Here is a 55950-nt window from a genome sequence, read left to right on the forward strand (position 1 = left end):
CTCGGCGGCGCGCTGGCGCAATACCCGGTCGGCTGGCTCGCCGACCGGTTCGACCGTCGCTGGGTGCTGATCTGGATGTCGCTTGCCGCGGTGATCAGCTGCGCGTCGACCGCACTGCTGACCGGGCTGTCGACCACCGGCATCATGCTCAATGCCGGATTCTTCGGGCTGACGACCTTCCCGATCTATTCCATCGCCGCCGCCCACGCCCACGACTTCGCCGACAGCCACGAGCGGGTCGAACTCTCGGCCGCGCTGATGTTCTGGTTCGCGGTCGGCGCCATCGCCGCGCCGCTGCTGGCCTCGCGCCTGATGGACGCCTACGGCCCGTCCGCGCTGTTCGTGATGATCGCCGTGGGCCACCTCATCCTGGTGATCTTCGGCCTCACCCGGATGCGTGTCCGCGCCGCGCCCGCGCGACGCACCCCATATGTCTGGGCGCCCCGGACCTCCTTTGTTGTCGGTCGCCTGTTCGGCAAATCCCGCGACCGCAGCGAGCGCTAGCACTCCTGCCCGCGATGGTCTAAACGGGGCGCGCAAGGCAAGGAAAACACGACCATGGCACGCCACCTTATCACCTCGGCCATTCCCTACATCAACGGCATCAAGCACCTCGGCAACCTTGTCGGTTCGCAGCTGCCGGCCGATCTCTTTGCCCGCTACCAGCGCGCCCGCGGCCACGAGGTCCTGTTCCTCTGCGCCACCGACGAACACGGCACCCCGGCTGAACTCGCCGCCGCCAAGGCGGGCCAGGATGTGGCCGACTATTGCGCCGAAATGCACCTGGTGCAGGCCCAGATCGCCGAGGGTTTCCGCCTCTCCTTCGACCATTTCGGCCGCTCGTCCAGCCCACAGAACCACAAGCTGACCCAGCATTTCGCCGCCAAACTCGACGAGGCCGGCCTGATCGGCGAGGTGGTCGAGAAACAGATGTATTCGCCGACCGACGGTCGTTTCCTGCCCGACCGCTATATCGAGGGCACCTGCCCCAATTGCGGTTACGACTCGGCCCGTGGCGATCAATGCGACAACTGCACCAAGCAGCTCGACCCGGTCGACCTGATCAACCCGCATTCCACCGTCTCCGGTGCCACCGACCTCGAACTGCGCGAGACCAAGCATCTTTACCTGCTGCAATCCAAGATGAAGGACCAATTGGAAGAGTGGATCGACACCCGTGAAGGCTGGCCGGTTCTGACCACCTCGATTGCCAAGAAATGGCTCAATGACGGCGACGGGCTGCAGGACCGCGGCATCACCCGTGACCTCGACTGGGGCATCCCCGTCAAGCGCGGCGACCAGGACTGGCCCGGCATGGAAGGCAAGGTCTTCTATGTCTGGTTCGACGCCCCGATCGAGTACATCGCCTGCGCGATGGAATGGGTCGACGCGAACAAGGGCGACAACTGGGAACGCTGGTGGCGCACCGACAAGGGCGCCGACGACGTGACCTACACCCAGTTCATGGGCAAGGACAACGTGCCCTTCCACACGCTTTCCTTCCCCGCCACCATCCTCGGCTCGGGAGAGCCGTGGAAGCTGGTCGACTACATCAAGAGCTTCAACTACCTCAACTACGATGGCGGCCAGTTCTCGACCTCGCGCGGCCGCGGCGTCTTCATGGATCAAGCCTTGGAGATCCTGCCCGCCGACTATTGGCGCTGGTGGCTCCTGTCCCACGTCCCCGAGACCTCGGATTCCGAGTTCACCTGGGAAAGCTTCCAGACCGGCGTCAACAAAGACCTCGCCGACGTGCTTGGCAATTTCGTCTCGCGCGTCACCAAGTTCTGCCGCTCGAAATTCGGCGAAGAGGTCCCCGCGGGCGGCGCCCATGGCGACCGCGAACAGGCCCTGACCGACGAGCTCACCACCCGCATCCGCAGCTACGAGGCCAACATGGAGGCGATGGAAGTGCGCAAATCGGCCCACGAGCTGCGCGCCATCTGGTCCGCCGGCAACGAATACCTGCAGGACGCCGCCCCCTGGGCCACCTTCAAGGAGGACCCGGACCAGGCCGCCGCCCAGATCCGGCTGGCGTTGAACCTCATCCGCCTCTACGCGGTGCTGTCGGCCCCGTTCGTCCCCGACACCGCGGCGACGCTTTTCTCGGCGATGAACACGCTCGACACCGCTTGGCCGGATGACGTGCCCACCGCCCTGAACGCCCTGCCCGCCGGCCACGCCTTCTCGGTGCCGGACAATCTTTTCGCCAAAATCACCGACGAGCAGCGCGAAGACTGGCAGACCCGCTTCGCCGGCACCCGCGATTGAGCCGACGGCGGGCGCCGTCCGTCGTGTGTGTCGCTGATGGTGTTCGCGCCGCCTCCGGCGTTGCCCGGGGATTGGCGGCGGCCTCCGCCGATCTCAGCCCCGCAGGGTGGGTTTTCAACCCACTACCGGACTGACCCGTCCAACCACCAAACGCTCTGTTAACCCCGCCCCTTGCCAAATCCTTGTGCCACCGCGCGCCAGACGGGGTGCCAGCCAGCGTGCCAGCCAGGCTGCCATACGGACGATTTGCGCCGTACGTTGGCATTAACCATCACCGACCTTGACCGGGCGCGGAACATTATTTAACATGTTAACTTGAACGGGGAGAATCGTGGCCATGCCGCATTTCAGCATCGAATACTCGGCGAATCTCGAAGAGATGCTGGATATGGCCGCACTTTGTGATCACATCCGCCGTGCCGCCATCGACACCGGTGTCTTTCCCATGCCCGGTATCCGCGTCCGCGCCTTCAAGGCGGATCATGTCTCCGTCGCCGATGGCGATCCCAAACACGCTTTCCTCGATCTTTCAATCCGCCTGCGTGGCGGGCGTCCAACCGAGGCGAAAACCCGCGCCACCCGGGAAATTTTCGAAGCATTGCAATCCTTTATGGCCCCCGCCCTTGCCAAGCACTCGATCGCGCTCTCGGTCGAAATGCGCGATATAGATCCCGAACTCAGCCCAAAGACGGGCACCATCCGCGACCATCTGAAAGAGACCTGACATGTCCGATCTCGACGCAAACATCGCCAAGGCCGAAGCCTATCTCGCCCGGTACAAAGACACCGGCGTGCTCAATCGCATCGCTGGCGAAGACCGCCCCGCCGCCAGCGGCCAGACCTTCGACAACGCCTCACCGGTGGACGAAGTGTTCCTCTGCAAGGTTGCGCAATCCGGCCCGGAAGACATCGACGCGGCGGCCCGCGCCGCTCACGCTGCCTTCCCCGAATGGCGCGACATGACCGGGGTCAACCGCAAGAAAATCCTGCATAAAATCGCCGATGCCATCGAAGCCCGCGCCGAGGAAATCGCCTTTGCCGAATGCCTCGACACCGGCCAGGCGCTGCGCTTCATGCAAAAGGCCGCCCTGCGCGGCGCCGAAAATTTCCGCTTCTTCGCCGACCGCGCCCCATCCGCCCGCGACGGCCAGACGCTGCCTTCGCCCACGCTGATGAACATCACCACCCGCGTGCCGATCGGACCGGTCGGTGTGATCACACCCTGGAACACGCCCTTCATGCTCAGCACATGGAAGATCGCCCCGGCGCTGGCTGCCGGCTGCACCGTGGTCCACAAACCGGCCGAATTCTCGCCGATAACCGCCCGTATTCTCTGCGAAATCGCCGAAGAGGCTGGGTTGCCTCCGGGGGCGTGGAATCTGGTCAACGGCTTCGGTGAAGACGCCGGCCGCGCGCTGACCGAACATCCGATGATCAAGGCCATCGCCTTTGTTGGCGAGAGCAAAACCGGCTCGATGATCATGAAACAGGGCGCCGATACCCTCAAACGCGTGCACTTCGAACTGGGCGGTAAGAATCCGGTCATTGTTTTCGACGATGCTGACCTCGACCGCGCCCTCGATGCCGCGATCTTCATGATTTATTCGCTCAACGGTGAGCGTTGCACATCGTCGTCCCGCCTGCTCTTGCAGTCAAACATCGCGGATGACTTCATCGAAAAACTCACCGCGCGGGTCAATAACATCCGCGTCGGCCATCCGCTCGACCCTGAAACCGAAATTGGCCCGCTGATTCACAAGACCCATTACGACAAGGTGACCAGTTATTTCGAGATCGCGAAACTGGACGGCGCCACCATCGCCTGCGGTGGTGAACGCGTTGGCGAAAAAGGCTTTTTCGTCCGCCCCACCCTGTTCACCGGCGCCTCGCAGCAAATGCGTATCGCCACAGAGGAAATCTTTGGTCCCGTCCTCACCGCACTAACTTTCGACACAGAAGAGGAAGCGCTCGAAATTGCTAATGCCGTCGAATACGGCCTGACCGGGTATGTCTGGACCAACGACCTGACCCGCGCTTTGCGCTTCACCGACAAGCTGGAAGCGGGCATGATCTGGGTGAACTCAGAAAACGTCCGCCACCTGCCGACCCCGTTCGGCGGCGTCAAAGCCAGCGGCATCGGCCGCGACGGCGGCGACTGGTCGTTCGAATTCTACATGGAGCAGAAACACATCGGCCTGGCCCTGGGCCAGCACAAGATCCCGCAACTGGGATTGTGAAACCAATCGGGAGGAACCCATGGGAGAGATTGTTCTCGCCGCCAAGATGACCCACGTACCCACCATGCTGATGTCCGAGCAGGAAGGCCCGATCAAGGGCAAACGCCAACCCGCGATCGACGGGCATGCAGAAATTGCTCGCCGTGCCAAGGCGTTAGGGGCCGACACGGTGGTGATCTGCGACACCCATTGGGTGGTGAATGCGGGCTTTCACATCAATGCCAACAGCCGGTTCGAAGGGCTGTTCACCTCGAACGAGTTCCCTCAATTCATCCAGGATCTGCCCTATACCTATACCGGCAATCCCGCCCTCGGCGACGCCATCGCCAAGGCGGCCACCGACAGGGGCGTCCACACGCTCAGCCATCACCTCGACAGTCTCGAGCTGGAATACGGCACGCTGGTGCCGATGCGTTTCATGAGCCGCGAACACGAGATGAAGGTGGTTTCCGTCGCCGCCTGGTGCACGGTGCACGATCACGCCGAAAGCCGCGTCGTGGGCGAGGCGATCCGCGCCGCGGTCGAGGCGTCCGACAACAAGGTTCTGCTGGTCGCCAGCGGCAGTCTTTCCCACAAGATCTGGCCCAACAAGGACTATGCCGCCAACAACGGCACCTTCACCATCTCGAGCGAATTCAACCGCCAGGTCGACCTGCACGTGCTCGACATGTGGAAGCGCGGCGATCACGCTATCTTTCTGAAAATGCTGGGGGAATACGCGCAGTTCTGCTGCGGCGAAGGCTCGATGCACGACACCGCCATGCTCTACGGCGCGCTCGGCTGGGACGCCTATGACCAGCCCTGCGAGGTGGTGACCGAGTATTTCCCGTCCTCCGGCACCGGCCAGACCAACGTGATCTTCCCCGTGTAGGGTGGGCCTTCACCCCACCTTTCCCCGTCAACGGAGCCGCCAATGCCGATCCCCGCCCCCAACCTGTATCCGGAATTCAACATCGTCCGCCTCTCCCACGTCGAGCTGGTGGTGACCGACCTCGCCAAATCCCGCGCCTTCTATGTCGACACGCTGGGCCTTCAGGTCACGGATGAGGACAGCGAGAGCATCTACCTCCGTGCGATGGAGGAAAGGGGGCACCATTGCCTCGTCCTGCGCCAAGGGTCAGAGCCCTGCGCCCGCGAACTGGGTTTCAAACTCTTCGATGAGGAAAGTATTGAAAAGGCAGAACATTTCTTCAAGGCTAAGGGGCTGCCCGTTGAGTGGGTCGACCGCCCCTACCAATCGCGCACCTTCCGCACCCGCGACCCGCACGGCATCCCGCTGGAATTCTACGTGAAAATGGATCGACTGCCTCCGATCCACCAGCAGTACGCGCTTTACAAGGGCGTCAAACCGCTGCGGATCGACCATTTCAACGTGTTTTCTCCCAATGTCGACGAAAGCGTGGCCTTCTACAACCAGCTCGGCTTCCGCGTCACCGAATATACCGAGGATGAGGCCTCGGGCCGGCTCTGGGCGGCCTGGACCCACCGCAAGGGCGGCGTGCATGACATCGCGTTTACCAACGGCGCCGGCCCGCGGTTGCACCACACCGCCTTCTGGGTACCGACGCCGCTCAACATCATCGACCTGCTCGATCTGATGAGCACCACCGGCTGGGTCTCGAATATCGAGCGCGGCCCGGGCCGCCACGGCATCTCAAACGCCTTCTTCCTCTATATCCGCGACCCCGACGGCCATAGGATCGAGATCTACTGCTCCGACTACCAGACCGTCGATCCCGACCTTGAACCGATCAAGTGGGACCTGAAAGATCCCCAGCGCCAGACCCTCTGGGGTGCGCCGGCACCGCGCTCGTGGTTCGAGGAAGGCAGCCTGTTCGAGGGGCAGAAGCCGGTGAAGGCTCAACTTGATGCCCAGCCGATCATCGCGCCGTGAGCCGTCGGATTTCGAGTATTTTCAGCAAGATGAAGCAGGGACCGTTATGAGATACGCCACCGTCACCGCCGAGGGAGAGCAGCTTTGGGGCATTCTGCGCGACGATGGTTTCGTCGCCCTGTCGCCCGACTACCCGGCGTGGAAAACGCTCAGGAACGTGATCGAGGCCGGCGCGTTGAAAGAGATCGCCCAGGCCGCGCAGGGCCGTGCGATCACCCAGGCGCCGGACTCCTTCTCGTTCGATATCCCCGTCCCCGATCCGGGCAAGATCATCTGCGTCGGGGTCAACTTCCCCGACCGCAACGCCGAGTACAAGGACGGGCAGGACGCCCCGCCCAACCCGTCGCTGTTCATCCGCTTCCCGCAAAGCTTTGTCGGCCATGGCCAGCCGCTGATCCGCCCGCCGGAAACCCCGCAGCTGGACTATGAAGGAGAGATCGCTATCGTCATCGGCAAAGGCGGCCGCCGGATCCCGCAGGCCGCGGCCTACGACCACATCGCCGCCCTGACGCTGTGCAACGAAGGCACTTTGCGCGACTGGGTGCGGCACGCCAAGTTCAACGTCACCCAAGGCAAGAACTGGGACCGCTCCGGCGCCATGGGCCCCGGACTCGTGCCGTTCACCCATCCCGCCCAGCTCGACGATGTGCGCCTCACCACCCATGTCAATGGCGAGCTTCGGCAGGACGATCGCACCTCGCGCATGATCTTCCCGATCCGGCGGCAGATCGAATACATCTCGACCTTCACCACGCTGGTGCCCGGCGACATCATCGTCACCGGCACCCCCACCGGCGCCGGCGCGCGGTTCGACCCGCCGCGTTTCCTCAAACCCGGCGACCAGATCCGCGTCAGGGCCGACGGCATTGGCGAGCTAATGAACACCGTGAAGGATGAAGCATGACGCCCGAAGAGATCGCCGCCGCCGCTGAAAACCTCTATGAGGCCGAACAAACCGGCCAGCAGACCGGCCTCATTTCCGTCGCCCACCCGCAGGTCACGATGGAGGATGCCTATGCCATCCAATCCGCCCTGATCGACCGCAAGCTGGCCGCAGGCCGTACCGTGATCGGCTGGAAGATCGGCCTCACCTCGCGCGCCATGCAGCAGGCCCTGAACATCGACATCCCCGACAGCGGTGTGCTGTTCGACGACATGATGTTCGAAAACGGCGCCACCATTCCTGCCGGTCGCTTCATCCAGCCGCGGATCGAGGCTGAAATCGCCTTCGTCATGAAGGCTCCGCTGAAAGGCAAGGTTGCCCGCGAGGACGTGCTCAAGGCCACCGACTTCGTCGCCCCCGCCATCGAGATTCTCGACACAAGGATCAAGCGCATCTGCCCGTTGACCGGCCAGCCACGCCGCATCTTCGACACCATCGCCGACAACGCCGCCAATGCCGGCATCATCCTTGGCGACGGCAAATTCGACCCCGTCAGCGACAACCTCCGCTGGACCGGCGCCATCGTCTCGGCCAACGGGACAGTCGAGGAGACTGGCCTCGGTGCGGGCGTGCTCAACGACCCCGTCACCGGTATCGTCTGGCTGGCGGAGCGAATGGACCAGTACGGCGCCGCCATCGAACCCGGCCAGGTCATCCTGTCCGGCTCGTTCATCCGCCCGCTCGAATGCCCGCCTGGAACGGAGATCGATGCCGATTTCGGCCCCTGGGGTCACGTCACCTGCCGGTTCGGCTGATCCTGATCCAGCCCTTCATCTTGCTTTACAAATTCCTGGTGGTGTGGGGGCAGCGCCCCCACGCAAGGCAACGACAACGGCCGGAGATCCGGTTCAGTTGACGCCGATCCCGTTGGCCCGCTGCAACTCGCGCACGTAAGCCGCGATCGCCAACGCATCCGCCTGAGTCAGGCCCTCGACCGGGGGCATGTCGCCAAACGGCCAGTGATGCGCCCTCACCCCGTTCCGCACGGCCAGCACGAAGGCGAAGTCGGCATGGTGCGACGGCTCGTAGATCCGATGCACCAGCGGTGGCGCGGCGCCCTTCCTCCCGGCAGCATGCTCGCCGTGGCAGTCCTGGCATTTCGCCTCGAAGGCCCGCTTGCCCATCGTCGCCCGCTCGCTCAGCGCCGCCGGCAGTCTCGGCGTCACGATCGGCTCTCCGTCTGCGACGCCGGCCATGGCCGTACTGGTCATCGCCTTGGACAGCCCCCGCGCCGCCCCCATGTGGTGGCTACCCTCGATGTCCATGTGGCCCGGCCGTATAAGCCAGGTCAAGACGACCAGCGCCAGAACAGCCACCAGCAGAACGGCAATCCATTTCGCCACGCAGAACCCTCCTTTGATCGGAACGTTTGTGCGTCCCTCCCACGCGGGAAGGTCAAGTCACGGTCTAGTCAGACGGTTCAGCCGCGGATGATCTTGGCAAAGGGCTCGAACATCGCCTCGTTGGCGCAGACGACCTCACCATCCCCAAGGATGTCGCCCTCGCGGTTCAGCGGCTCGATCAGCCCCCCCGCCTCCTGAACGATCACGACCCCCGCCGCCAGATCCCAGGGGTTGAGCCGCCGCTCCCAGAACCCGTCATACCGCCCCGCGGCCACGTAGGCCAGGTCCAGCGCCGCCGACCCCCAGCGCCGCACCCCGGCGCAGGTCGGCAGCAGCCGGCCCAGGTCCTTCAGTGTCTCGGGCAGGTCGGCCCGGCCACCGAACGGCAGGCCGGTGGCGAATATGCATTCGATCATCCGCCGGCGGCCGGACACCCGCAGGCGGTTCGAATCGTTCAGCCACGCGCCCTCGCCCTTTTCAGCATAAAACATCTCGTCCTTGGCCGGATCATAGATCACGCCGGCGACGACCTTACCCTTGTGCTCCAGCGCAATCGAAACGGCCCAGTGCGGCAGGCCATGCAGGAAATTGGTGGTGCCGTCGAGCGGATCGACGATCCAGCGCCGGGTCGGATCCTCGCCGTCTTCGCCGCCACCTTCCTCGCCCAGCCAGCCATAGGTGGGGCGCGCGCCGCGCAGCTCGTCCTTTAGGATTTCCTCGGCCCTGAGATCGGCTTTCGAGACAAAATCGCCGGCGCCCTTCATGCTGACCTGCAGGTTCTCGACCTCGCGGAAATCCTTGACCAGGGAGCGCCCTGCCTTGCGCGCGGCTTTCATCATGATATTGAGATTTGCACTGCCCTGCATCGCCGCGGCTCCTTCATGTCAGGCCGCGCGTATAGCCGGAAGCACCGCCCTTGCCAAGACACCCGGGATATCAGGGGGTCGAACGCAAGAAGGCCTGCCTCGAGTCCAACGCAGATATTCAATCCTGCACGCAACCCAGAGCATTTCTGCCACTGAAAGAATGCAATGCTCCCGTCGATGATGACCACAGGCCTCAGAAAATGAAAATGTTGGCGTCGAGATCGGTGACGTTGACGTTCGGGAGCGTGATCGTGGCCAAGACACCTCGAACATCAACCACTTCCCGTGCGTGTGGCTCGATAGCCGCTCCAAGCCCAGAACTGCCCCGGCGCATGGGAACAAGACGACGCCCTGAAAAACGCCGCAATCGCGACCCCGAAACCAAGAAAAAGTGTTATCGTTTTGTTGACCTGATCACCTAGCGAAATGGAAAGAACAGCTCGTGTCCGTCTTCAACAAGAACAAACCGTATTCCCGAACCGTAGCGGCAGTAAGCGCAGGCTTTTTCATGGCGTTTGCATCCACCGCAAAGACACAAGACGTGCTGCATGACGGCAATGTCGAAATTACCGGAAATCTTGCTGTGAGTGGCGAAACCATTCTCATCGACAAGATTTGCATGGGATCGGGCTGTTTGGCACCGGAAACCTACCCACCGACGACCGCCCTGCGCCTGAAATCCACCAACAGCTACGTCGAATTCGTAGATATATCCGAAGCCGGTTTTCCATCCACCGACTGGACGATACTGGTCAATGACAGCGATCCGATAACGTCTGGCGGGGTAAGCCGATTCTCGATCAAGGACGATGACGCCGGGACTGTCCCGTTCACGATTCAGGGTGGTGCACCGGAGAACACGCTTTGGATCGACGATGATGGTGAAATTGGCATCGGAACCATGCTGCCCGCGGCCAAACTTCATATCTCTGATCCGTTCCTTCCGGCGATCCGCCTCGAAGCTTCAAGTTTCAACGATACCTGGGAGATCGAAAATTTTGGCGCGACACTCGGATTTCTTGATGTCACCAACGGCTTGCGACCCTTTCGCGTCTATCCCGGCGCGGGCAACAACATTCTGGTGATTTCCAATGGCGGCAATGGCCCCGGCGTCGTTGGGGTCGGCACGGCAGAACCGCAGGGATGGCTCACCGTCGAAAGCGGCAACGTGACCACCGGCCTGCTTGTCCAGAAGGGCAGTTACGGCAGTGTCGCTGGGCAGGCCTTCACCCATATCCGCACCGACCAGGGCACAGCGCAGCTAATGGTTGAGGAAACCAGTGCCTCGACCTCACCGCGCACGCTGGTAAACCTGCAAAACAATGGTCGCCCGGAGATTGTCATGGGCAATAGCTCCACCGGAGGCGAATGGAGCTTCGGTGCCGGCACCAACTTCATCCTGAAACAAGGCGCGGTAGGCACGGCCTCGTCGGCCAAGACCAAGCTGTTTGAAATACAACCCACGGGTAATGCCGTGCTCGCCGGCAGTCTCACTACCGGCGGGACCACCTGCGGTGGTGGTTGTGATAGGGTCTTCACGGATCAGGTCATAATCGCGGCCGAGGACTACGCCGCGCTGATGTGGGATCAGGGCCATCTGCCCCATGTCGGCCCTACCCTCGAGAACGCGCCACTCAACGTCAGCGAGAAACTGGGGGGCATGCTGAATGCGTTGGAACACGCGCATGTCTTCATCGATCGGCAAGGGAACAAGATCGAGGCCCAGCAGAAACAAATCACTGCGCTGGAAACTCAACTTTCACGTCTGGCGACCGAGATTGCCGAGTTGAAAAAGAGCCAGCGGAGATAGGAGGCAACCGCCAACCAGGAAATTTGGCGCAAGACACCGGTTTTCGGGTCGCTTGCCGGATACTCAAATCGCGAAGTCCAAAAACTGAAATACTGCATTAAAGGTGGTCAAGGTCCCTCTCTGCGGACATCACTCCCGCTGCAAACGCACCGGAATCTCCCGCCCCAGTTTCAGGAAATGCGACATGTAGGGCTTGTCCGCGTCCTCGTCGCGGATCGCCGCGAAAAGCCTCTTGGTCAGCCCCTTTTCGGTGATTGGCCGGGTGACGTAGTCCGAGGAATACTTCACCTCGCGCACCACCCAGTCGGGCAGCACCGCGACACCGCGCCCAGAGGCCACCAGCATCAGGATCACCGCTGTCAACTCCACCTGCCGCACGGCCCGCGGCTCAACCTTGGCTGGGGTCAGCAGCTCGGAAAACACGTCCAGCCGTCCGCGCTCGACCGGGTAGGTGATCAGCGTTTCACCGCGAAAATCCACCGCATCGACAAATTCTTTCTGCGCCAGCGGATGCGAGGACGCGGCCACGAAAACTGGCTCATAGTCGAACAGCGGCTTGAACGACACCCCCGGCAAATCCTCGGGGTCCGAGGAAATCACCACGTCCACATCCTCGCGCCCCAGTGCGGGCAGAGCGTCGAAGGCAAGCCCCGGACGGATATCGACATCGACGTCGCCCCAGGTCTTGCGGAACTGTTCCAGCACCGGGAACAACCATTCGAAACAGGCGTGGCATTCGATGGCGATATGCAGCCGCCCGGCCGACCCCTCGCGCACCCCCTCGAACTCGGCCTCCAGCGCTTCGATCTCGGGCAGCACCTTCTCGGCCGTCCTGAGCAGCCGCTGCCCGGCCGCGCTCAGGCGCAACGGCTTCGACCGCCGCACGAAAAGCTCGACCCCGGCCTGGTCCTCGATCCCTTTGATCTGGTGGCTGAGCGCCGATTGCGTGATGTTCAATTGATCGGCCGCCCGCGCCAGCCCCCCGGCCTGGTGGATCGCCCGGATCGTACGCAGATGACGGAATTCGATATGCATCGGCGGTTCCCTCTTGAACGCCCCTCATGTTGAGGATGAGATTTATGAGTTTGATTCATGAATGACAAGCGGGCAAAACAACCTCAACCCGCAAAGGATGAAAACCGCCATGACGCCGAAAATTTCACTCGAATTCTTCCCGCCGCAGAACCTCGAAGGGTCTTTCCGGCTATGGGACACGATCCACGCGCTGGCGCCGCTGACGCCCCGCTTCGTTTCGGTCACGTATGGCGCCGGCGGCACGACCCGCGACCTGACCCGCGATGCGGTGCGCACGATCAACAAGGCGACCGGCCTCAATACCGCCGCGCACCTGACCTGCGTCGATGCCACCCGCGAAGAAACTCTGGCGATCGCCGAGGACTACGCCGCCGCCGGCATCACCGAAATCGTCGCCCTTCGCGGTGACCCGCCGAAAGGCTCGGGCACGTTCGAGCCGCATCCCAACGGCTTTTCCAATTCGGTCGAGCTGATCGAAGCGCTCAGCGCCGCCGGCAAGTTTACCCTGCGCGTCGGCGCCTATCCGGATATCCACCCCGAGGCCCGCAATGCCGGGGCCGATATCGACTGGCTCAAGGCCAAGCTTGACGCCGGCGCGTCCGAGGCCATCACCCAGTTCTTCTTCGAGGCCGAAACCTTCCTGCGCTTCCGCGACGACTGCGCCAAGGCCGGCATCGACAAGCCGATCATCCCTGGCATCCTGCCGATCGAGAACTGGAAGGGCGCGCGAAATTTTGCCTTCCGTTGCGGCGCCAGCATCCCGGCTTGGCTCGACGACGCTTTCACCACCGCAGCACGCGACGACCGCGAAGACCTGCTCGCCACCGCGCTCTGCACCGAGCTCTGCTCGGACCTGATCGACGAAGGCGTCGATGCGTTGCATTTCTATACCCTGAACCGCCCCGAACTCACCCGCGACGTCTGCCACGCACTTGGCGTCACCCCCCGGGTCGAACTTCAGAACGTCGCGTAACGCGTCCGGCCCCTGTCTGGACGGCATTCCAGTGCGGCCCTAGCATTCTCCCCGAAGAGGGGAGAAGCGCTTTGTCCGATCCGAGAAAATATGCTGAAAGCCTGGAAGATCTCGCCACGCTCGACGACATCCTGTCGATGTCCGGGCTCGAGTTCATGACCGCGATCAAGGAAGGCCGTCTCCCCGGGCCGCCGATCGGCAAGACGATGGGATTCTGGCCCACGCTGGTCGAGGACGGCAAGGTCATCTTTACCGGAACACCCAGCTTTGATGTGATGAACCCAATCGGGACGGTGCATGGCGGCTGGTACGGCACCGTGCTCGACAGCTGCATGGCCTGCGCCATTCAGACCAAAGTACCCAAGGGATCGACCTACACCACGCTCGAATACAAAGTGAACATCATTCGTCCGATCCCGATCGGCACGCGGGTCGAGGCCATCGGCACCGTTCATCATGCCGGCCGCTCGACCGGGATCGCCGATGGCGAGATTCGCGGCGCCGAAGATGGCAAGCTCTACGCCACCGGCTCGACCACCTGCATCATCATGAAAATGGCCTGACGGGCACAACACCCGTCAGGCTCGCCACGTCGATCGAAAACGGGTTACTTTACCTTGGCCCAGCTCTCGCTGTCGCACATCCCAACGGCGCATCCCTTGATGCTCAGCCCTGCGGTCGTGAAGATCACCGTGCCGTTGAAACTCATCCATCTCGGCATGTCGGGGTGTTTCATCTTCTTGCCCTTCCACGACCCGTCCTGCTGCTTCAACATGCCGTTGCACATCTCATAGCCGTCGCTCACACGGGTGCAGTAGAGCCGCCCGCCCTTGTCGACCACGTTGATCTTCTCCTTGCCGGCCCGGACGTAAGTCTCGGCTCCGGCGAGGCCAGCGAAAGCGAAAGTTGCGGCGACGGCGAGCCCGCCGATTGCGAATGATTTCATGATGTCCTCCCTTTACGCGGCCCCTCCCGGACCACGGAAAAACTATCCCGCGCAGTCCTTGTTACCGCAATCACTTCCAGCGGGGCAAATTGGCGCAGCCAGCCGTAGAACAGCTGCTTTGCCCCGCGAAGGTCATTCCCGATCTCTTTCTTGGAAAAAATACTCATGTCCTCGGGCGCAACCGGCACCGATGCTCCCGTTTACCGAGCAAGGCCCCCGGCGCGCCGGGCGGCGGGCCCCATTAACGGACCCGGTTCACCCTATCAGCGCGCCGTGCACAAGCGCCTTCAACTCCACCCGGCTCGGATAGGACGAACTCGGCACCAGCTGGGTCAGGAACACCACGGTCAGGTCCTTCACCGGGTCGGTCCAGAAATAAGTGCTCGCCATGCCACCCCAGCCGAAATCGCCGACCGAACCGGGCATCCGCGCCAGCGCCGGATCCAGCAGCACCGCACCGCCGATCCCGAAGCCCATGCCCGCCATCGGCATCTCCATGAAGCTTTCCGCCCCCATTGAGGCGATGTCGCCGCTCAGGAAATTCCGCCGCATGAACGCCAGTGTCGAGGGACTCAGCAGCCGTTCGCCGCCCAGCTCTCCGCCCCGGCGCAGCATTTCGCCGAAACGGGCATAATCATCCAGCGTCGAGCACAGCCCGCCGCCCCCCGAGAACATCGTGACCCGCGCCTCGGAAAAAGAACTGTCGTCGCCGGGATCGAGCAAGGCACGCGGGTCCTCGTCGGTTTTCTGGTAGCAATCGGCGAAACGCCCGACCTTCGACGCCGGCACCGAAAACGCGGTATCGACCATACCCAGCGGATCGAACACCATCTCCCGGAACACCCGGTCGAGCGGCTGGCCGGTGATCACCTCGATCACCCGGCCGATCACGTCGATGCCGATGGAGTATTCCCATTTCGTCCCCGGTCGGAAGGCCAGCGGCTGCGCCGCCGCCCGGTCGCACATATCGGCCAGCACTCCCATCCGCGGTCCGAAATCCACCTTTTCGCGCTCGTAGATCCGCGCCGCGAGGCCGGGGTTAAAGGAATAGGTCAACCCCGAACTGTGTGTCAGAAGCTGGGCCAGTGACGGCACCGCGCAGGGCTCGGTCTGGTCATCGCGCTCGGCGCCCGGCACCAACCTGCGGGCCTCGCCGAAAGACGGGAGGAAGGCGCTGACCGGCGCCTCCAGATGCACCAGTCCGCGCTCAACCAGCATGCCCAGCACCACCGAGGTGACGATCTTGGTCATCGAATAGATCCGCACGATGGTGTCGCGCTGGAATGGCAGGCCGCGGTTCACGGACATCATACCGTCGAAACTGGCATGAACTTCCTCGCCGCCGCGCAACACCAGCAGCGACGACCCGTGATAACGTCCGCCTTCGCGGTTGCGCACCATCCAGTCGTCGATCCGCGTCAGCCGCTCGGGATCGAAGCCCAGCATTTTGGCGCTCATACCTCCAGCCACTCCTTGCGGATGGCCTCGTTGGCCATCAACTCCTCTGGCGTGCCCTCGAACACCATGTGCCCATGGCCCATCACGTAGACCCGCGTCGCGACGCGCAGCGCGATGGTCAGTTTCTGTTCGACCAGCAGGATCGAGACGCCGCGCTCGGCAATCATCTCAAGCATGTCGCCCACCTGCTCGACGATCTTCGGCGCCAGCCCCTCGGTCGGCTCGTCGATCATGATGAAGTCCGGATCGCCCATCAGGCTGCGGCACACGGTCAGCATCTGCTTTTCGCCGCCCGACAAAACCGAGGCCTCGATATCGGCGCGCTCCCGCAGGTTGGGGAAATGCTCGAACATCATCTCCATCGACCAGCGCCCCTGCCCGTCCTTCTGGCCGGGCTTCAGCCCCAGGATCAGGTTCTGCCGCGTCGTCAGGCCGGGAAAGATGTCGCGGTTCTCGGGCACATAGCCGATCCCCGCCTTGGCGATCTCGTAACTCGGCTTGCCCGCCAGTTCCTCGCCGCGAAACTTGACCGATCCGGTCGGCGTGACCTCGCCCATGACCGCCTTGCACGTGGTCGAACGCCCGACCCCGTTACGACCCAGCAGCGCCACGATCTCGCCTTCGCGGACATTGAAATTCACCCCCTGAAGGATGTGCGACTTGCCGTAATAGGCGTGCAGATCATTGACTTCCAGCATCACGCTCATCCCGCATCCTCCAGGGTGGTGCCGAGATAGGCTTCCTGCACCGCTTTCGATGCCCGCACGTTTTCCGGCGTGTCACTCTCGATGATCTCGCCATAGACAAGCACGCTGATGCGGTCGGCCAGATCGAAAATCACGCCCATATCATGCTCCACGACCACCAGCGTCTTGCCTTCCGTCACCTTGCGGATCAGATCGACGATCAGGTCGGTCTCGGAATGGCTCATCCCGGCGCAGGGTTCATCGAGCATGATGATATCCGCCCCGCCGGCGATGGTGATGCCGATTTCCAGCGCCCGCTGCTCGGCATAGGCCAGCGCGCCCGCCACCACGTTGCGGCGGCTGGTCAGGTTGATCTGCTCAAGGATTTCATCCGCCTTCTCGGTCAGGTGCCGCTGACCGTTCACCATGTGCCAGAAGGAATACTTGTACCCCATCGACCATAACAGCCCGCAGCGCACGTTTTCGAACACCGTCATGTTGTGGAAGATGTTGGTGATCTGAAACGACCTGGAAAGCCCCATCCGGTTGATCTCGAACGGTTTCTTTCCACTCACATCCTGTCCGTGCAAATGCACGCTTCCCGCGGTGGGGGCGTATTTACCGGTGATCAGGTTGAACAACGTCGACTTGCCGGCGCCGTTCGGACCGATGATTGCATGGCGTTCGCCCTTATCGATCTTCAGGTCCACGCCCTGAATAATCTTGGCCAGGCCGAAACTTTTCTCCAGCCCCCTCAGTTCGATGGCAGGAACGCTCATCCGTGATGCCCTCCCATATGCGTGGCGTCGTCCCAGGCCGCTTTCAGCCCTGGCGCCAGCTTGACGATGGCAAAAAGGCTCACCGCCGCAATCGCCAGCACGGTGATCAGCGGCATCGCCCCGTGGCTGTCGAAGGTGATCCCGTAAAGGTTCATCTCGTGATCGCCCAGCCCGGCATGGCGCTTGTGGAACAGGATCTCCAGCACCGCCGCCGCCGAAAGAACGAAGGCCAGCGCAGGAATCAGCATCTTGGCATAGGGCACCACCAAGTGCCCGATCTTGCCCAGCTTCCAAGGCAGCACATGCATCGCCAGCAGCCCGGCCAGCCCGCCGGGGAAGAACATCACCGTCGCCACAAACAGGATGCCAAGGTAAAGCGCCCAGATCTCGGTATAGAGGCTCAGCACCGTCTGCAGCAGCGTAAAAACAATAGCGCCGATGATTGGCCCGACGAAGAACCCGACCCCGCCCAGGAAAGTCACCAACAAGATCGATCCCGAGGTCGTCAGGTTCAGGTTTTCCTCGGTCAGGATCTCGAAGTTGATGGCGAAAAGCGCGCCCGCAATACCGGCGAAAAAGCCCGAGGCCATGAAGCTCATCCAACGCACGTGGCGCTGCGAATAGCCCAGGAATTCGGCGCGTTCTTCGTTGTCGCGCACCGCGTTGGCGACCCGCCCGATCGGCGTGCGCGAGTAAAGAAACATGCCCAGCGCCGCGATCAAGAGCCACAAGGCGGTCAGGTAGTAAACCTGCTCCTGCGGCCCGAAATCCCAGCCCAGCACTTCCGGCCCCATGGTGCGGTCGCCGCTGATGCCTTCCTCGCCGCCGAAGAAGATCACGATGATCACCGAACAGGCCGCCACCAACTCACCGACGCCAAGGCTGATCATGGCAAAGACCGTCCCGGCCCTGCGGGTTGAAAACGATCCGATCAGGAAGGCAAAGAACAACCCGAACAGCCCGCCGAACACCGGCAGCAACGGCAGCGGCAGCCACAGACCGGCCTCGACCCAGTTCAGCAGGTGCATGCAGAAAAACCCACCCAGCCCCATATAGACCGCGTGGCCAAAGCTCAGCATGCCGCCCTGCCCCAGCAGCATGTTGTAGCTCAGCGCGAACACGATGGTGATCGCCATCTGGTTCATGATCGTCAGCGCCGAGCGCGAGTCGAACACGTATGGCAGGATGAACAGGCATACCGCGGCAATGATCCACGGCAGCGCGTGGTTCAGCGGGATCAGACGGCGGGTTCCGGCCGTCAGCGGTGTGGTTGCAGGCGTACTCATGTTTCACGCTTCCCGAAAAGGCCCTGCGGACGCACGACCAGGACAATGACCATCAGCAGATAGGGCAGGATCGGCCCGATCTGCGGCAGCGTCAGCGTCCATAGATCCTGCCAGGCGCTGTCCCAGATCGGCTCCGGCTTGGTAAAGCCGAGGCTTGTCAGAATATCTTCCATCCGCACGTTATAGGTGGCGGCGAAGGTCTGGATCCAGCCGATCAGAAGCGACGCGATCAGCGCCCCCCAAAGGCTGCCCAGCCCGCCAATCACGATGGTGACGAAAACGATTGATCCCAACAGGAAGGCCATGCCCGGAAAGGTGCCCAGCACCGGCCCGGCAATCACCCCCGCAAGCCCCGCCATCGCAGTGCCCACACCGAACACGCCCATGAACACCATCGGCACGTTATGGCCAAGGTTCTGCACCGTTTCGGGATAGGAAAGTGCGGCCTGAATGGTCATGCCGACACGGGTTTTCGTCAGGATGTAGAGCAGCACGAGGAACAGGCCCATCGCGACAAAGATCATGAACAACTTGTAGGCCGGAAAGGTATTGCCGGCGATCTGGAAGGCCGCGAAATCCAAGGCCTCCGGCGCCTCATAGGCCTGCTGGCTCTTACCCCAGAAGAACTGCACCGCCTCTTCGATCAGCAGCGCCAGCCCGAAGGTAAAGATCAACTCTGGCACGTGCCCGTATTTGTGCACCCGCCTCAGCCCGTATCGCTCGATCAGCGCGCCAATCACGCCCACGGCGATCGGGGCTACGATCAGCCCCAGCCAGAACCCTGAAAAAAGGCTGATCTGATAGGCGAAATAGGCCCCCAGCATGTAGAAACTGGCATGGGCGAAATTCAGCACTCCCATCATCGAAAAGATCAACGTCAGCCCGCTGCACAGCATGAACAGCAACAGCCCCGTGACCAGACCATCGAGGATATTGACGATAAAGAGAGACATCAGGTTCTCCTGCTCTCGCTGGATGGTTTTTTTAGGAAGGGTTTCCCGGGCGGCGGCGCGCGCCGCCCGGGGTCTGGATCAGCCGCAGTTACGGGCGTTCCATGTTGCAGGTCGTCGCAATGTCCATCGACGCCATGCTGACGGTCGATTCCCTCACCACGCCGAAACCGGAACCATCGTAGTCAAATTCGACACCCTCGTCGGTATGGACCTGAATGTGCATGTCCTGAATCAGCTGGTGATCCTGCGGGCGCATGAACAGTTTGCTGCCCCAGATGCTCTGATACTCCATGCCTTCCAGTTGCTTGGCAACGGCCACGACATCATCGGCGGTGCCGGCACCTTCAATCGCCTTGGCCAACATGCCGATCACGTTGAAGATCCGCGGCTGGTCGATATTGCCATCGGGATGTTTGGCCTTATAGGCCTTGTACATCGCACTTGCCTCATCGCTCACCGGCGGGTTGATCTGGCCTTCCGCGATCAGACGAATCCGGCCCTTGCCGCTTTCGCCGATGGCGGCGGTGATACCCGAACCCGCCGCATAGTAGGTATAGATCGGTCCTTCAAAGCCGTTTTCGATCACCGCTTTGCCCAGGCCCACCATGTCCGAGCCCCAGTTGCCGGTGATCATAGCATCGGCGCCCGACGCTACGATCTTGCGGGCGTAAGGCGTGAAATCCTTCACCTTGCCGATCGGGTGCAGTTCGTTGCCGACAATCTCGATATCCGGGCGCTTGGCGCCCAGCATGCCAACGGCGGCGGCAGCCACGGCCTTGCCAAAGCTGTAATCCTGACCGATGACATAGATCTTCTTGATCCCGTCATTCTGCGCGATCACATCGGTCAGCGCGTCCATCTTGATGTCGGCATTGGCATCAAACCGGAAGTGCCAGAAGTTGCACTTGTCGTTGGTCAGCGCCGGGTCGACCGCCGCATAGTTCAGGAACAGAACACGGTCATCGGGATTGCGCGAGTTGTGCTTGGCAATCGCGTCGGTCAGCGCGTTGGCCACGCCCGAGCTGTTGCCCTGGGCGATGAAACGGATGCCCTGGTCAATCGCGACCTGAAGCTGGATCAGCGATTCCTTGGGGCTGATCTTGTTGTCGAACGGCACAATCTCGAAATTCATGCCGCCCAGAACGCCGCCGTTTTCGTTGACCACGGCATCTGCGGCAAACTGATACTGATGCAACCCGTTGGTGCCGGTCGAGGCAAACGGCCCCGACAGCGGGTCGATAAAGGCGATCTTGATCGTGTCGGCGAACGATGCGGTGGCGGTCAGACCAGCCACAGCCACGCCGAGCATTAGTTTCTTGACAGATTTCATGAGTTTTCTCCTCCCATGGTTGGAATTCTGTTGGTTTCTGAGGCGTAGGTCGCCTCTTGTCGTTCCTTCTTGCGGCCCCTGCACGGGGCCGTGCATTGCTACTGCGGTTATTTCCTCCCCGGTCTCACGGCAGCGCCGCAGCTTCGCCCTGGCGCCTCCCGTCGCACCTCTCGGGCAACGCTCATTAAAGAAAAGCCCATCGGCCCAACTCAAGGCTTTGTTGCGCCTCGCGCGCATTACGTGGCGTCAGAATGACACATCCGCGGTAAAGTTCCAAAACCTGTCCGCACCGATCATGGCAGTGCGCGCCTCGAGGACTGGCAGAACCACGATTTCCACCCAAGCTCAAACGCTCATCACCTTTTGTGTCGGTTTCTTTGAAATCCACAACTTATTGAGGTTATCCCCAACAAATTGCTTTACAGGCACGACATCAGCCCCCACCATATCTCGTAGGAAAAGGCGGGAAACCGCCATTTTCTAGAGCAGGCAACAAGCGCTTGGGGGCGCTTTCCGGTCCCGGCGCTATGTAACGAAAGAGGTGTCGGCATGGCCCTGAGCGAGCAGTATCTCGACGACGAAATTCACCCCATCGATATTGTGGAAAGCCTCGCCGCCCACCACGACTGGGACTTCGACCGCATCGCCGACGACCAGATTGCCATGGCCGTCGAAGGCCAGTGGCGCACCTATTCCGTCACCCTGGCCTGGTCTGGTTACGACGAGACCCTTCGCATGGTCTGTTCGTTCGAGATGGAGCCACCCGAAGACAAACTGCCGGCGCTCTACGAGGCGCTGAACGCCGTCAACGACCAGTGCTGGGCCGGCGCCTTCACCTACTGGCCCGAGCAGAAGCTGATGGTCTACCGCTACGGTCTGGTTCTGGCCGGCGGTCAATCGGTCAGCGCCGAGCAGATCAACACGCTGATCTCTGCCGCGGTGATGAGCGCCGAGCGCTACTACCCGGCGTTCCAGCTTGTGGTCTGGGGCGACCGCGCCCCGCACGAGGCGCTGCAGGTCGCCATTGCCGAGGCCTACGGTCGCGCGTAACATCTGCCCCCGGAACAGGAGACGGGGGACCTTATGGATATGTCGGACATCGCCGCGCGCGGCTTGGTGCTTCTCGGATGCGGCAAGATGGGATCGGCCATGCTCGAAGGCTGGCTGGAATCCGGCCTGCCACCCGCTTCGGTCCATGTTCGCGACCCCCACCCGTCCGACTGGCTCAAATCCTCCGGCGTTCACATCAACCGGGATCTGCCCGCCGCCCCGGCCATCGTGCTGATTGCGGTCAAGCCGCAGATGATGGCCGACGCGTTGCCGACGCTGAAGGAATATGGCAACGCCAATACCCTCTTCCTCTCGGTCGCCGCCGGTACGCCGATCGCCTTTTTCGAATCGGTTCTTGGCCCGGACACCCCGGTTATCCGCGCCATGCCCAACACGCCGGCAGCAATCGGCAAGGGGATCACCGCGATCATCGGCAATACCCGCGCGACACCCGCCCATCTCGATACCGCCGAAGCGCTGCTTTCGGCCGTGGGTCAGGTCGTCCGGCTCGATGCCGAATCGCAGATGGACGCCGTCACCGGCCTCTCCGGCTCGGGTCCCGCTTACGTCTTCCACCTGATCGAATGCATGGCCGCTGCCGGCGCGGCTCAGGGCCTCGCCCCCGATCTTGCGATGAAACTCGCCACTGCCACCGTCGCCGGCGCCGGCGCGCTGGCGATGGAAGCCGGCGAGACCCCGGAACAGTTGCGCATCAACGTCACCTCGCCCAACGGCACCACCCAGGCCGGCCTCGAAGTGCTTATGGACGCCGCGACTGGCCTGTCGCCGCTGATCGACAAAACCGTGGCCGCCGCCACCCGCCGCTCGAAGGAGCTCGCCAGTGACTGACCGGATCGGTTTCGACGATTTCATGAAGGTGGACATCCGCACCGGCACCGTGACCCGCGCCGAAGCTTTTCCCGAGGCGCGCAAGCCCGCGATCAAACTCTGGGTCGATTTCGGCCCGGAGATCGGCGAGCTGAAATCCTCGGCTCAGATCACCTGCCACTATGCTCCCGAAACCCTGGTCGGCCGGCAAGTCATGGCCGTTGTCAACTTTCCTCCGCGCCAGATCGGCAAATTCATGTCACAATGCCTTGTGCTCGGTGCACCGGACCGCAACGGCGAAGTGGTGCTGTTGCGCCCGGATCAGGAGGTGCCCAACGGGGCAAGGATGTTTTGACCAAACTGCTCATCACCCGCCGTCATCCCGACGCGGTTCTCGACGCCGCGCGGGCGTTCTGCGATGTCACGGTTCGCGACAGCACGGCGCCGCTCTCCGAGGACGAGCTACGCGCGTCCCTGCAGGACTACGATGCCATCATGCCGACGCTGGGTGACACCTATTCCGAGCATGTCTTCGCCGATGTCGCCGCGCCGCGCGCCCGCATCCTCGCCAATTTCGGGGTTGGCTATAACCATATCGACACCATCGCCGCCGCGCGCCACGGCATCGCCGTCTGCAATACGCCCGGCGCCGTGACTGACGCCACTGCCGACATCGCCATGACATTGATCCTGATGAGCGCACGCCGCGCCGGCGAAGGCGAACGGATGCTGCGCGCCGGCAACTGGCAGGGCTGGCACCCGATGCAGATGCTGGGCATGCACGTCTCCGGCAAGACCGTCGGCATCATCGGCATGGGCAATATCGGCACGGCCATCGCGCGGCGCTGCCACTACGGCTTCGGGATGAAGGTGATCTATGCCAATCGCTCGGAAAAGCGCATGGAATTCCCGGCCGAGCAGATGTCGCAGCACGAGCTGGCCCGCCATGTTGACATCGTCGTCGTCGCGGTGCCGGGCGGGCGCGAAACGCATCACCTGATCGGGGCCGGATTCCTCAGCTCGATGCGGCCGCATGCCCATATCGTCAACATCTCGCGCGGCGACGTGATCGACGAGACCGCTCTCGTGACGGCGCTACAAAAAGGCCAGATCGCTGGCGCCGGGCTGGACGTCTACGAACACGAACCGCACGTTCCGCCAGAGTTGATCGCGCTCGAAAACGTCACGCTCCTGCCTCATCTCGGCACGGCCGCACTCGACGTCCGCGTCGCGATGGGCCTCATGGCCGTTGACAACCTACGTGTCTTCTTCTCCGGGGAAAGCCCGCCCAACCTGGTCTGATCCAGCCCCTGCTACTTGATTTCTGCCGCCAATAGGCGTCATGTCTTCGCTATTCAGGAGGTGGGCCCATGTATCAGCCAGCAATAACCGGCACCGGCGTCTTCACGCCCGAGCTCGTCATCACCAATGCAGAGCTGGTCGAGGCGTTCAACGCCTTCGCCGAAAAGTTCAACGCCGAGAACGCCGCCGCCATCGCCGCCGGTGAGATCGAAGCCATGGAACCCTCCTCGACCGAATTCATCTACAAGGCCAGCGGCATCGAACAGCGCTACGTTCTTGAAAAAGAAGGCATTCTCGACCCCAACCGGATGTATCCCCGGTTCCGTCAGCGTTCCGACGACGAACCCGGCATCATGACCGAGATTGCCATGGACGCCTGCGACAAGGCGCTCAAGCAGGCCGGCGTTTCAGCCGAGGAGATCGACCTCGTGATCTGCGCCGCCTCGAACATGGAGCGCGCCTACCCGGCGATCGCGGTCGAGATCCAGAAGGAAATCGGCGCCGGCGGCTTTGCCTTCGACATGAACGTCGCCTGCTCGTCCGCCACTTTCGGCATTCAGGCCGCCGCCGACATGATCCGGTCCGGCAGCGTGCGAAAGGCCATCGTCGTCAACCCTGAGATCACCTCCGGCCACCTCGAATGGCGCGACCGCGATTGCCATTTCATCTTCGGCGATGTCTGCACCGCCACCGTTCTGGAACGGGCCGAGGACGCCAGGGGCGCGCACTGGCTGATCCATTCCACCCGCTGCGCCACCCAGTTCTCCAACAACATCCGCAACAACAATGGCTTCCTGCGCCGCAACCGCCCCGACGGGATGAAGGACCGCCGCGACATGCAGTTCATGCAGAACGGCCGCAAGGTGTTCAAGGAAGTGGTGCCGATGGTCTCGGCGCATATCGCGCAGCACATGGCCGACGAAGGCTGGCAGGCAGGTGACCTGAAACGGATGTGGTTGCACCAGGCCAACAAGACGATGAACGATTTCATCGGCCGCAAGGTGCTGGGCCGCGAGCCAGCCCCGGGCGAACAGCCCAATATCCTGCAGGATTATGCCAATACCTCGTCGGCTGGCTCGATCATCGCCTTTTCCAAGCATTCAGACGACATGCACCCTGGCGACAAGGGGCTGATCTGTTCCTTCGGGGCGGGCTATTCAGTGGGCTCGGTGCTGATCGAACGGGTCTAACCAGCGGCCGCTTGCCAATCCCCTCCGGGTCGGCGATTGCGCTCCGAAGCATTCATGAAAAGCCGCAATTGGCCTGGAAGGGTCATTGGTTTCGAATTGGCTTCGCCACTCCGACCGACTGGGGGGCCAGCCCCCCAGACCCCCCGGGATATTTGGAGAAAGAGGAAGACAAGCGTGTTTTCCTTCATCTGACCTGAAATATCCCGGAGGGGGTGCGGGGGAGGCAGCGCCTCCCCCGCCTCGGTCGGATCGCCGCGCGATCCGAACAGGGAACGTCCCCTTCAGGCCAGAACCCGACATGCCTATCCAGCAACTTGAATCGATGCCGGACCAGCGCAGCTTTTCTCACGTCACCTGCAACGAAACCGCCCCGATGCTTGAAAACACGGCTTCACACTGCACCCCCGGCTCGGCGATCACCACGTCGCAAATCAACCCCGTCGCGACCAGATCACCGGCTTTCAATCCCTTGCCTCGCGCACTCAGACTATTGGCCAGCCACACCAGCACCGCTGCCGGGTCGCCCAGGGCATTGGCGCCGACACCTTCGGTCACGACCGCGCCGTCACGCCTGACCCGAACCGTCTCGGCCATCAAATCCATGCCCGGATCGAACGCCACGCCTGCGCCATAAACCAGCCCGCGGTTGATCACCCCGTCCGCGGCAAGCCATTCCGGCGCCTCGCGGAGATCGCCCGGCAGGCGCTTGTTGACCCATTCGAAAACCGGCAGCACCTCACCGACTGCGGCCAGAACTTCTGCCCGTGCATACGGCGCCTCGCGTGATGGCAATTCGGCGGCCATCCGGAACCCGATCTCGGCCTCCAGAATGCCCAGGTCGCCCTCGACCGGGGCGATCTCGGCGCCGCTCTTCCAGACATCTTTCTCGAAAACCGGCCCGGCCAGGGGCGCGTCCACACCGCAAAGCTCCTGCGCGCGCTTCGAGGTCAGCCCGACCTTCCAGCCAACCACCGGCGCGTGCATTGCCGTTGCCATCGCATCCTGAATGGCAAACGCCTCTGCCATTGACGGTTTCTCGCAGGGATAATCGCCCAGTTTCCGCCCCGCCTGCCGCGCCTCGGCCAGCGCCCGGCCTGCCACATCAACATCCATCGGCCGTCACCTCCCTGTCGCCCATCGCCTCGCGCCAGTGCCGCCGGCACAGGCTGACATAGGTCTCGTTGCCGCCGATCTGCACCTGCGCTCCGTCGGTCAGCGCCCGGCCCTCGGCATCCATCCGCACCACCATCGTCGCCTTCTTACCACAATGGCAGATGGTACGCACCTCGCGCATCTCGTCGGCCAGCGCCAGCAGCGTGGCCGACCCCGGGAACAACTCGCCGCGGAAATCCACCCTGAGCCCGAAGCACATCACCGGCACACCCAGATCGTCGACCACCCGCGCCAATTGCCAGACCTGATCCTTGGTCAAGAACTGCGCCTCGTCGAGGAACACGCAGGCAATGCCGCCGAATGCCAGCCGCGCCTCGATCCGGGCAAACAGATCGTCTTGTGCGCCGAATGTGTCCGCCGTGGCGCTGATCCCGATCCGGCTGGCGATCCGGCCCGGCCCGGCGCGATCATCCAGCTTCGCGGTCAGAAGGTAGGTCTCCATCCCCCGTTCGCGATAATTGTGCGACGCCTGTAACAGCACCGTCGACTTGCCGGCGTTCATGGTCGAGTAGTTGAAATAGAGCTTGGCCATACCCGCGTTTTCACCGCTGGCCGGGTTGGATGCAAGTGTGGGCGGGACGCGATCCGGTGAATCCGCGTTATCAGACCCCGGCATGCGGGACAGGCCACTGGGGATGGAGCTCACATGCCGGACTGACACGCGACACGTCCGTCCGCGCCCCACCTCCCGACACCCGGGCCACGCCCAAGGCATCGGACCCCGGGTCATCCCGGGACTTTTCAACGATGACATTTGGCGGCAAACCAACTAATGGGAAAAGAGTTAACCATTTCCCCCATAACCGCCCCGGCGGTATCGCGCGGGGGGTCCAGGCAAAGGGGATGAGTTCGCATGGCTGGTGTAGGCAGCTACCTGAAAAAGCACACCGAGGCATTGGTCAAGGATGTCGGCATTGAGCCGGCCTGCAAACTGACCGGTAAATCCAAGGCGACGCTGGGGCGTTACTATTCCGAGAACGAGGAACATGGCGATCGCTTCATGCCAATCGACGCTGTCGCGGCTCTGGAGGAGGCTGCAGGCTATCCACATGTCACATCGGCCCTGGCCGAGTTAAAGGGGATCACGCTCAGCTATGACGATCGGCGCAAGAATACCTCGAAAGGCCATGTCAATTCCGATGTCATCGCGCTTTCCCAGAGGTTTGCCCTGCTGATGGCCGAATACCAGCAGTCGATCGAAGACGGCATCATCACCGTGAACGAGGCCAAACGGCTTCTGAAGGAAACGGTACAGCTGCAGCAGGTGCTGATCGACATGAAGCTGCATCTCGAACACGAAACCAACTGACAGGCGGGCGGATGGCCGAAAAGCCGCCTCGTCGCGCCCCGGTCGAAGCCGAGCGTTACACGCCCGAGCTCCTGCAGTGCTTTCTTGTCGACCTCGAAACCACCTCTCACTCGCGCGAGGTCTGGGCGCTGCTCACGACGCTCGGCCGCGACCTCGGTCTGCCCTGCGTCGATTTCATCTGCGCCAGTTCCTACGCCGATTTCCGCAAGACCCTGTTTATTCGCACCTCGTATGACTCGACCTGGCTCAACACCTTGAACGCCGATCCCGACCTGCACAAATGGTCGTATTTCCGCAGCCACGCGATGTATCACCTGACTCCGATCATGGTCGGGCTCGAATTTGTCGACGAATACATCCACATTCCCGCCCGCCGGGTCGAGGTGCTGAAAGAGGCCGCCCGGCGCGGCATGCGCGCGGGCTTTTCCATCCCGCTGCGGCTGCATGCCCCGCCCCAGGCCGCGCTGATCACCTTCACCGGGGATCACGCCAAGCGCGAGATGGCTGCCATCGTCCGCGCGCACGGCTGGACCATGACCACCGCGGCCATGGCCGCGCATCAGCGCTACATGATGCATTTCTCGGCCGAGTTTCCTACCCGCAACCACATCTCCCCCAAACAGCTGGAATTACTCGAGAAAATCGGACTGGGCCTGCAGGACAAACAGATCGCCTCTGCGCTCGGCATCTCGGTCTCGGCGGTGCGCCAGCGGCTCAACACGCTAATGGAGCGCACCGGGCTGACCGGCCGGGCCGAGCTTGCGGCGCTGGCGATGAGCATGGGCGTACTGCCCGACCCCCTGTACGGACCCGGTGATGACGCCTCCGACGTGCTGATCGAAATGGACGGCGGCGGCATTCACCGCCGCTGAGCGGCCGCTGACCGAAAAGGGCGCCCCCGAAAGGACGCCCGTATCGTGTGAAAATGCTGTTGTCGGCAATATCCGGGTGGGCAGGGGTCGACGATCCCCTGAATGCCCCCCTCTGAAATCTCCTCGAGGAAAGACCGCACCCGCGGACCAGGCATTCCACGGTCAGATGTCCCCGGCGCTGGGGAGCGCCGGATGTTCCTGCGGGCTTTCCTCTTTCCAAGCCTAGCGCAGGCCCTCCGCCTCGTGCAGGAGAATCTCCGCGGCGTCCGACCGATCCGTCTGTCTTTTCTGCCAGCCGCCCGCCGGCAACCTGTCATTTTCGACAGGGGCGATCAGGTGCACCGCAGCCGCGCCAGCAACCGCTCCAGCATCGCCTCACAGCGCTTCAGTTCGGCGATCTCGATGAATTCGTCGGGCTTGTGTCCCTGCGCCATCGTCCCCGGTCCGCAGACCACCGTGTCTATCCCGGCGCGCGCGAAATGCCCCGCCTCGGTGCCATAGGAAACCTTGGTCAGCGCCGCCTCCGGCATGATCTGTTGCATCAGCCGAACCGCCGGTCCATCGGTATCGGCCGCAAGCCCTGGATAGCCGCCGGTTTCTTCGATCTCGATCCCGCCGATCCGCGCCGCCGCGGCCCGCAGCCGGGCGATGATCTCTTCTGGCACGTCCGGCGCGAGATTGCGGATCTCGAACAGGATCTCGGCGCGGTCCGGGACGATATTGAGCGCCGTCCCGCCCTGCATCACCCCGGCATGCACCGTGCTGACCGGCGTGGAAAAGCCGGCGTCCCGCGTTCCCTCCCGCTGCAATCGCGCCTGCTCGGCCTGCAAGGCATTGATGAACGCCGCCGCCAGATGCAGCGCGTTGACGTAATCCGGCGCGTCCGCCGAATGGCCCGCAGCGCCATGGCAAACCGCGCGCAGCGATGTCTTGCCCTTGTGCCCAATGGCGATCCGCATCTGCGTTGGTTCGCCCACGATGCAGATCTCCGGCCGGCCCACTGTCTCCTCCAGCCGCGCCAACATCACCGGGATGCCGCGGCAGCCGATCTCCTCGTCCCAGGAAAACGCCAGTTTCAGCGGCCGTGCCAGATCTCCCGCCCGTTCCGCCGCAACCAGCATGCAAGCGAGATATCCCTTCATGTCGGTCGTGCCGCGGCCATAGACGCGATCGCCTTCGTGGCGCAGCCGGAAAGGGTCGCTCGACCACGCCTGCCCCACCACCGGCACCACGTCGACATGGCCTGAAAGCATCACGCCGCCCGGCCCCTTCGGGCCCAGTGACGCAAAGATCCCGGATCTTTCACCGCTTTCGTCAAACAAACGATGCACCCGCGCCCCCGCCGCGCCCAGCGCGTCGGCGAGGTAATCGACGATATCGCCATTCGGCCGGTCGGTCAGCGAACGAAACCCCACCAGCCGCTCGAGATGCGCCAGCACCCGGCTCATTCGTCCCCCGGCACGCCATAGGATGGCGCCGCCGTCGGGTTCAGCGCCCGGGTGACGTAATCCTGCAATTGCGGTTGATAGACCTCCCAGGCCCGCGCCACCGCCGCGATCGGACAGCCCTCGTCAATCCAGTCGCAGCGCAGCTCGGCTACCGGCCAGGAAATCTTGTCCACCAGCAGCATGCCGGCCGAATGCACCGGTCCGGCCTCGCCGCCGGCGGCCAGCCCCGCCTGCATCGCCGCGATCAGACGGTCGCCGAGATGGCCCTCGGCGGCCTCGAACCCGTCGACGATCGCCGCCGGCACGCCGTCATTGGCCAGAAGGTTGCCACCGCTGGCCACGTCGCGGCCTTCGGCCTGGGTCCAGATACCCAGGCTGTTCGGCCCCGAATGGATCGCCGTCTCTCCCTTTCCGTCGATCACCAACACCTGTCGATATTCGATATACCGGCCGCAGCGCTGCACTTCTCCGATCGCCTCCTGCGCACTCATCCCGCGCCCCATCACATCCAGCGCCAACGGCCCCAGCGTCGGGTCGGTCACGTTTTGCGAGGCCACCGCGCCGACACCGGCCCTGGCATAGGCACAACGTGCCGCCACGGCCGGCGACGACGACGAAATCGCCACCCCGAACATGCCTGTCTCGGCACAACGCGCCACCAGTGAAAATGTCATCGCAACGCTCCCCTTTTCCTCTTTCCGGAAATATCCCGGGGGTGTGGGGGCTGGCCCCCACTCCGACTTCAGTCCGGAATCACCGCCGTGGCATCGATCTCCACCAGCCATTCGGGCCGCGCCAGCGCGCTCACCACCAGTCCCGTCGAAACCGGATGCACCCCTTTGATATACTCCCCCATGGTCCGGTAGACCGCTTCGCGGTGGCGCACATCGGTGATATAGACCACCACCTTGACCAGATGCTCCATGCCGCCACCGGCTTCCTCGATCAGTTGACGGATGTTCTGCATGACCTTGTGGGTCTGCTCGGCCGGATCATGACTGTCGATGTTTTTCGCATCGTCCAGATTCTGCGGGCATTGCCCCCGCATCCACACCGTCCGCCCACCCTGCGTGACGACCGCCTGGGCCAGGTCGTTGTCCAGGTTCTGTTCCGGATATGTGACCTTCGTGTTGAACTTGCGTATGCGCTGATGCGCCATGGCCAGTACTCCTCGTAGGCGGGGACCTACCCACCAATCCTCATCCATTCAGATCGAAGAACTCCCGGCAGAACCAGATGAACTTTTCTGCCTGCGGATTCGACCGCACTCCCTTCTTCGTCACCAGCATCACCCGGCTCGCCTCACCCTCGGCAATCAGCGGCCGCGTCACCAGCAGATGCCCGTCATAGCTCACCGTCGCCGCCGGCCGGGTCGCCAGGATGGCATAACCCAGCCCCTGCCCCACCAGCCCGCGTACCATCTCGAAACTGGAGCTGCGATACGCGACCTGCGGCACCACTCCCGCCCGCTCCAGAATGTCGGAGAACTGGTCACTCGACGGCGTCGAGCCAAGATGGATCATCGGATATCCGTCCAGGTCCTGCGGCGTCAGTTCATGGCGTTCTGCCAGCGGATGATCCTGAGCCAGAAGCACGTAAGGCTCCAGCCGGGTCAGCTCTTCCGCGTCGAGCCCGGCTGGCAAACCAGCGCCATACATCAACGCGAGATCGGCCTCGCCGGCCATCACCGCCTCGCTCACGCGGCGCTGGTCTCCCTCAATGAGCTCGACCCTGACTCCGACCTCCTTCTCGGTCATCCGACGGATGATTTCGGGCAGCAGGATCGGCCCGAAGGTGTGGAAACACCCTACGTTCAAAACCCGTCCCTCGGCCGCCTGTCCGGCGGCGACGCTGGTCGGGGCCTCGATCCGGGTCGCCGCACCATACCCACGCCGGGCATAGATCAGGGGCGATCCGCCATCGGCGATAAAGACGTCATCGACCTCGCCGAAAAAGACGTGATGCGTCCCCACCTTGTCGCTCGACACAACGTGGCAGTCGAACGCCACCAGCGGATCGCGCACCCGCGGCGCGCCCGACGGCATCGCCTCCCAGTCACAGCACTCGAACTTGTCGTCGAGCTGGTCCTTGAACCGCCCGGCAAAGGCATCGCTGATATAGGCCTGGTCGTCCTTGAGGATATTCACCGCGAAAACGCCGTTCTCAATGATCTGCTGCGCCACCGGGCTTTGGTAATTGATGCACACCAGCAGCGTTGGCCGCGGCGTATCGGCACTGACGCTCGACATCGCCGACACCGTCACCCCGCCGCGCCCCGCTCGTCCGTCGGTCGTCACCACGTTCACCGTGGCTGCGGCGTGGCTCATCCCCCCGATGAACTTGTCCCGCAACGCGGCATCGGTGGAGTGCGACATCGGAACGGACCTTTACTGCTTCAGCTTCGCATAGAGATACTGGGCGAAATCGTAGTTCGGACGTTCAAGGTGGCTCAGGTGGCCCGAACGCGCAAGGCCCGACCTCAGCCCGGCATAGACCTTTTCGGTACACCCCCGATCCTCGACATTGACCTTGTCGAGCAGCGTCTTCAGGTCGATGAAATTCTGCTGCGCGTCCGCGTCGCCCTTGTAGTCGTCCGACATGCCGCCACCGAAACGGATATGCACCTTGCCCGGTTCGACAGGATGCAGACTCAGATACCAGAAATAGCCCGGCGTCAGCGTGATCAGCAGGCTCGGATAGATCGCCAGCAGGAAGGTCGTCCGCCGCATTTCACCCTCGAGCCGGTCGTTACCCGGATGCGCCATGGCGATCCTCAGCGTATCGTCCTTCAGGATGGTGTGATAGTTGAACGCCGGCAGACCCGGCGGGCAGACCATCTCTTCAAGCTTCGACAGCCCCCCGATCGTCCCGGCATGACACACCGGCAGGTGATAGCTTTCCATGAAATTTTCGGCCAGTACCTTCCAGTTGGTGTCCCAGAGGTGCTCCTCATAGAAGCTCTCGGAATAGTTGGTCATGTCGTAACCGGCGACCAGCGCCTCGACGTCGTGCAGTTGTTCGGCCACCGGCGGCGCGTCCGGGTTCAGCGTGATCATCACCCAGCCCAGCCATTCCTCACAGCGTACGGCCGGCAACCTGTAGCTTTCCTTGCAGAACCCCTCGTTCAGGTTCATCGCCGGCGCCCCCCTGAGCGAGCCATCCAGATTATAGGTCCAGCCGTGATAGGGACAGGTCAGCGTCCTTGCATGGCCCCGGCCTTCCAGCATCGTGCTCATCCGGTGCAGGCAGACATTGCTCAGCCCGCGCAAACCCCCATCGCGGTCGCGCAGCACCACCACGGGCTGGCCCGCCAGTGTCGCCGTCACGTAGTCTCCGGGGTCGGCCAGTGCATCCGCGCGGCCCACGCAATACCAGTCCTTCGCGAAGATCCCGTCGATCTCCTGCTCCATGAATGCCTGCGAAGTGTAGACCGAGGGCGGCATCGCATGCGCCCGCTCGAACGGCTCCGCTACATTCGCCGCCAACTCCGCCAGCGCATCCGACCTCAGGTCGTTTGCCATTCCTCACCCCTCTCCCGGCCCGCGATAGGCCGCATATCCGCGCTGGATTCCGATCTGGTCGGCGAGAAACCTGGCGTCATGCCAAACACCCCAGATGAAGCTCGACCCCCGCCGCGACAGCCACGGTAGACCCAGAAAATACACCCCCGGCTCGGGCGACACGCCGCGCTGATGCACCGGCCGCCCGCTCTCGTCGAAGGCCGCCACCTTTAGCCAGGAATAGTCCACGGAAAACCCTGTGGCCCAGATGATCGTGCCCACATCCTCGGCCCTCAGGTCCAGCTCGCGCAGCGGGTTGGAGACGCAGTCCGGCTCCGGCCCGAAGACGCGCGCCTCCGGTTCTTCCGGCAGATCGAGCCCCATCCGCGCGACATAGTCATCCGCTTCATCCAACAGCGACAGATAGTTCGCGTCCCCGCCAGCAATGTTGTCGGCCAGATCCCCGGCAAATCGAACCACGCCATCGGCGCAACTCTCCGTCCGGCCCACCAGGGTGATCCCCGCCTGTCCCAGCCGCCGGAAGTCCACCGTTTCGCCACCATGTGCGCCGCTCACCGCAATCGTCACATGCTCGGCACCCTTAGGCGGCGCGGCCATATCCCACTTGTTCAACACCCCCAGCCACCAGACGAAATCGCGGCCGCGATAGCGCCGCGGCGGCCGGTCATGCGGTCCCACCGACAGGTACACCTTGCGCCCGGCCCGGTTCAGTTCATCGGCGATCTGCACCCCCGAAGACCCCGCCCCGACCACCAGAACCGCCCCCGCTGGCAGGTCATCGGGATTGCGATACCCGGTCGAATGCATCTGCATGATCCCGTCGGTCTCCGGCACGATTGGCGGGATCACGGGCACCTGGAAGGGCCCCGTCGCCGCCACGATCCGCTGCGCTTCGATCGTGCCGGCCGTGGTTTCGGCGGCAAACCCGCCGGTGGCGTTGCGGACCACCTGCAACACCTCGACCCCGGTCCGAACCGGCATGCCCTGACTCTCGGCCAGGTCTTCGAAATACGCCGCCACCCGCTCCTTGCCAGGAAAGCCGTCGGGATCTTCGTCGGCAAACTCCAACACCGGAAAGCGATCATGCCAGGCCGGCCCGTTCATCACCAGCGAATCCCAGCGCTCCGAGCGCCAGCGCTCGGCAATCCGCCCCCGCTCCAGCACAAGATGCGGAATTCCCGCCGCAAGCAGATGCGCCGACATCGCCAACCCCGCCTGCCCGCCGCCGACCACCAATGTGTCCGTTGTCTCGCGTACCATGCGCTCCCCCGAATGCATCACCGGACCGGGCGCGCTCCCGCCCGGTTCCACCACAGCATGCCCCTGTGGCGGCGTCTACGAAAGGGGTTTCTTGTCAAATCCCGGCCTCCGGATCCGCCGTGAACTCATATTGCGCGAGCATCGAATAGACCGGCCCCTCCGGCCGCAGGTCCGAGCGGCAGAGCGAGAAGCTCTCCGCCCGCTCCGGCGGCAGATGCACCACCCCCAGCTTCGCCGCCAACCGCTCCGCCTCCCGTCGGCCCAGCTCACGCCCGAACCGGGCCAGCGTCACATGCGGCCGGAATCGTTCGCGCCGCAGGTCCACGCCGGCCGCGCGGCACACCCGCACCACCGCCCGTTGCGCCGCCTCCAGATCCGGCACCATCGCCACAGCGGCAAAGCACAGGTTCGGCCGCCGGCCGCCGAACACGTCCAGTTCGCTTACCCGCAGTTCCGGCGCCGTCAGCCGCAGCCCTGACAAACCTTCGTGCACATCGTGCAGCACCGGCTCGGCCACCTCGCCGAGAAAGGCCAGCGTCAGATGCAGGTTCTCCGAAGGTACCGGTCGACCGGGCAGACCCTCCTGCCCCTGCTCCAACGCCGCCCGCAGCGCCTCAGGCAGATCGACCGCGATAAACGCTCTCATGGTCCCGTCCCCTCGTCTTTGCCCAAAATACTCCCGCCGGCTGCATCCCGACCCCGCCGCCTCTCCGCCGCCGGCCGACCTCCGCGCCGCCCTCAGGCACCGCGGGTGAGTGGGGCGGCGCATGGAGGCCGTCCCACAGCGTCCCCCGCGCTCACCCCGTCACCTGCATCCGCGCAAAAAGCCGCAACGCATGGGCGCCGTCCTGCGCCATCCCCGGCAGTACAGGGTCATATCCCGCCGCAATCACCCCGGCGATCTCCGGCCGCAGGATCACCTCGCCGCCGGGCAGTTTTGCCAGCGGCGACTGCCCCGCGAAGGCCCCTTCGCCCCACAACAGGATGATCTGCACCGCCTGGGCCAGCGCCAGGTCCTCGGCCGCCATGTTCGACAGGCTGTCATCCATCCGCAGGAACACGAAGCCGGCCTTTATCTCGCCGGTCTTTTCGAAGCGGAAGAACCGGTACTGGTTCGCCCCCTGCGCCTTCAGCTTCTCCACTGTCGTAGCAATCTCCGGCACCATCTTCTCGAGCCCTTCAAGCGCCGTGAGCTCCTCCCAGTCGCGGAAAAAGAAGAACATCAGGTTCGAACCCAGCTCCGGGTCGGTCTCGGCCATCTTGTGGCCGGCCAATGCCACCACCGCCTCGATCGCCCCCTTGACCACCGCCAGCGTCTTGTCGTCGACGCCGAATACCACCGGCACAATCGGCCGCGCCCAGCGTGCAAACAAGAAACCGCCATCGCTTCTGGTAAACAGCCTCTCGATGTCGTCCGGTGTCATTTGCCGCCCTCCGTCCTCTGCCCCTGATGCCGCGAACGCGTCCGAAGGGCAAGCCGGTCAAGTACGGTTGATCTTGAGACTGGAAGTTAACGCGACCGGCGATTCGCCATACGGAAGCGTATGCCATACGCATCGCAGCCAGCCTGACAGCCTGGTTGCCATACCGCCCTTTTTGACGAAAAGCCGTGGTTAACGCAGCGCCCGCTCACCCGTCGAACAGGTCATTCTGCCCCTTTGCCACCGGTGCCGCCAGCCCCAGATGCGCCCATCCCTTCTGTGCCAGCATCCGCCCCCGCGGCGTGCGCTGGATCAGCCCCTGCTGCAGCAGGTACGGCTCAATCACCTCCTCGATCGCGTCCCGCGCCTCGCTGAGCGCCGCCGCGATGGTCTCGATCCCGACCGGCCCGCCCTGGTAATTCTCAGCAATCAGAGTGAGATAGCGCCGGTCCGCGCCGTCGAGACCAAGCTGGTCCACCCCCAGTCGTGTCAGCGACGCATCGGCCAGAGCCTTGCTGATCCGGCCGTTGCCTTCGACCACCGCGAAATCCACCACGCGGCGCAGAAGCCGCCCGGCAATCCGCGGCGTGCCCCGCGACCGCCGCGCAATCTCCAGCGCGCCATCGGCTTCAGTGTCTACTCCCAGCTTACGCGCATTGGCTCTAACAATCTGATTCAGCTCGTTTATTTCGTAAAACTGCAGCCGCGTCGGGATCCCGAACCGGTCTCTCAGCGGCGTCGTCAGCAACCCCAACCTTGTGGTCGCGCCGACCAGCGTGAACGGCTGCAACTCGATCCGAACCGTCCTTGCCGCTGGCCCTTCGCCGATCACCAGGTCGAGCTCGAAATCCTCCATCGCGGGATAGAGCACTTCCTCGACGGCCGGGTTAAGCCGATGAATTTCATCGATGAAAAGCACGTCGCGTGGCTCGAGATTTGTCAAGATCGCCGCCAGGTCCCCGGCCTTGGCCAGAACTGGCCCGGAGGTCATCCGAAACCCCACCCCCAGCTCGCGCGCCATGATCTGCGCCAGCGTCGTCTTGCCCAGGCCCGGGGGCCCGTGAAACAGCGTGTGATCCATCGCTTCGCCTCGCATCCGGGCCGATTGAATGAACACCCGCAGGTTCGCCCGCGCCTCCTCCTGGCCCACGAACTCATCGAGGGATTGCGGTCGAAGCGCCCGATCAGTATCGTCCGGCAGGCTCTCGGCGCGCAATGTCGGATCAGGTTCGAGCATGGTTTATCCCTTCGGCGCCAGCAATTTGAGTGCGGCACGGATGAGCCCGGCGGTATCGGCCTCAGGGGCTTCACCTGCCGCTTGTGCCACCGCGCTGGCTGCCTCGCCAGGGCTGTAACCAAGGTTCGACAGCGCCGACAAGGCCTCGGACTGCGCCGCTGCCCCGGCCGGCGCTGAAGCCGACTTGGGCGCCGCCTCGACCGGTTCGATCACCGCGTCCTGGTCCGCGTCCGCCACGGGTGCCGGTGCTATCCCCAGCATGCCGCCCAATGCCATCAGCGCGGGCGCCTTGTCCTTCAACTCGTTCACCACCCGTTGCGCCGTCTTGGGGCCGATCCCCTTGGCGGCCTTCACCGCGTTCCAGTCCCCCAGGGCGATCGCCCGGTTAACCCCTTCTGCACCCAGCGTACCCAGTATGGCCAGCGATGCCTTTGCCCCGATCCCCTGAACGCTCATCAAAAGCCGGTGCCACTCCTTCTCCAGCAAGGTTGGAAAGCCAAACAGCTGCAGCAGGTCTTCGCGCACCAGCAGATCGGTATAAAGCGCCACCACTTCGCCCGGTCCCGGCAGCGCGGCCAGAGTCCGCTCGGAACAGTATACGAGGTATCCCACGCCCTTCACGTCAATCAGCACGTGATCGTCGCCGCGATAGTCGATCCGGCCCGACAGCTTGCCGATCATGTGCCCACCTTCCGTATTGCCGCGATCACGGCCGCCTGGCTGCGGACATGATGCGCATGGCAGATCGCGACCGCCAGCGCATCGGCCGCGTCAGGCCCGGCGATCTCGGCCCCGGGCAGCTGCATCTTTACCATATGCTCGACCTGGCCCTTCTGGGCATGACCGACACCGACGACCGTCTTCTTCACCGTATTCGGGGCATATTCACCAACCTCCAGACCAGCCTGCGCCGGCACCAGCAGGGCGATCCCCCGTGCCTGTCCCAGTTTCAGTGTCGCCACCCCGTCTTTGTTGACGAATGTCTGCTCAACCGCCGCCGTATCAGGCGCGTAGCGGGTCACAACCGCGCTCAGTTGCTCGTGCAGCGACAACAGCCGCCGCGCCAGATTTTTTCCGCTCGACTGGCAAATGCCGTTGTCCACATGCGCCAAACGCGACCCGTCGACATCGATCACCCCCCAACCGAGGTTTCGCAAGCCCGGGTCAATTCCTAAAACCCGCATGATTTTCTCACTGCCCTGTTGCCTTTTGGAACCACTAGCACGAAACGAGAACATTTAACAATCTCCTTCGCGTCACATTCCAAAAACGACATGAGTGTTCCTGGGGCGACCGGCGAGGACGGAAAACGCCTTTGCGAAACCCGAAAACGACACTCCGAATGACTTAAAAAAGTCATGTTTTCCGGTGGCTTACCCTTCTTCCCACCCATGCAGAAACTGCATAGGCCATATGCAGTTTTGTCCGCTTGTTCTTTCCAATTGGCCCGCATATTTCGCGCTTCGAACAAACAGGGACTCAACCCCCCGTGCTTTAGGAGTAATGGAATGGCTGTAATCGACACCCCCCGCGTTCAGCTTGCCGCTGGCACTCACGGCCGCATTGGCCAAATCTTCGCTTCGCTCGTTGCGCGTTACAACGAATGGAACGATCTCCGTATGACCCGCAATGCGCTCTCCAAGCTCAGCGACCGTGAGTTGGAAGACATCGGCCTCTGCCGCGGCGACATCGACTTCATTGCGGAAAAAAACTGACTGTCCGCTGATCTGGCCGGGCCAACTCTGGTCAGGTTAATACCCACAAAAGCAAAGCCGCGCTTCCCCGATCGGAAAGCGCGGCTTTCTTTGTATTCCCTATAATCGCGCCGACGCGTGCCGCGCGTCAGCGAATAAAGGGCGCAATCTGTTTGGCCAATCCGATCGAAAACCGGTCAGGCTGCATCACCAACGCCCCAGCCTTTTCGACCAGAGTACCCGACTGCAACCCATTGATGCGTTCCATGTAGCCCGACTCACCAAACTGCGCCAGCGCGATCGATTTGAACAGGATGAAACCGAAGAGGAGGTAGAGGACGCCCCGCGGGGAGATTGCCGGCGCCGACCGCCGTTTTCGCACGACCAGAAGCCCGTCCGGTCCAACGATCTGTCCACGGCCCTTAGGCGCTCTGCGATGTGCGCGTTCGATCAACTGAACGCGCTTGTCAAAACTGTTGTGTCCACCAAGCATGGCAGCCTCCGGTACAAGCCCCCACCGGACGCCTCAAACATCACGACGAATTGTGGCAGGAATATGGCAACCCCTTGAGAACCGGCGGATTTTCGCCACGTTTTCTCAGTGCTTTTGCAGAACAAGCGTCGTCCATTCACCAATCTCGTCGCGCGAAACCAGATTGATGCCGAAGCGTGCATAATGTGAGATCACTTCGTCGGCCTGCTCGTTGAGGATACCCGACAGAATCGCACGCCCGCCGGGCTGTAGCGCGTCCGCCATGTCGGGCGCGAGCGCGATCAGCGGCCCTTTGAGGATGTTTGCGAAGACCAGGTCGAACGGCGCCGCCGCCATCAGATCGGGATGATCGAACCCCGCCGCCTCGACGCAAGTCACCCGACCATCCAGCCCGTTGGCGCGGATATTGGCGCGGGCGACCTCGACCGCGATCTCGTCGATATCGCTGGCAAACACTGGGTCGGGCCAGAGCCGGGCCGCCGCCATCGCCAGCACCGCCGTACCGCAGCCGATGTCGACGGCGTTGCGGGCGTGCAGCCCCTCTTGCGCCAGCCGGTCAAGTGCCCGCAGGCAACCCAGCGTCGTGCCGTGATGCCCGGTGCCGAATGCCATCGCCGCTTCGATCAGCAGCGGCAAGGCGCCCTCCGGCACCTTGTCGGCATCGTGGCTGCCATAAACAAAGAACCGTCCCGCCTGCACCGGCGCCAGTTCGCGGCGAACCTCGGCCACCCAGTCAGTCTCAGGTAGTTCGGATACGGTGAAGGGGCGCGCGCCGTAAAGCGCCTCGAGCAGCGCCAGACCGGCAGCATCGGGCGCCTCGGTGAAATACCCGCCCACTTCCCATAAACCTGACCCGTCTTCGATCTCGAACACGCCTATCCCGGTCGGTGCCGGGTTGAGCCTTTCCATCGCCTCGCCCAGCGCCTCAGCGCTGGCCTTGCCAGGAAGAGTGGTCAGGGCGGTAAAGGTCGGCATGGGTCGGCTCCTTGACTGTTCCCCGCCGCCTAGTCGTGCCCGGCTTGACCGTCAAGCCCGGCTATTCCGCCGGGGCCGAGGCAAGAAAACGCGCAAATACGGTCTCGTTGCCCGGCTCGGGGTGTCGCGGAATAAGCATAGCAAGTCCCAGCGACACCGACGCCATCATTGCCGCAAGAACGAAGACCACCCCCGGCGAGACCAGCCAGAGATAGCCCAGCAGCGCTGGCAGGAACACCGCTGCGATATGGTTGATGGTGAAAGCAACAGCCGCGGTCGGGGCGATATCGCCGGGATCGGCGATCTTTTGGAAATAGGTCTTCAACGCCAGTGCCAGCGCAAAGAACATGTGGTCGATCACATAGAGCGTCGCAGCCAGGACCACACCCCAGCCGAAGAAATAGATACCGCCATAAGCCAGAAAGACCACGACCAGCCCGACATATTCGAAGATAAGCGTGTTGCGCTCGCCAAACCGCCCTACCGCCCGGCCCAGAAGCGGCGCGACGACGATATTGATGACCAGGTTGATCAGAAAAAGCGCCGTCACCTCATGCACATCGAAACCGAATCTCTCAACCATCATGAAGCCGGCGAAGACGATGAAGATCTGCCGCCGTGCCCCCGACATGAATTGCAGCGCATAGTAAAGCCAATAGCGGCGGCGCAGCACCATCTGCTTTCGCTGCGGGTGGGGGGCCTCGAACTGCGGGTAGGCCAGCAGGCAGAACAGCGCAACCAGTGCCGTCGCCCCGCCCGAGACCAAGTAGACGAAATTGTAGCTCAGATCGAAGGTCTGCCAGGTCAGCACGATCAACCCATATGCCACCAGCGTTGACGCCGACCCGGCCGCCAGCAGCCAACCCAAGACCTGCGGCGCGCGCTCCTTCGGCAGCCATTGCAGTTGCAGGGACTGGTTGACGGTTTCGTAATAGTGAAAGCCGATGCTGCTGAGCATGGTGATGGTCAGGATACCGCCCATCGAGGGGAACCAAGCCGTCACCGCCGTCGCCGCGCCAAGCAGGACCAGCGAAACGATACCCAGCACCTGTTCACGCACGAAGATAATGATGGCAATCACGCCGATGGCCAGGAAACCCGGAATTTCCCGCACCGTGTGCAGCCAGCCATTGTCCGACCCGTCGAAGCCGCCGACCTCGATGATGAAATTGTTCAGAAGCGCCGACCAGGTGGCAAAGGCGATCGGCATGGCCGCGGCCATCACAAACAACAGGCTCACCGGTCGCTGCCAAAATGGCAGGGAACGCGCCTCGGAGATCGGAATCGTCTTTGCCATGGCCCGTCCTACGTCTTTTCGTCGCATTTGCCCAGTGGGCCTGATCTGGATCAAAGAAACACATTAGAAAAACGGCATTTGTTCCCGCGACCCTAACGGAGCAGACACCAATGGACCTTGTCGCCCTTGTGGAATGGATCGGGGAAGGCCCGACCGCCGCGCTTTTCGGCCTGATTACTGGCATCGTCTTCGGCGTCGCCGCCCAGCGCTCGCGCTTCTGCCTGCGGGCGGCGACCATCGAGTTTGCCCGCGGATTGATGCAGGACAAGGTCGCGGTCTGGCTCCTGACGATCTCGACCGCCATCGTTTGGGTGCAGGCGGCCGAGTTGGCCGGACTTTTCCGCAGCGAGGAGTCGCGGATCATGGCCGTGCCCGGAAGCTGGTCGGGCGCGATCATCGGTGGGCTGATCTTCGGGGTCGGCATGGTGCTGGCCCGCGGCTGCTCGGGGCGGCTTCTGGTGCTGGCGGCGACGGGCAATCTGCGCTCGGTGGTTTCTGGACTGATTTTCGCCGTGGTGGCGCAAATGTCGCTTTCAGGTTGGTTGTCACCCCTGCGCGACAAGCTGGCGGGGCTGTGGGTGACGTCGGGCGGGCACAATCTTGACCTGCTGACCTATCTCGGCCTGCCCAAAGCCTCGGGCTTGCTGTTCGGACTGGGCATGGCGGCGCTGGCGCTGGTCATTTCGGCGCAAAACCGGATCGGCTGGCAGCGCCTGGTCTTCGCCTCGGGGGTAGGTTTCGCCGTGGCGCTTGGGTGGGTCTCGATTTACGCGCTAAGCCAAGTCGCCTTCGAGCCGGTCGCGATCAAGAGCATCACCTTCTCGGGCCCCTCGGCCAACACGCTGATGTATTTCCTCGACCGCGACACGTTGCTCGACTTCGATATCGGACTGGTGCCGGGCGTGGTGATTGGCTCGTTTCTATCGTCAGTCGTGGCGCGCGAGTTCAAGTTCCAGGGCTTTTCCGAGGAATCCCAGATGCGCCGGTCGATGACCGGTGCCGTTCTGATGGGTTTCGGCGCGATGCTGGCCGGCGGCTGCGCCATCGGGGCCGGCGTCACCGGCGGCTCGGTCTTTGCCGGCACCGCGTGGCTCGCGCTTTTCTGCATGTGGGTTGGGGCCATGGTCACCGATATCCTGCTCGATCAGAGCCGGGTAGCGGCAACCGTCTGAATCCTCAATAGAAGCTCTGCGGATCGATATCGACGGTCAGTCGCAGCTGGTTGCCTACCCGCACCTGACCGATCCATTCCGCCACCGCGGTTTGCAGCATCACCCCTTTCGGGGCCTTCACCAGAAGCCGCACGCGGTGCCGCCCGCGGATCCGGGCAATCGGAGCCGGCGCGGGTCCGAAGACCTGCGCTCCGGCGCGGCGCAGCGGTTCGTCCCGCCGCGCCAGTTCGGACCCGAGATCGAACACATCCTGCACATCCGGTCCCGACAGGATGATACCGGCCATGCGCCCGAACGGCGGCACGCCGGCGTGCCGCCGCTCCTCCGCCTCGGCGCGCCAGAAGCCCTCCTCGTCACCCGCGATGATCGCCCGGATCACCGGGTGCTCGGGCTGGTAGGTCTGCAACAGAGCCTCGCCGGGCCGGTCGGCCCGACCGGCGCGGCCCGAAACCTGCCGCATCAGTTGAAAGGTCCGCTCGGCGGCGCGCAAATCCGATCCCTGCAAACCGAGATCAGCGTCGATCACTCCCACCAGTGTCAGCAACGGGAAATTATGCCCTTTCGCCACCAGCTGAGTGCCGATGATGATATCCGCGCCCCCTTCGGCAATCGCCCGGATCCCTTCCTTCAGAGCCCGCGCCGAGCCAAAAAGGTCGGACGACAGCGTCGCGATTCGCGCCTCCGGAAAGAGCGCCGCGGCCTCCTCGGTCAGCCGCTCGACCCCCGGCCCCACCGCGGCCAACGTGCCCTCGGCCTCGCAAGCGGGACAAATCTCGGGGATCGGCTTGGTCTCACCGCACTGATGGCAGACCAGCCGTTTCAGGAAGCGGTGCTCGACCATGCGCGCATCGCAATGGTCGCAGCCGATCTGGTGACCACAGGCCCGGCACAGCGTCACCGGCGCATAGCCGCGCCGGTTGAGAAACAGCAATGCTTGTTCCCCTTTCTCGACCCGCGCCTTCACTGCGCCCGCCAGTTCCGGCGAAATCCAGCGGTTCGAAGAAAGTTGCACGCCGCGCATGTCGAGCGCGCGGATCTCGGGCAGCACCGCCTCACCGAACCGCGCGGTGAGCTCAAGTTTCTGGTATTTCCCGGCCTCGGCGTTGGTCCAGCTTTCCAACGACGGTGTGGCAGAAGCCAGGATCACTTGCGCCGAGGCCAGCGAAGCGCGCAGCACCGCCATGTCGCGGGCGTTGTAGAGCACGCTATCCTCCTGCTTGTAGGAGGTATCGTGTTCTTCATCGACCACGATCAGCCCGAGATCGAGAAATGGCAGGTACAGCGCCGAACGTGCGCCCACCACCAGTTGAGCCCCGCCTTGACCGACCATCTTCCAGGTTCGGCGGCGTTCGGTCATGGTGACGCCGGAATGCCACTCGGCAGGTTTTGCCCCGAAGCGCGCCTCGACCCGGGTCATGAACTCGGCGGTCAGCGCGATTTCCGGCAGCAGCACCAGGGCTTGACGCCGCTGCCGCAGGCATTCGGCCACGGCCTCGAGATAGACCTCGGTCTTGCCTGACCCTGTCACCCCGCGCAGAAGCGTCGTGCCATAGGTACCGGCACGGAGGCCAACGTGCAGGGCCTCGACCGCGGCAGCCTGATCGTCGGTCAGTGTCTTGCCGCCGTAATCGACGTCGAGCCAAGGGAACGGCAGATCGCGCGGCGTGTCCTCCTCATGCAGCACACCCTGTTTCACCAACCCCTTGACCACCGATGACGTCACCCCGGCGGCATCGCATAGCTCCTTCAAGGTAAAAGCCAATCCGCCATATTCATCGAGCGCTCGGATCACCCGTCGGCGGGCATCCGTCATTCGATCAGGCTCACCCTCCGCATGGCGATAAACCTTGCGCATCGACGGCGGGTCGCTGAGCCCCGGCGCGCGTGTTGCCAACCGCAACATTGCCGACATTGGCGTCAACGTGTAGGCTGCCGTCCGAGTTAGAAACTCCATCATGTCTTCGCGCATCGGCGCTACATCGAGCACGCGGATGACAGACCGGATCTTAGCGCGGTCGAAATCGCCGCGCCCCTCCCCCCAGACCACACCGATCACCTTGCGCGGTCCCAGCGGCACTTCGACGAAGGCGCCCAGGTGGCAGCCACCGCCCGGTGCCTTGTAGTCGAGAAGTCGATCGATGGGCTGGGTCGTCAGCACCGCCACCAGATCGCCTTCGTCGAAAAAATCTTTCACCTGCCACACCGCGGGTTGAGGGATGGGATTTGGGGTTTCGAGAGACCTGTCTATCGGTTAAACCCGCCGCTGACAAAACCAGAACCCACGCAAGGTTTGAACCCATGAAATTCTTTATAGATACCGCAGAGGTCGATGCGATTGCCGAGCTTCATGCGCTTGGCATGGCCGACGGGGTCACTACCAACCCGTCGCTGATCATGAAATCAGGCCGCGATATTCTTGAAGTCACGAAGGAAATTGCTGCGATGATCGACGGCCCGGTGAGTGCCGAGGTGATCGCCACAGAGGCTGGCGCGATGATCGAGGAAGGCCGCAAACTGGCCGCAATCGCCCCCAACATAGCGGTGAAAGTGCCACTGACCTGGGACGGGCTCAAGGCCTGCAAGGCCCTGACATCGGAGGGGAATTTGGTCAACGTCACACTGTGTTTTTCTGTCAACCAGGCGATCCTGGCGGCCAAGGCGGGCGCAACCTTTGTCAGCCCGTTCATCGGTCGGCTTGACGATATCAATCTCGACGGCATGGAACTGATCGCCGATATCCGCACCGTCTATGACAACTATGGCTTCGAGACCCAGATCCTCGCCGCCTCGATCCGCTCGGTGAACCACATGGCCGAGGCGGGCCGGATCGGTGCCGATGTGGTCACCGCCCCGCCGAATGTCATCAAGGCGATGGTCAACCATCCGCTGACCGACAAAGGGCTTGCGGCGTTTTTATCCGACTGGGAAAAAACAGGGCAGAAAATCCTGTAGATCATGCTATAACGCCGAAAAAGACGACGAGGCATAAATGAGCAGTTCAGCCCGGATGGATGAATCCCTCCGCGAAAAGATCATCACGGACCCGGAAGTAATCCTTGAGGATCAGGACGTTATGCGTGCGCTTATCGCGGCGAACGAACGTTCGATGGGCGGCAATATCGTCGATCTGCGCGGCATCGCGATGGAGCGGCTTGAAGCCCGACTGGACCGGTTGGAAGACACCCATCGCAGCGTGATCGCCGCCGCCTACGAGAACCTGGCCGGCACCAATCAGGTGCACCGCGCCATCCTTCGGATGCTCGATCCGACAGAGTTCGAGCCCTTCCTGCGCGATCTCGGCGGAGAAGTTGCCGAGATCTTGCGGGTCGATTGCGTCAAGCTGGTGCTGGAATCGGTGCAGAATGACAACGACCCGGTGGTACGGCGTCTGGGCGATGTGCTCTCGGTGGCTGAACCCGGCTTCATTGATGACTATGTCACCGGTGAGCGCGGCGCACCGATGCGCCAGGTCACCCTGCGCCAGATCGAAGGCGGCGAGCCAAGCATCTTTGGCGAAACGGCAGACTGGGTCCGTTCGGAAGCCTGCCTCAGGCTCGACCTTGGCACGGGAAAATTGCCCGGTATGCTGATCATGGGTTCGGAAGACCCACACATGTTCACGCCGCAGCAGGGCACCGATCTTCTGGCATTTTTCGCCGGCGTCTTCGAAAGGGCCATGCGCCGCTGGCTGTCATGAGCCTGATTTCACCCGCCGCCCGCGATGCCCTGCAAGCCTGGCTCAAGGGACAGAGGGCGCTGCAAGGGGCCGCGGACAACACGCTTGATGCCTATGCCCGCGATGTCTCGGAGTTCCTGGCCTTCATGGCAGAGCACAAGGGCGCGGCGCAGGGCATTGCACCGCTTCTGCGGCTCACGTTGCCCGACATGCGCGCCTGGATGGTATTCACCCGGAGCACCGGGGTGGGGCCGCGAACGTTGGCGCGCAAGCTGTCGGCAGTAAAAAGCTTCTTCCGCTGGCTCAGCGAGCGCGAAGGCGCCGAAATCAGCGCGGTGTTGGCCGCACGCGCGCCGAAGTACCAGCGCAAACTGCCGCGCCCCCTGACGGAAGACGCGGCAAGGGCGATGATCGAAACGGTTGAGCTTCAACATTCCGATCCCTGGGTCGCAGCGCGCGATATGGCTGTCGTCACACTCCTATACGGGTGCGGTTTGCGGATATCCGAAGCTCTGGGGCTGGATGGCAGGGATGCGCCGTTACCCGATGTGCTGCGGATTGTCGGCAAAGGAGGTAAAGAAAGGGTTGTGCCGGTGATCGCTGCCGCGCGCATGGCGGTCGCGCACTATCTGGCCGAATCGCCGTGGCCAAAGGAGGACGATCTACCCTTGTTCCGCGGGGTGCGCGGTGGCAGGCTAAGTCCTCGGGCAGTGCAGAAGGTGATGGAACGCGTCCGCGCCCAGTTGGGACTGCCGGCAAGCGCCACACCGCACGCGATGCGACATTCCTTTGCCACGCATCTGCTGTCTGCGGGCGGCGATCTGCGGGCTATCCAGGAATTGCTGGGGCATGCCTCGCTGTCGACGACGCAGGCCTATACCAGCGTCGACCAGGCGCGGCTGATGGAGGTTTACGACCGGGCCCACCCAAAGGCCGGGTGAAACGCGGAATGTACGCAATGTCGAACCATTTCAAAGCCTTGTCTGTTCACCTTCTGACTGCAACCGGGGCCGTGTTCGCCATGCTGGCGATGCTGGCGGCGGTGAAGCACGATTGGGATCTGATGTTCGTCTGGCTTGTCGTCGCCTTTGCTGTGGACGGAATCGACGGGCCATTGGCGCGCAAATACCACGTGCAGACACACGCGCCCGAGTTCGACGGGGTTCTGCTGGACCTGATCATCGACTATCTCACTTATGTCTTCATCCCGGCCTTCGCCCTGTTCGAATCCGGATTGTTCGAAGGTTGGACCGGTTGGTTCGTGATCATCGTCATCACCTTCGCCAGCGCCATGTATTTTGCCGATACCCGCATGAAAACAAAGGATAATTCCTTTTCAGGCTTTCCTGGCTGCTGGAACATGGTGGCAATCGTGGTGTTTGCGCTGACTCCGAATTTCTGGGTCATCCTGGCACTTGTCGCCGGGTTGGCGGTGGCGATGTTCCTGCCGCTCAAGTTCATACACCCGGTGCGGACCGAGCGCTGGCGCTGGCTGACCCTGCCGATGGCCTTTGCCTGGACCTTCTTCGCCGGCTGGGCGGCCTGGGTCGATTTCCATCCCGAAAGCTGGGCCAGTTGGGGATTGATCGTGACCAGCGTCTATCTGCTCTTCGCAGGCATCCTTCAGCAAATAATCTATGACCGGAGCGCACCAGCGGTTTAACGCGGTCGCCGTTAACCCTTTCGGATGTATGGCAGCCTGGCTGGCAGGCTGGCTGGCACCCTGTCTGGCGCGCGGTGGGGTCAGGGTCTTGTAGGATTTGAGTTAATCCGGCGCACGCTGGTGCGGCCTGACGGCCGGCCGCGCTTTGGCGGCGGGCGGGTCATATCAACAGACCCGCCGCCTTTTCATGACGCAGAAGCCAAACCTTGGTCTCGACACCACCCCGCCCGGAAAACCCGCCCAGCCCATCCGCGGCCAGAACCCGATGACAAGGGATGATCACCGGGATCGGGTTGTGCCCGCAGGCCTGCCCGACCGCCTGGGCCGGATGATCCAGAGTTTTGGCGATCTCGCCATAGGTCCGGGTTTCGCCAAAAGGGATGGCTCGCATCGCGTCACAAACGGCGCGCTGGAAGTCCGAGCCCGCGACGCGCAGTGGCAGCTCGAATTCCACCCGCTCCCCGGCGAAGTATTCGATGAGCTGTCGGCGAGCTTCGATCAGAAGTGGCGTTTCGTCTCCGCCACCTGTGTCCCATTCCGCGCCGGTAAGGGCGCCGTCTTCCTCGGTGAGAGTGAAGGGGCCGGTGGGGGTATCGACGGTGAGGCGGGGCATGGGGGGAGGATGCGCGATATTCACGGGTAAAGAAAGACCAGCCGACGCCAGAGCGTCCACGTATCTCGCGCGACTTGACGTCAGAGCCGTTCCGGCCGGCGGGTGAGCTTGAGGCCAATCACCTCACGCAGGCGGCGACCGATAGCGGCAAAGAGGTTCGACCAACTCAGGGGAACCAGAACAACAAGCCCATGGCCCCGGGCGAAACCGGGATTCCGCTCGAGGAAATAGGCAATGTCGGGCCGATGATTCTGCCGGGAAAGCCTGGTTTCCTGCGGCGTCTCGATCGTGATCCATCCGACATCGCGCACCAGAGGATCGGCTGGGTCAACCGCCGGACTGTCAAAACTTTCGATCAAGTTCAGGGCGAGCGCGCGCATCTGTTCCGGCATCGGTCGACCGGCGGATGGATAGACCAGCGGAAAATACTTGCAGAACAGGTGATAGCTTGACGTGTGGACCAGTGTGCCGAGGTAATAGAGCGGCGTGAATGGATGACGAAGTTTGGTGCGCAGGGCACGGATCATGCCGAACCAATAGGTGCTGCTGCGACCGCGGAAATCGGGATCCAGCCCCGCCTCGGCACGGATCACCAGACAAGCTTGGTCGGCGAGGTGACGACGAAACCGATGCACGGCGCAATAGCCGACCGGCGCACCGGTTTCATCGAGATAGAGCCGCAACATGTTACGTTCGGCGTCCGGCGAAAAAACATGGTTGAAGAAATGGGCCTTGTCCGGCCCGCGAAAGATCTTCTGGTGGAGGACATAAAGCGTATCGCCCAGCGCGGTGCGCTGGGCTTGGTCGAGACGGTCGAGGTCTATGGTGTCGTGCCTCGAGACAGATTTCGCGGAAGCGTCCGCCGAAAGGTCCGCGTTGCTCACCGAAGCGCCTCGTTACACCGGCCGCAGACGCCTGCATGGGCGTGATGGCCGACATCCGGCAGAATCTTCCAGCAGCGCTGGCATTTCTGACCTTCGGCTTTCTCAAACACCACGCCGACGCCTTCCACTTCCGGCAGGCGGAACGCCTCTTGCGGCAGCGGGTCAGCGGTGAGCGAGATACTGGACGTGATGCAGATATCGGCGAAATCAACCGTCTTCAGGGCGCCAAGCATGTCGCCATTGCGGACATGCACCACCGGCGCGGCCTCGAGCGAAGCCCCGATCACCTTGTCGGCGCGCTGGATTTCCAGCGCCGCCGTCACCACACGACGGGCCCGCCGGATCATCGCCCATTTCGCCGCCAGTGGCTCGTCGAGCCAGTCGGCGGGGGTGGCCGGGAAATCCTGCAGGTGCACCGAGCTGTCGTCCCCGGAGACGCGGGACAGCCACACGTCCTCGGTCGTGAACGGCAGGATTGGCGCGAGCCAGGTGGTCAGCCGGTGGAACAGCAGGTCGAGCACGGTGCGGGCGGCGTGGGCGCGGGCGCTTTCGCCGTCGCAATAGAGCACGTCCTTGCGGATATCGAAGTAGAAGGCGCTGAGATCGACGGTGCAGAAGTTGAAGATCGCCGAGAACACGCCCTGGAAATCGAACGCCTTGTAGCCCGAGCGGACCTTGTGATCGAGCTCGGCCAGGCGGTGCAGCACCCAGTGCTCCAGCTCGGGCATGTCATCTGGCGCCACCCGCTGGCTTTCATCGAACTGTGCCAGCGAGCCGAGCATGAAGCGCATCGTGTTGCGCAGCCGCCGGTAACTGTCGGCCACCCCTTTCAGGATCTCAGGCCCGATCCGCTGATCGGCGGTGTAGTCGGTCTGCGCCACCCACAACCGCAGAATGTCGGCGCCGTATTGCCTGACCACTTCTTCGGGCACGATGGTGTTGCCCAGTGATTTGGACATCTTGTTGCCCTTCTCGTCGAGCGTGAAGCCATGCGTCACCACGTTGCGATAGGGCGCCCGCCCGATCGTGCCACAGGCCTGCAGCAGAGAGGAATGGAACCAGCCGCGGTGCTGGTCGGTGCCTTCCATGTAAACGTCGGCGATACCGTCCGCGGTGCCGTCTGCGCGGTCGCGCAGCACGAAAGCGTGGGTCGAACCGCTGTCGAACCAGACGTCGAGCACGTCGAACACCTGCTCCCAGTCGCTGGGGTCATAGTCGTTGCCTAGGAACCGCTCCTTGGCGCCGTCGGCGTACCAGGCATCGGCGCCTTCGGCCTCGAACGCCTCGATGATGCGGGCATTGACCTTGTCGTCACGCAGCAGGAAGCCCTCGTCGGTCGGCAGTGCCCCTTTGCGGGTGAAACAGGTCAGCGGCACGCCCCAGGCGCGCTGGCGGCTGAGCACCCAGTCGGGGCGGGTCTCGATCATCGAATAGAGACGGTTGCGGCCGGTTTGCGGTGTGAACTTGACCAGGTCGTCGATCGAGGTCAGCGCCCGTTCGCGGATCGTCTTGCCATAGGTATCGTCGCCACCCGCCGGCACGTCGATGGCGGCGAACCATTGCGGCGTGTTGCGATAGATCACCGGCGCCTTCGAGCGCCAGGAATGCGGGTAAGAATGCTTGATCCGGCCCCGCGCCAGCAGGCCGCCCACCTCGACCAGCTTGTCGATCACCGCCGCGTTGGCGTCACCCTCCTTGCCGTTGGGCTTGAGGATCATCCTGCCGCCGAAAAACGGCAGGTCTTCGCGGAAGCTGCCATCGTCCATCACGTTGTAGGTGATGACCTGATCGAGCATGTTCAGATCGCGGTAAAGCTCGTATTCCTCCATCCCGTGCGAGGGGGCGCAGTGCACGAAGCCGGTGCCTTCCTCGTCAGTCACGAAGGGCGCGGCGCGGAAATCGCGCAGGTCGTCCCATTCGCCGTTCGCGCCTTCGGCGCCGGCGAAGGGGTGTTGCAGGAGCAAGCCCGAGAGTTCCTCGGCCGTCACGTCGCGGACGCGGGTCCACATGCCGTCATCGAGACGGGCGCGGCGCATCACGTCTCCCGCAAGCTTGTCAGCAAGGATGAAGCGGTCGCCGACGCTGGCCCAGCATTCCTCGGGGGTGTCGGTGACCTGGTAGAGGCCATAGGCGAAGCTGTCGCCATAGACGACGCCCTTGTTCGACGGGATGGTCCAGGGCGTGGTGGTCCAGATGACGACATGCGCTCCGGTCAGATCGCTGCCCACCCCGTCCCGGGCTTGACCCGGGACCTCTGCGCCCGAGGCCCCGGCTCGGGGGCCGGGGCGCGATGGAACCACCCTGAACTTCACCCAGATGGTGAAGCTTTCCTTGTCGTGGTATTCGACCTCGGCCTCGGCCAGGGCGGTCTGTTCGACCGGCGACCACATCACCGGTTTCGACCCTTGGTAGAGCGTGCCGTTCATCAGGAATTTCTGGAACTCGGCGGCGATCACCGCCTCGGCGTGGAAGGCCATGGTCAGGTAGGGGTCGTCCCAGTTGCCGGTGATGCCGAGGCGTTTGAACTCGTCGCGCTGGATGTCGACCCAGCCTTCGGCGAACTTGCGGCATTCCTGGCGGAAATCGACCACCGGAACCTCGTCCTTGTCCTTGCCTTTCTGGCGGTATTGCTCCTCGATCTTCCATTCGATCGGCAGCCCGTGACAGTCCCAGCCGGGCACGTAGCGCGAGTCGTATCCCATCATCTGATGCGACCGCACGATCATGTCCTTGATCGTCTTGTTCAGCGCGTGACCGATATGCAGGTGGCCGTTGGCATAGGGTGGGCCGTCATGCAGCACGAAGCTGTCGCGGCCGTTCTTTTCGCGCAGCCGGTCATAGATGCCGATCTTCTCCCAGCGTTCCAGCCACTCGGGCTCGCGCTTGGGCAGGCCGGCGCGCATCGGGAAATCGGTTTTCGGCAGGTTCAGCGTGTCTTTGTAGTCGGGGGTCTGGTCAGACATGACCGTCAGTCCTTCTTGGAGAGGATTGCAGGGGATCGTGATCGGCGCGGGGTCCCATACGCCTTTGCCCGGCGGCCCTTCGGATCAGAGCGCCGGGGATATAATTCGGATAATGATCGCAAACCCTTGCATCTTGGCCCCGGGTTATAGGGCGGGTTTTACCCATGGTCCAGAGGCCGCCGCACGCTTTGATCGGGTTGGGAGACCGACGGTGACGGGATTGCCGCACAGCAAGGTTGATGCTAGTCGGCGTCAACTTTGCAAGGAGATCGAACAGCATGACGATTCGTATGGTATCAGTAACAGCCCTTTCGGCGTTGGCGGCTCTGGCAGGCTGTCAGGAGACCGGAAACGGCGCGACACGCTATCAGGCGGCCCGGGCCGCGGACAATGTGTCGGACAAGGTGGTCTTTTCAACCAAGGGCAAGGCCATGACGCCAGTTGCCGTGCTGCCGACCCGGATTGCTTTCCAGCTCAACGATTTCAACGTGTCGACCTATGCCAGCTCGGCCCCCTGCACGATGGAAACCGAGTTTTTCACGGTGGCTCTCAAGGCCGGGGAAATCGTGAACCTGCCCTCCTACGGCCGGCAGAGCCCGCCGATGACGGTGCGCTGCAAGGCCGGCCCGCGCGACCTCAAGCGCGTGGTCGAGCCGGTGAACCTGACGCAGCAGGCCTATCAGGCCGAAGCTGCGGGACATATGCTGGTCGGGTTCGGATTGGTCGGAGCGGCGATTTCGGCCGGCAGCGCGTCGTCGCGCGACAAGTCGAAAGATGTCTACGGCTATCCACAACAGATCAAGATGAACTCGTACGGCCAGTGACACCGGCGCGGCAATCGGGCGTCTTACGGGTCTTGGCGACACAACTTACCTTGGCGGGGCGGTGCTGCGGACCGCGCCGCAACGGAGAGACGGTATGAGCACCCTTCCCCCCAGGTTCGACGTCACCCGCGACGAGATCGAGCGGGTGGTGGCGGCCTTCTATGCCCGGGTGCGCGCGCATCCCGGGCTGGGACCGGTCTTTGCCGTGCATGTCGCGGATTGGCCGGCGCACGAGGAACGGGTGGCCGCGTTCTGGGCCAACGCGATCCTGCACGAGAAGGTCTATGACGGCAATCCGGTGCAAGTGCACCGCGACGCGGGCAACGTGCGCCCGGGGATGTTCGAGACCTGGCTCGACCTGTTCGACCGGGTGCTGGCGCAGGAATTGCACGAGGACCAGGCCCGGGCCTGGTCGGCTCTGGCGCACAAGATCGGACGCAGCCTGCGGGCCGGCGTGGTCGAAAAGTTGCAGGGGCCGGGCGGGGTGCCGATCCTGCGATGAGTGGCGCGCGGGACGCCGTTTCGAAACGGCTTGCGACCTAAAGGACGGGCCGGGCCAACATCAGCCAGAGGATGGTAAGCACCGCGGCGAAGGCGGGAAAGCCACACAGAAACCAGAGGCGGTAGAGCCGATCGAACCGCGGCGGCAGCTCGGTGCCTGCGGTCGCGGCCGCGCGCGCGATGTTGCGCAGCTCTTTCTGGATCCAGACAACGGGTAACCAGAAGGCGCCGGTGAGGACGTAGAGTGCAATGGACAGCAGCAGCCAGCCTTCGGTGAGTTCCCAGCCAAGCTGAAAGGCGAGCCAGGTACCGGTCACGGGCTGGGCGATCACGGCCGAGGTGGTGAACAGCCAATCGGCCAGCACCACGATGCCGGCAGTATGGGCGATCAGCCGCGGGTCGCCGGTTCGGCGGGCCATCACCATGAAAAAGGCGATGCCGGCGCCGGTGCCGAGCAGAACGGTGGCACCGATCACGTGCAGCCAGCGCAAGGCATCGACCAGTTCCATCAGCGGCTGTCGAGCATCGGCACGGCGACCAGCGCCAGCATCAGCCCCGGCAGGATTTTCAACAGCGGACCCAGCGGGTCGGCCCAGAGCGCCGGCGTCAGGAGGCTGCCGAGCAGCAGGTAAACCAGGCTCACAGCCGCCATGCCCAGCGCCGCGCGCCGCGCCATCGGGCGCCAGAGCAGGCCGAGTGCCAGGGCGATATCGACCACCGCCCAGCCGGCCACCGATAGCTGCGCCGTCCAGAGCGGCCAGCCAACATGGGTCAGGATCGCGGCCGAGGCCTCGAGCCGCAGCAATCCGATTACGCCGGACAGTGCCCAGAACAGCGCCAACGTGGCGATCACGAAGGGCATGGCGAGCCACATTCCGGCGGCCAGTCTATCCTCGGCACGGGCCGGCATCAGTGCCAGCGTATCGGCCAAACCGCTGACCGGTGGTCCGCCCGCGGCGGCCCAGGTTGCGGGGTCGCCGCGCACACCATCGGCGAGGGTGCGCAGGGCGGTGCTGCGCAGCGGCGATCGCCACCCCAGTCGGCCGACGACATCAGCGGCCCCGGCCGTCAGCCGCAGCAGCCAGCCCGGAGCGACCAGCGTCGCGCGGGCGGGGGCGAACCCCAGCCAGGCGCGTATCTCCGCGACGATCTCGGAAAGCGGGTGCGGATGATCCTCGACCAGATCAGCCACGGTGCCGGCGGGGATCCGGTCGTCGAGACAGGCTGAAACAGCGCGCGCAAGATCGGCGATGCCGATGGTCTGGATCGCCGCATCGGCCATGGCGAGCGGCTGGATCGCCGGCACGGCGGCCAGCATCCGCAATAGCGCGGTGCCGCCATAGGCGGTGTCCGAAAGCACCAGTCCCGGGCGCAGAATCCAGTGGGTTGCACCCGAGGCCTGCACCGCGGCATCGCCGGCGGCCTTCGAACGGAAGAAATGCGTCGCGGCCGCGGGCGCGACCCCGGCGGCGGAAATCTGGACAAGATCGGCGCCATGGGTCGCGCAGGCCTCGGCCAGGGCGGCAACGGAGGTGGCATGCACCGCCGTCAGGTCGTCGCGCGGCCCATCCTGCAACGCGCCGGCGGCATTCACCACCACGTCGATATCGCGCAGATAGGGCAGCCAGTCGGCCGGCAGCGTCATGGTTCGCATGTCGTGGACATACCAGTCGAGCCCCGGGAAGGCCCGGCGCGCCTCGCGGATCGAGCGGCCGAAGCCGGTGACACGGTGACCCTGCTCGAGCAGGTGGCGGGTGATTGCCCGCCCGATCAT

General features: G+C 63.3%; 57 protein-coding genes and 1 pseudogene (2 of these 58 only partly in view). 26 read left to right on the plus strand and 32 right to left on the minus strand.

What is annotated here, in order from left to right; genetic code table 11:
* The 8 genes and pseudogenes from NO357_RS18075 to hpaH all read left to right on the plus strand — a co-directional run.
* Positions 1 to 504, plus strand: partial view of an MFS transporter gene (locus tag NO357_RS18075; protein WP_306737136.1) — the end only. 726 nt of this gene lie to the left of the window's left edge; 504 of the gene's 1230 nt are visible here — the last part of the coding sequence; its start codon lies beyond the left edge, outside the window; it ends in the stop codon at positions 502 to 504.
* Between the two features lie 30 nt (positions 505 to 534).
* Positions 535 to 2271 (plus strand): annotated as a pseudogene (gene metG / locus NO357_RS18080) (methionine--tRNA ligase); the annotation flags it as partial.
* A 337-nt stretch (positions 2272 to 2608) separates the two neighbouring features.
* Entirely contained in the window at positions 2609 to 2995 is a 387-nt protein-coding gene (locus tag NO357_RS18085; RefSeq protein ID WP_306737137.1) for a 5-carboxymethyl-2-hydroxymuconate isomerase, read from the plus strand.
* A gap of 1 nt (position 2996) precedes the next feature.
* On the plus strand, positions 2997 to 4508 hold the full coding sequence (hpaE, locus tag NO357_RS18090; protein ID WP_306737138.1) for a 5-carboxymethyl-2-hydroxymuconate semialdehyde dehydrogenase: 1512 nt from the start codon (positions 2997 to 2999) through the stop codon (positions 4506 to 4508).
* 19 nt (positions 4509 to 4527) lie between these two features.
* The gene (gene hpaD / locus NO357_RS18095) at positions 4528 to 5379 is read left to right on the plus strand and encodes a 3,4-dihydroxyphenylacetate 2,3-dioxygenase (RefSeq protein ID WP_306737139.1); all 852 of its coding nucleotides are present in this window, start codon (positions 4528 to 4530) and stop codon (positions 5377 to 5379) included.
* A gap of 42 nt (positions 5380 to 5421) precedes the next feature.
* The gene (gene hpaD / locus NO357_RS18100) at positions 5422 to 6402 is read left to right on the plus strand and encodes a 3,4-dihydroxyphenylacetate 2,3-dioxygenase (RefSeq protein WP_306737140.1); all 981 of its coding nucleotides are present in this window, start codon (positions 5422 to 5424) and stop codon (positions 6400 to 6402) included.
* Between the two features lie 46 nt (positions 6403 to 6448).
* Positions 6449 to 7306: a fumarylacetoacetate hydrolase family protein gene (locus NO357_RS18105; protein ID WP_306737141.1), complete on the plus strand. Its 858-nt coding sequence runs from the start codon at positions 6449 to 6451 to the stop codon at positions 7304 to 7306.
* The gene (gene hpaH, locus NO357_RS18110; protein WP_306737142.1) at positions 7303 to 8100 is read left to right on the plus strand and encodes a 2-oxo-hept-4-ene-1,7-dioate hydratase; all 798 of its coding nucleotides are present in this window, start codon (positions 7303 to 7305) and stop codon (positions 8098 to 8100) included. Before NO357_RS18105 ends, hpaH begins: the two co-directional genes overlap by 4 nt.
* A 93-nt stretch (positions 8101 to 8193) precedes the next feature.
* Here hpaH and NO357_RS18115 read toward each other — a convergent pair whose 3' ends face one another.
* A complete protein-coding gene (locus NO357_RS18115) occupies positions 8194 to 8586 on the minus strand; it encodes a c-type cytochrome (RefSeq protein WP_306737257.1) in 393 nt (130 codons plus the stop codon).
* A 179-nt stretch (positions 8587 to 8765) separates the two neighbouring features.
* Complete coding sequence (locus tag NO357_RS18120) at positions 8766 to 9554, minus strand: inositol monophosphatase family protein (protein ID WP_306737143.1); 789 nt, start codon at positions 9552 to 9554, stop codon at positions 8766 to 8768.
* Between the two features lie 442 nt (positions 9555 to 9996).
* Between NO357_RS18120 and NO357_RS18125 the strand changes: the two genes are divergently transcribed.
* Entirely contained in the window at positions 9997 to 11364 is a 1368-nt protein-coding gene (locus NO357_RS18125) for a hypothetical protein (RefSeq protein WP_306737144.1), read from the plus strand.
* A 129-nt stretch (positions 11365 to 11493) separates the two neighbouring features.
* Here the strand turns inward: NO357_RS18125 and NO357_RS18130 are convergent, their stop codons facing one another.
* Positions 11494 to 12399, minus strand: coding sequence for a LysR family transcriptional regulator (locus NO357_RS18130; RefSeq protein ID WP_306737145.1), 906 nt, complete (start codon positions 12397 to 12399; stop codon positions 11494 to 11496).
* Positions 12400 to 12508: 109 nt separating this feature from the next.
* On the opposite strand from NO357_RS18130, the gene metF reads away from it, so the two are divergent.
* Positions 12509 to 13372, plus strand: a complete 864-nt coding sequence (gene metF / locus NO357_RS18135; protein ID WP_306737146.1) for a methylenetetrahydrofolate reductase [NAD(P)H] — start codon at positions 12509 to 12511, stop codon at positions 13370 to 13372.
* Positions 13373 to 13509: 137 nt separating this feature from the next.
* A complete protein-coding gene (locus tag NO357_RS18140) occupies positions 13510 to 13935 on the plus strand; it encodes a PaaI family thioesterase (RefSeq protein ID WP_306737258.1) in 426 nt (141 codons plus the stop codon).
* A gap of 44 nt (positions 13936 to 13979) precedes the next feature.
* Here NO357_RS18140 and NO357_RS18145 read toward each other — a convergent pair whose 3' ends face one another.
* The 7 genes from NO357_RS18145 to NO357_RS18175 all read right to left on the minus strand — a co-directional run bounded on the left by NO357_RS18145 (position 13980) and on the right by NO357_RS18175 (position 20810).
* Positions 13980 to 14318: a hypothetical protein gene (locus NO357_RS18145; protein ID WP_306737147.1), complete on the minus strand. Its 339-nt coding sequence runs from the start codon at positions 14316 to 14318 to the stop codon at positions 13980 to 13982.
* A 255-nt stretch (positions 14319 to 14573) separates the two neighbouring features.
* Positions 14574 to 15776, minus strand: a complete 1203-nt coding sequence (locus NO357_RS18150; RefSeq protein WP_306737148.1) for a serine hydrolase domain-containing protein — start codon at positions 15774 to 15776, stop codon at positions 14574 to 14576.
* On the minus strand, positions 15773 to 16483 hold the full coding sequence (locus NO357_RS18155) for an ABC transporter ATP-binding protein (protein ID WP_306737149.1): 711 nt from the start codon (positions 16481 to 16483) through the stop codon (positions 15773 to 15775). Before NO357_RS18155 ends, NO357_RS18150 begins: the two co-directional genes overlap by 4 nt.
* Positions 16480 to 17241, minus strand: a complete 762-nt coding sequence (locus NO357_RS18160; protein WP_306737150.1) for an ABC transporter ATP-binding protein — start codon at positions 17239 to 17241, stop codon at positions 16480 to 16482. Before NO357_RS18160 ends, NO357_RS18155 begins: the two co-directional genes overlap by 4 nt.
* Positions 17238 to 18527, minus strand: a complete 1290-nt coding sequence (locus NO357_RS18165) for a branched-chain amino acid ABC transporter permease (protein ID WP_306737151.1) — start codon at positions 18525 to 18527, stop codon at positions 17238 to 17240. The genes NO357_RS18160 and NO357_RS18165 overlap by 4 nt, the downstream gene beginning before the upstream one ends.
* Positions 18524 to 19480 (minus strand): branched-chain amino acid ABC transporter permease, encoded by a 957-nt coding sequence (locus tag NO357_RS18170; RefSeq protein WP_306737152.1) that lies wholly within the window; start codon positions 19478 to 19480, stop codon positions 18524 to 18526. Before NO357_RS18170 ends, NO357_RS18165 begins: the two co-directional genes overlap by 4 nt.
* Positions 19481 to 19568: 88 nt before the next feature.
* Positions 19569 to 20810, minus strand: coding sequence for a branched-chain amino acid ABC transporter substrate-binding protein (locus NO357_RS18175; RefSeq protein ID WP_306737153.1), 1242 nt, complete (start codon positions 20808 to 20810; stop codon positions 19569 to 19571).
* A 549-nt stretch (positions 20811 to 21359) separates the two neighbouring features.
* Between NO357_RS18175 and NO357_RS18180 the strand changes: the two genes are divergently transcribed.
* The 5 genes from NO357_RS18180 (at position 21360) to NO357_RS18200 (ending at position 25180) form a co-directional block, all read left to right on the plus strand.
* Entirely contained in the window at positions 21360 to 21860 is a 501-nt protein-coding gene (locus NO357_RS18180) for a type III secretion system chaperone family protein (RefSeq protein WP_306737154.1), read from the plus strand.
* Positions 21861 to 21893: 33 nt separating this feature from the next.
* Positions 21894 to 22709, plus strand: coding sequence for a pyrroline-5-carboxylate reductase (gene proC / locus NO357_RS18185; protein WP_306737156.1), 816 nt, complete (start codon positions 21894 to 21896; stop codon positions 22707 to 22709).
* Entirely contained in the window at positions 22702 to 23043 is a 342-nt protein-coding gene (locus tag NO357_RS18190) for a tRNA-binding protein (protein WP_306737157.1), read from the plus strand. The genes proC and NO357_RS18190 overlap by 8 nt, the downstream gene beginning before the upstream one ends.
* Positions 23040 to 23990: a 2-hydroxyacid dehydrogenase gene (locus NO357_RS18195; protein ID WP_306737158.1), complete on the plus strand. Its 951-nt coding sequence runs from the start codon at positions 23040 to 23042 to the stop codon at positions 23988 to 23990. Before NO357_RS18190 ends, NO357_RS18195 begins: the two co-directional genes overlap by 4 nt.
* A 68-nt stretch (positions 23991 to 24058) precedes the next feature.
* Positions 24059 to 25180, plus strand: a complete 1122-nt coding sequence (locus NO357_RS18200) for a beta-ketoacyl-ACP synthase III (RefSeq protein WP_306737159.1) — start codon at positions 24059 to 24061, stop codon at positions 25178 to 25180.
* Positions 25181 to 25525: 345 nt separating this feature from the next.
* Here NO357_RS18200 and NO357_RS18205 read toward each other — a convergent pair whose 3' ends face one another.
* Together NO357_RS18205 and NO357_RS18210 are read right to left on the minus strand one after the other, a co-directional pair.
* Positions 25526 to 26293: a 2-keto-4-pentenoate hydratase gene (locus NO357_RS18205; RefSeq protein ID WP_306737160.1), complete on the minus strand. Its 768-nt coding sequence runs from the start codon at positions 26291 to 26293 to the stop codon at positions 25526 to 25528.
* Positions 26283 to 26885, minus strand: a complete 603-nt coding sequence (locus NO357_RS18210; protein ID WP_306737161.1) for a thymidine kinase — start codon at positions 26883 to 26885, stop codon at positions 26283 to 26285. Before NO357_RS18210 ends, NO357_RS18205 begins: the two co-directional genes overlap by 11 nt.
* Positions 26886 to 27206: 321 nt before the next feature.
* Here NO357_RS18210 and NO357_RS18215 point away from each other — a divergent pair, with 321 nt between their 5' ends.
* Positions 27207 to 27662: a hypothetical protein gene (locus NO357_RS18215; protein ID WP_306737162.1), complete on the plus strand. Its 456-nt coding sequence runs from the start codon at positions 27207 to 27209 to the stop codon at positions 27660 to 27662.
* An 11-nt stretch (positions 27663 to 27673) separates the two neighbouring features.
* Positions 27674 to 28534, plus strand: a complete 861-nt coding sequence (locus tag NO357_RS18220) for a helix-turn-helix transcriptional regulator (RefSeq protein ID WP_306737163.1) — start codon at positions 27674 to 27676, stop codon at positions 28532 to 28534.
* A 332-nt stretch (positions 28535 to 28866) separates the two neighbouring features.
* Here NO357_RS18220 and argE read toward each other — a convergent pair whose 3' ends face one another.
* From argE to ruvC, 11 genes are all read right to left on the minus strand, one after another.
* Positions 28867 to 29982 carry an acetylornithine deacetylase gene (gene argE / locus NO357_RS18225; protein WP_306737164.1) on the minus strand — a complete coding sequence of 372 codons (1116 nt, stop codon included), beginning with the start codon at positions 29980 to 29982 and terminating at the stop codon, positions 28867 to 28869.
* Positions 29979 to 30656, minus strand: a complete 678-nt coding sequence (locus tag NO357_RS18230; protein WP_306737165.1) for a DUF1028 domain-containing protein — start codon at positions 30654 to 30656, stop codon at positions 29979 to 29981. The genes argE and NO357_RS18230 overlap by 4 nt, the downstream gene beginning before the upstream one ends.
* 68 nt (positions 30657 to 30724) lie before the next feature.
* On the minus strand, positions 30725 to 31141 hold the full coding sequence (locus NO357_RS18235) for a RidA family protein (RefSeq protein WP_306737166.1): 417 nt from the start codon (positions 31139 to 31141) through the stop codon (positions 30725 to 30727).
* A 40-nt stretch (positions 31142 to 31181) separates the two neighbouring features.
* Positions 31182 to 32357 carry a LysR substrate-binding domain-containing protein gene (locus NO357_RS18240; protein WP_306737168.1) on the minus strand — a complete coding sequence of 392 codons (1176 nt, stop codon included), beginning with the start codon at positions 32355 to 32357 and terminating at the stop codon, positions 31182 to 31184.
* Between the two features lie 12 nt (positions 32358 to 32369).
* On the minus strand, positions 32370 to 33503 hold the full coding sequence (locus NO357_RS18245; protein ID WP_306737169.1) for an aromatic ring-hydroxylating oxygenase subunit alpha: 1134 nt from the start codon (positions 33501 to 33503) through the stop codon (positions 32370 to 32372).
* 3 nt (positions 33504 to 33506) lie between these two features.
* On the minus strand, positions 33507 to 34763 hold the full coding sequence (locus tag NO357_RS18250; protein WP_306737170.1) for a flavin-containing monooxygenase: 1257 nt from the start codon (positions 34761 to 34763) through the stop codon (positions 33507 to 33509).
* A gap of 94 nt (positions 34764 to 34857) precedes the next feature.
* Positions 34858 to 35409, minus strand: coding sequence for an RNA 2',3'-cyclic phosphodiesterase (gene thpR / locus NO357_RS18255; RefSeq protein ID WP_306737171.1), 552 nt, complete (start codon positions 35407 to 35409; stop codon positions 34858 to 34860).
* Between the two features lie 151 nt (positions 35410 to 35560).
* The gene (locus NO357_RS18260; protein ID WP_306737172.1) at positions 35561 to 36187 is read right to left on the minus strand and encodes a hypothetical protein; all 627 of its coding nucleotides are present in this window, start codon (positions 36185 to 36187) and stop codon (positions 35561 to 35563) included.
* Positions 36188 to 36392: 205 nt separating this feature from the next.
* Entirely contained in the window at positions 36393 to 37421 is a 1029-nt protein-coding gene (gene ruvB, locus NO357_RS18265) for a Holliday junction branch migration DNA helicase RuvB (protein ID WP_306737173.1), read from the minus strand.
* Between the two features lie 3 nt (positions 37422 to 37424).
* Positions 37425 to 38102: a Holliday junction branch migration protein RuvA gene (ruvA, locus tag NO357_RS18270; protein ID WP_306737174.1), complete on the minus strand. Its 678-nt coding sequence runs from the start codon at positions 38100 to 38102 to the stop codon at positions 37425 to 37427.
* Positions 38099 to 38605, minus strand: a complete 507-nt coding sequence (ruvC, locus tag NO357_RS18275; protein WP_306737175.1) for a crossover junction endodeoxyribonuclease RuvC — start codon at positions 38603 to 38605, stop codon at positions 38099 to 38101. Before ruvC ends, ruvA begins: the two co-directional genes overlap by 4 nt.
* 324 nt (positions 38606 to 38929) lie before the next feature.
* On the opposite strand from ruvC, the gene NO357_RS18280 reads away from it, so the two are divergent.
* Complete coding sequence (locus NO357_RS18280) at positions 38930 to 39136, plus strand: DUF1127 domain-containing protein (RefSeq protein WP_306737176.1); 207 nt, start codon at positions 38930 to 38932, stop codon at positions 39134 to 39136.
* Between the two features lie 127 nt (positions 39137 to 39263).
* Here the strand turns inward: NO357_RS18280 and NO357_RS18285 are convergent, their stop codons facing one another.
* The 3 genes from NO357_RS18285 to NO357_RS18295 all read right to left on the minus strand — a co-directional run bounded on the left by NO357_RS18285 (position 39264) and on the right by NO357_RS18295 (position 41880).
* On the minus strand, positions 39264 to 39608 hold the full coding sequence (locus NO357_RS18285) for a hypothetical protein (protein ID WP_306737177.1): 345 nt from the start codon (positions 39606 to 39608) through the stop codon (positions 39264 to 39266).
* A gap of 105 nt (positions 39609 to 39713) precedes the next feature.
* A complete protein-coding gene (locus tag NO357_RS18290) occupies positions 39714 to 40583 on the minus strand; it encodes a 50S ribosomal protein L11 methyltransferase (protein ID WP_306737178.1) in 870 nt (289 codons plus the stop codon).
* A gap of 61 nt (positions 40584 to 40644) precedes the next feature.
* Positions 40645 to 41880: an MFS transporter gene (locus NO357_RS18295; RefSeq protein WP_306737179.1), complete on the minus strand. Its 1236-nt coding sequence runs from the start codon at positions 41878 to 41880 to the stop codon at positions 40645 to 40647.
* 110 nt (positions 41881 to 41990) lie between these two features.
* Between NO357_RS18295 and NO357_RS18300 the strand changes: the two genes are divergently transcribed.
* Positions 41991 to 43052, plus strand: coding sequence for a YeeE/YedE family protein (locus NO357_RS18300; RefSeq protein WP_306737181.1), 1062 nt, complete (start codon positions 41991 to 41993; stop codon positions 43050 to 43052).
* 4 nt (positions 43053 to 43056) lie between these two features.
* Here NO357_RS18300 and NO357_RS18305 read toward each other — a convergent pair whose 3' ends face one another.
* Complete coding sequence (locus tag NO357_RS18305; protein ID WP_306737182.1) at positions 43057 to 45246, minus strand: primosomal protein N'; 2190 nt, start codon at positions 45244 to 45246, stop codon at positions 43057 to 43059.
* 104 nt (positions 45247 to 45350) lie between these two features.
* Here NO357_RS18305 and fsa point away from each other — a divergent pair, with 104 nt between their 5' ends.
* Genes fsa through NO357_RS18325 form a run of 4 tightly spaced genes read left to right on the plus strand, consistent with a single transcriptional unit; the run spans position 45351 to position 48391 of the window.
* Entirely contained in the window at positions 45351 to 46004 is a 654-nt protein-coding gene (gene fsa / locus NO357_RS18310) for a fructose-6-phosphate aldolase (RefSeq protein WP_306737183.1), read from the plus strand.
* A gap of 37 nt (positions 46005 to 46041) precedes the next feature.
* On the plus strand, positions 46042 to 46749 hold the full coding sequence (locus NO357_RS18315) for a DUF484 family protein (RefSeq protein WP_306737184.1): 708 nt from the start codon (positions 46042 to 46044) through the stop codon (positions 46747 to 46749).
* Positions 46746 to 47669, plus strand: coding sequence for a tyrosine recombinase XerC (locus NO357_RS18320; RefSeq protein ID WP_306737186.1), 924 nt, complete (start codon positions 46746 to 46748; stop codon positions 47667 to 47669). Before NO357_RS18315 ends, NO357_RS18320 begins: the two co-directional genes overlap by 4 nt.
* Before the next feature lie 17 nt (positions 47670 to 47686).
* Positions 47687 to 48391 (plus strand): CDP-alcohol phosphatidyltransferase family protein, encoded by a 705-nt coding sequence (locus NO357_RS18325; protein ID WP_306737187.1) that lies wholly within the window; start codon positions 47687 to 47689, stop codon positions 48389 to 48391.
* 160 nt (positions 48392 to 48551) lie between these two features.
* Here the strand turns inward: NO357_RS18325 and NO357_RS18330 are convergent, their stop codons facing one another.
* The 3 genes from NO357_RS18330 to ileS all read right to left on the minus strand — a co-directional run bounded on the left by NO357_RS18330 (position 48552) and on the right by ileS (position 52851).
* On the minus strand, positions 48552 to 49004 hold the full coding sequence (locus NO357_RS18330; protein ID WP_306737188.1) for a methylated-DNA--[protein]-cysteine S-methyltransferase: 453 nt from the start codon (positions 49002 to 49004) through the stop codon (positions 48552 to 48554).
* An 80-nt stretch (positions 49005 to 49084) separates the two neighbouring features.
* Complete coding sequence (locus NO357_RS18335) at positions 49085 to 49888, minus strand: hypothetical protein (protein ID WP_306737189.1); 804 nt, start codon at positions 49886 to 49888, stop codon at positions 49085 to 49087.
* Positions 49885 to 52851, minus strand: coding sequence for an isoleucine--tRNA ligase (ileS, locus tag NO357_RS18340; protein WP_306737190.1), 2967 nt, complete (start codon positions 52849 to 52851; stop codon positions 49885 to 49887). The genes NO357_RS18335 and ileS overlap by 4 nt, the downstream gene beginning before the upstream one ends.
* Before the next feature lie 278 nt (positions 52852 to 53129).
* Here ileS and NO357_RS18345 point away from each other — a divergent pair, with 278 nt between their 5' ends.
* Entirely contained in the window at positions 53130 to 53675 is a 546-nt protein-coding gene (locus NO357_RS18345) for a hypothetical protein (RefSeq protein WP_306737191.1), read from the plus strand.
* A gap of 94 nt (positions 53676 to 53769) precedes the next feature.
* Positions 53770 to 54177 (plus strand): group III truncated hemoglobin, encoded by a 408-nt coding sequence (locus tag NO357_RS18350; protein WP_306737192.1) that lies wholly within the window; start codon positions 53770 to 53772, stop codon positions 54175 to 54177.
* 37 nt (positions 54178 to 54214) lie between these two features.
* Here the strand turns inward: NO357_RS18350 and NO357_RS18355 are convergent, their stop codons facing one another.
* Together NO357_RS18355 and NO357_RS18360 are read right to left on the minus strand one after the other, a co-directional pair.
* Entirely contained in the window at positions 54215 to 54685 is a 471-nt protein-coding gene (locus NO357_RS18355) for a DUF2269 family protein (protein WP_306737193.1), read from the minus strand.
* A protein-coding gene (locus tag NO357_RS18360) for an SDR family oxidoreductase (protein WP_306737194.1) crosses the window boundary here: on the minus strand, positions 54685 to 55950 show its 3' portion. 33 nt of this gene lie beyond the right edge of the window; only the last 1266 of its 1299 coding nucleotides appear in the window; its start codon lies beyond the right edge, outside the window — the gene reads right to left on this strand; it ends in the stop codon at positions 54685 to 54687. The genes NO357_RS18355 and NO357_RS18360 overlap by 1 nt, the downstream gene beginning before the upstream one ends.

Origin of the sequence: Marimonas arenosa, from assembly GCF_030848945.1 — a bacterium.
GTDB lineage: Bacteria > Pseudomonadota > Alphaproteobacteria > Rhodobacterales > Rhodobacteraceae > Marimonas > Marimonas arenosa.

Bases quoted from the DNA above. Each gene is read 5' to 3' on its own strand.
- NO357_RS18295 (WP_306737179.1), bottom strand. From the start codon at position 41,880: ATGGCAAAGACGATTCCGATCTCCGAGGCGCGTTCCCTGCCATTTTGG.
- ruvC (WP_306737175.1), bottom strand. From the start codon at position 38,605: ATGCGGGTTTTAGGAATTGACCCGGGCTTGCGAAACCTCGGTTGGGGG.
- ileS (WP_306737190.1), bottom strand. From the start codon at position 52,851: ATGTCTGACCAGACCCCCGACTACAAAGACACGCTGAACCTGCCGAAA.
- hpaD (WP_306737140.1), top strand. From the start codon at position 5,422: ATGCCGATCCCCGCCCCCAACCTGTATCCGGAATTCAACATCGTCCGC.
- NO357_RS18180 (WP_306737154.1), top strand. From the start codon at position 21,360: ATGGCCCTGAGCGAGCAGTATCTCGACGACGAAATTCACCCCATCGAT.
- NO357_RS18160 (WP_306737150.1), bottom strand. From the start codon at position 17,241: ATGAGCGTTCCTGCCATCGAACTGAGGGGGCTGGAGAAAAGTTTCGGC.
- NO357_RS18200 (WP_306737159.1), top strand. From the start codon at position 24,059: ATGTATCAGCCAGCAATAACCGGCACCGGCGTCTTCACGCCCGAGCTC.
- NO357_RS18115 (WP_306737257.1), bottom strand. From the start codon at position 8,586: ATGGGGGCGGCGCGGGGGCTGTCCAAGGCGATGACCAGTACGGCCATG.
- proC (WP_306737156.1), top strand. From the start codon at position 21,894: ATGGATATGTCGGACATCGCCGCGCGCGGCTTGGTGCTTCTCGGATGC.
- NO357_RS18210 (WP_306737161.1), bottom strand. From the start codon at position 26,885: ATGGCCAAGCTCTATTTCAACTACTCGACCATGAACGCCGGCAAGTCG.
- NO357_RS18290 (WP_306737178.1), bottom strand. From the start codon at position 40,583: ATGCCGACCTTTACCGCCCTGACCACTCTTCCTGGCAAGGCCAGCGCT.
- NO357_RS18325 (WP_306737187.1), top strand. From the start codon at position 47,687: ATGTCGAACCATTTCAAAGCCTTGTCTGTTCACCTTCTGACTGCAACC.
- NO357_RS18205 (WP_306737160.1), bottom strand. From the start codon at position 26,293: ATGGATGTTGATGTGGCAGGCCGGGCGCTGGCCGAGGCGCGGCAGGCG.
- NO357_RS18355 (WP_306737193.1), bottom strand. From the start codon at position 54,685: ATGGAACTGGTCGATGCCTTGCGCTGGCTGCACGTGATCGGTGCCACC.
- NO357_RS18285 (WP_306737177.1), bottom strand. From the start codon at position 39,608: ATGCTTGGTGGACACAACAGTTTTGACAAGCGCGTTCAGTTGATCGAA.
- ruvB (WP_306737173.1), bottom strand. From the start codon at position 37,421: ATGCTCGAACCTGATCCGACATTGCGCGCCGAGAGCCTGCCGGACGAT.
- NO357_RS18165 (WP_306737151.1), bottom strand. From the start codon at position 18,527: ATGAGTACGCCTGCAACCACACCGCTGACGGCCGGAACCCGCCGTCTG.
- fsa (WP_306737183.1), top strand. From the start codon at position 45,351: ATGAAATTCTTTATAGATACCGCAGAGGTCGATGCGATTGCCGAGCTT.
- metF (WP_306737146.1), top strand. From the start codon at position 12,509: ATGACGCCGAAAATTTCACTCGAATTCTTCCCGCCGCAGAACCTCGAA.
- NO357_RS18320 (WP_306737186.1), top strand. From the start codon at position 46,746: ATGAGCCTGATTTCACCCGCCGCCCGCGATGCCCTGCAAGCCTGGCTC.
- argE (WP_306737164.1), bottom strand. From the start codon at position 29,982: ATGAGCCGGGTGCTGGCGCATCTCGAGCGGCTGGTGGGGTTTCGTTCG.
- NO357_RS18345 (WP_306737191.1), top strand. From the start codon at position 53,130: ATGACGATTCGTATGGTATCAGTAACAGCCCTTTCGGCGTTGGCGGCT.
- NO357_RS18085 (WP_306737137.1), top strand. From the start codon at position 2,609: ATGCCGCATTTCAGCATCGAATACTCGGCGAATCTCGAAGAGATGCTG.
- NO357_RS18315 (WP_306737184.1), top strand. From the start codon at position 46,042: ATGAGCAGTTCAGCCCGGATGGATGAATCCCTCCGCGAAAAGATCATC.
- NO357_RS18280 (WP_306737176.1), top strand. From the start codon at position 38,930: ATGGCTGTAATCGACACCCCCCGCGTTCAGCTTGCCGCTGGCACTCAC.
- thpR (WP_306737171.1), bottom strand. From the start codon at position 35,409: ATGAGAGCGTTTATCGCGGTCGATCTGCCTGAGGCGCTGCGGGCGGCG.
- NO357_RS18215 (WP_306737162.1), top strand. From the start codon at position 27,207: ATGGCTGGTGTAGGCAGCTACCTGAAAAAGCACACCGAGGCATTGGTC.
- hpaD (WP_306737139.1), top strand. From the start codon at position 4,528: ATGGGAGAGATTGTTCTCGCCGCCAAGATGACCCACGTACCCACCATG.
- ruvA (WP_306737174.1), bottom strand. From the start codon at position 38,102: ATGATCGGCAAGCTGTCGGGCCGGATCGACTATCGCGGCGACGATCAC.
- NO357_RS18130 (WP_306737145.1), bottom strand. From the start codon at position 12,399: ATGCATATCGAATTCCGTCATCTGCGTACGATCCGGGCGATCCACCAG.
- NO357_RS18350 (WP_306737192.1), top strand. From the start codon at position 53,770: ATGAGCACCCTTCCCCCCAGGTTCGACGTCACCCGCGACGAGATCGAG.
- NO357_RS18140 (WP_306737258.1), top strand. From the start codon at position 13,510: ATGTCCGGGCTCGAGTTCATGACCGCGATCAAGGAAGGCCGTCTCCCC.
- hpaE (WP_306737138.1), top strand. From the start codon at position 2,997: ATGTCCGATCTCGACGCAAACATCGCCAAGGCCGAAGCCTATCTCGCC.
- NO357_RS18105 (WP_306737141.1), top strand. From the start codon at position 6,449: ATGAGATACGCCACCGTCACCGCCGAGGGAGAGCAGCTTTGGGGCATT.
- NO357_RS18240 (WP_306737168.1), bottom strand. From the start codon at position 32,357: ATGTCGCACTCCACCGATGCCGCGTTGCGGGACAAGTTCATCGGGGGG.
- NO357_RS18245 (WP_306737169.1), bottom strand. From the start codon at position 33,503: ATGGCAAACGACCTGAGGTCGGATGCGCTGGCGGAGTTGGCGGCGAAT.
- NO357_RS18230 (WP_306737165.1), bottom strand. From the start codon at position 30,656: ATGACATTTTCACTGGTGGCGCGTTGTGCCGAGACAGGCATGTTCGGG.
- NO357_RS18220 (WP_306737163.1), top strand. From the start codon at position 27,674: ATGGCCGAAAAGCCGCCTCGTCGCGCCCCGGTCGAAGCCGAGCGTTAC.
- NO357_RS18155 (WP_306737149.1), bottom strand. From the start codon at position 16,483: ATGAGCGTGATGCTGGAAGTCAATGATCTGCACGCCTATTACGGCAAG.
- NO357_RS18120 (WP_306737143.1), bottom strand. From the start codon at position 9,554: ATGCAGGGCAGTGCAAATCTCAATATCATGATGAAAGCCGCGCGCAAG.
- NO357_RS18260 (WP_306737172.1), bottom strand. From the start codon at position 36,187: ATGACACCGGACGACATCGAGAGGCTGTTTACCAGAAGCGATGGCGGT.
- NO357_RS18235 (WP_306737166.1), bottom strand. From the start codon at position 31,141: ATGGCGCATCAGCGCATACGCAAGTTCAACACGAAGGTCACATATCCG.
- NO357_RS18300 (WP_306737181.1), top strand. From the start codon at position 41,991: ATGGACCTTGTCGCCCTTGTGGAATGGATCGGGGAAGGCCCGACCGCC.
- NO357_RS18170 (WP_306737152.1), bottom strand. From the start codon at position 19,480: ATGTCTCTCTTTATCGTCAATATCCTCGATGGTCTGGTCACGGGGCTG.
- NO357_RS18145 (WP_306737147.1), bottom strand. From the start codon at position 14,318: ATGAAATCATTCGCAATCGGCGGGCTCGCCGTCGCCGCAACTTTCGCT.
- NO357_RS18175 (WP_306737153.1), bottom strand. From the start codon at position 20,810: ATGAAATCTGTCAAGAAACTAATGCTCGGCGTGGCTGTGGCTGGTCTG.
- NO357_RS18330 (WP_306737188.1), bottom strand. From the start codon at position 49,004: ATGCCCCGCCTCACCGTCGATACCCCCACCGGCCCCTTCACTCTCACC.
- NO357_RS18150 (WP_306737148.1), bottom strand. From the start codon at position 15,776: ATGAGCGCCAAAATGCTGGGCTTCGATCCCGAGCGGCTGACGCGGATC.
- hpaH (WP_306737142.1), top strand. From the start codon at position 7,303: ATGACGCCCGAAGAGATCGCCGCCGCCGCTGAAAACCTCTATGAGGCC.
- NO357_RS18250 (WP_306737170.1), bottom strand. From the start codon at position 34,763: ATGGTACGCGAGACAACGGACACATTGGTGGTCGGCGGCGGGCAGGCG.